This is a genomic window from Variovorax sp. J22P240 (genome assembly GCF_030316855.1).
GTDB lineage: Bacteria > Pseudomonadota > Gammaproteobacteria > Burkholderiales > Burkholderiaceae_C > Variovorax.
In genome coordinates this window covers 1-55,512 of record NZ_JASZYR010000013.1, presented here as the reverse complement: position 1 = coordinate 55,512, position 55,512 = coordinate 1, and the positions used below count along the sequence as shown (strand labels likewise).

Here is a 55,512-nt window from a genome sequence, read left to right as displayed (position 1 = left end):
ACAGATAAGGAGACCTATGAGCCGGTTCGAAGACAGCGTGGTGGTGGTGACGGGGGCGGGGCGAGGCATTGGGCTGGCGATTGCCGCGCGCTTCCTGGCTGAAGGCGCTCGGGTGGTGTTGGCCGACACGCAGGCCGGGGTCTTGAACGATGGCGCGACGACGTTGGGAGTGCCTCAACGCGTGCTTGCGATCGCCTGTGACGTGGCGAATCCCGCAGATGCTGCCCGTCTTGCCGACGAGACCGACCGGCGCTTCGGCCCAGTGAGCATCCTGGTCAACAATGCCGGCATCTCGCCCAAGCACAAGGGTGTGAAGGCACTCATCGCGGACATGGACGAGGCCGAATGGCGGCGGGTGCTCGACATCAACCTCACCGGTGCCTTCCTGTGTTCGAAGGCATGCCTGCCTCACATGAAGGCACTGAGCTTCGGCCGCATTGTCAATATTGCCTCGCAGGCCGGGCGCACCCGCACCGACATCGCCGGTGCGCACTACGCGGCGTCGAAGGCCGGGATGATGGGCCTCACGCGCGTGCTCGCCACCGAAGGCGGCAAAGACGGAATCACGGCCAATGCCATCGCTCCCGGCCGCATCGAAACGCCGATGGCGGCCGAGGCTGGTGCTGCGGTGAATGCAGCCTATCTTGAACGGATACCGGTCGGCCGTCTTGGAACGCCCGACGACATCGGGGCCGCCGCCGCCTTCTTGGCGAGCCGCGAGGCGGGGTTCATCAACGGCGTCACTCTCGACGTCAACGGTGGCGCGTTCATGATCTGACGACACCCTGCCCTGCCCTCCGCCCGCAAGTAACGCCGCCCCGGCCTCAACGACAAGGAGACAAATCCATGAAGACGATCCTGAGCATGCTCGCCGCAACGGCGCTGACCTCTGCAGCTCTCGCACCGCTGGCATCGAGCGCCGCCGGCTATCCGGAAAGGGAGATCAAGCTGAACGTGGGTTACGGCGCGGGCGGCGTGGGCGATGTGTCCGCGCGCCTGCTCGCCAAGGCGATGGAGAAGGAACTCAGGCAACCGATCGTGGTGATCAACAAGGCGGGTGCGCAGGCAACGATGAACCCGACGCAGCTCGCCCGCATGGAGCCCGACGGCTACAACGTCGGCGTGCTCACCTTCGCGCCGATGGCGATCGTCCCGCACATGCTGCCGGTGAGCTACACCGCGAAGGACTTCATCTTCGCTGGCGCGTTCGGCCGCTTTCAGTACGGGCTCGCGGTGCGCGCCGACTCGCCCTACAAGACGGTCAAGGACCTGGTGGAAGCGGCCAAGGTGAAGCCGCTCTTCTTCGGCGCGCCAGGTGCACCGAACAACATCGCCATGTTCGAGCTCGGGCGCAAGACCGGCGCGCGCTTCGACCAGGTGCTCTACAAGTCCGGCGGCGAGACCGTCCTTTCTCTCGTCGCAGGCCAGGTCGACGCGATCATCCAGACGCCCTCGGAGATCGTGCCGCACGTGCAGTCGGGCAAGTTGCGCCTGCTGGCTTCGGTGAGTCCCGCGCGCTGGGCGGACCGGCCGGACATGCCCACGGTCAAGGAGAGCGGCTACGACGTGGAGATCGAGTCCTGGATGGGCCTGGCCGTGCCCAAGGGAACGCCGCAGCCGATCGTCGACCGCCTGCAGGCCGCGATGCTTGCCGCCATGAAAGACAAGGAAGTGCTCGATGGCTTCGGCCGCATGGGCATCGACGCGGTGACGATGACCGGGCCCGACTACGCCCGGATGATCGACGAGGGCTACCTGAGCATGGGCAAGGCGCTCAAGGAAGCCGGCCTGACCACGGGCAAGGGCCAGTGATGGCAGCGCAAGGCACGGCGCCGGGCGCACTGGCCGGCGTGCGCGTGCTCGACCTGAGCCGCGTGCTTGCGGGGCCCTCGGTGACGCAGATGCTCGCTGACCTTGGGGCCGACGTGATCAAGGTCGAGCGGCCCGACGTGGGCGACGAGGCGCGCACGCAGGGGACGCGCCCAGCGCAGCGCCCGGGCAGCAACATCGAAGACACCTCGGGCTTCAGCGCCGTGAACCGGGGCAAGCGCTCGATCGAACTCGACCTCGCGTCGCCAGGCGGCCAGGCGATTGCACGCCGCCTCGCGTGCGAATCCGACATCCTCGTGGAGAACTTCAAGACGGGCGACCTGAAGCGCTACGGGCTGGACTACGAATCGCTCGCGGCGATCAATCCCCGCCTGGTCTATTGCTCGATCACCGGCTTCGGTCAGACCGGACCGTATCGCCTGCAGCCCGGCTACGACCTCATCTTCCAAGCGATGAGCGGCCTCATGAGCGCCACCGGCGGGCCGGAGGACGAACCGGGCGGTGGACCGCAGCGCGTGGGCTACCCCATCTCGGACGCGACCGCCGGCCTCTACGCGACGATCGGCATCCTCGCGGCGCTGCACCACCGCAACGCCCCCGAAGGCCGTGGACAGCACATCGACCTGGCCCTCCTCGACGCGCAGATCGCGGCGATGACGCTGGTGCCGACCAACTACCTGATCGCGGGCCAGCTGCCCCGGCGCGTGGGCATTGCCTCGCTGATGAGTTGCCCCTATCAGGCCTTCGACTGCGCCGACGGACAGATCGTCATCGCCGTCAACAACGCCAAGCAGTTTTCGCAACTTTGCAGAGTGCTCGGGCTGGACGCACTCGCGAGCGACGAGCGCTATGCGAGCAATGCGTCCCGCGTCGCCCATCGAGCGGCCCTCGTGCCGGTCCTGGCCGCCGCGCTGGCCAAGCTGCCCGTCGCGGAATGCCGGGCACGCCTGACCGATGCAGGCGTGCCCTGCGGACCGCTGAACGACATGCAGCAGGTGTTCGACGACGAGCAGGTGCGCCACCGTGGTCTGCGCCAGGAGGTCGTCCACCCGGTCAAGGGCGTGACACCCATCCTGGCCAACCCGCTGAAGTTCTCCGAGACGCCGGTGGCCTATCGGCGCGCGCCGCCTCAGCTGGGCGAGCACACCGCCGAAGTGTTGCGCGAGGTGCTGGGCATCGACGACGCCGAGCTTGCCGCGCTGCGCGAGTCCCGCGTCGTAGGCATCGCCGACCTGGCACGCAACGAACCCACCCAGACCGCATGAAAGCCATCCTTTGCCGCCAGTACGGTCCCCCCGAGAGCCTGACGCTGGAGGACTTGCCGAGCCTCGTGCCCGGCCCAAAGCAGGTCGTCATCGCGGTGCGTGCCGCAGGCGTGAATTTCCCGGACACCCTCATCATCCAGGGCAAGTACCAGTTCAAGCCGGACATGCCCTTCTCGCCCGGTGGCGAAGTCGCCGGCGTGATCCGTGCCGTGGGTACGGAAGTCACCGGTCTGCACGTGGGCGACCGCGTGCTCGCACCACTGGGCTGGGGCGGCTACGCCGAGGAGGCGATCGCGGAAGCCTGGCGCGTGTTGCCGATACCGCCAGACATGGATTTCGCAACGGCCTCCGCCTTCGTGCTGACCTACGGCACCTCGCACCACGCGCTGAAGGACCGCGCGCAACTCAGACCCGGCGAGACCGTGCTGGTGCTGGGCGCAGCCGGCGGCGTCGGGCTGGCTGCGATCGAGATCGCCAAGGCAATGGGCGCACGCGTGATCGCGGCCGCGTCGTCCGACGAGAAACTCGCCGTGTGCGCGGAACACGGCGCCGACGAACTCATCCAGTACGAGCGCGACGACCTGCGCGAGCGGCTCAAGCAGATCACGCAAGGGCGCGGCGTCGATGTCGTGTACGACCCGGTAGGCGGCGCGTACAGCGAAGCGGTACTGCGCAGCACGGCCTGGAACGGACGCTTCCTGGTGGTTGGGTTCGCTGCAGGCGACATCCCGTCGATCCCTCTGAACCTGCCGCTGCTCAAGGGCTGTGCCATCGTCGGCGTCTTCTGGGGCGCCTTTGCGCGCAACGAACCCGCGCGCAACGCGCAGAACATGGACGAACTTCTCGCCTGGTTCCAGCAGGGCAAGGTACGGCCGCACATCTGCGCGCGCTATCCACTGGAGCAGGCAGCCGACGCAATGAAGGCGATCGCGAGCCGCGCGGCCAAGGGCAAGGTGGTCATCACCATGGCGGGCGCCTCATCGTGAGCGCGAAACACGCGCCGGCCGTGACCGGGCGGCGACAGCGCCGGACTCAGCCCTTGCGCGCCTGCGCCTGGAGCGCCTCGACGATCGGCGCGCCGCCCTTCACGATGTCGCGCGCGATCGCTGCGGCTGCCTCGTCCGGATCTCGTGCGCGCAGTGCTGCGAACAGGCGTTCATGCTCATGCGACACGGGGACCTTCTGGTCCGTGCCCTTGTAGATGAGGTTCAGATAGGGGCCGGTGCGCACCCACAGCGATTCGATCAGCGCCAGCAGTTCGGAGCGCTGGCTCAGCGCGTAGATGCGCAGGTGCACCTCGCGGTTCAAACGCAGCGTCGTGCGGTAGTCGCCGCCGCGCTTGGCCACCATCATCTGGCGATGCAGTTTCTCGATCGCCTTGAGGTCAGGCTCGGTGACGTGATCCACCGCACAGCGGCACGCCAGGCCCTCCAGCGCCACCCGGATGTCACGCAATTCGATGTACGTCTCGGGCGTCAGGATCGGCACCGTGACCGACTTGTTGCGATTCATCGCCAGCGCGCGTTCGGCCACCAGTTGGAGCATCGCCTCGCGCACCGGCGTCTGGCTGACGCCGAGGCGATCGATCAGCGTGCGTGCGCTCAACTTCTGGCCGGGCAGGAGTTCGCCGTTCGCCAGCGCGCTGCGCATGAACTCATAGACCTTGCTCGAGAGGCTCGAATGGGAAATACGTTCGGAGGCTTCGGAAAGGATGTCGCTGCCGGCCAGGGTCATTCTTCGTGTATCGGGTTGGAATGGTGGGGATTGAAGCACAGGGGACGGTCCTTCAGGGCGTGCCGCGCCTATTTTTTGGTTGACATATTCTATAGTTTATAGAATTATTGGACCCACTTGAACGACAGGCAGCGCCATCCTCGGCGCGCTTGTCGACCGATCCCTCCGCCCGACCGCGCTCTCTTCGCGGGCCGGTCGCCCCGCTAAAGACGCTGGAGACAAGACATGAACCAACTCGCCATCGACCCCACCACCCAGCGCGCGACGCAGTCGCGCGGCCTCGACTACACCGACACCGTGGCACACCGCATCGCCGCCGGCCTGAAGCGGCACGGTGTCAATTGCCTGTTCGGGCAGAGCCTGCCTTCGATGGTCCACCTGGCGGGCAGGAACCACGGCATCCGCCAGATCGCCTACCGCCAGGAGAACACCGGCGGCTACATGGCCGACGCCTATGCGCGGCTGAGCGGACAGGTCGGCGTCGTCACCGCGCAGAACGGTCCCGCCGCCGCGCTGCTGGTGGCGCCCCTGCTCGAGGCGCTGAAGGTATCGATCCCTCTGATCGCCCTCGTGCAGGACGTGAACCGCGACCAGACCGACCGCAACGCCTTCCAGGAGATCGACCACGAGGCGATGTTCCGGCCCTGCGCGAAATGGGTGCGACGGGTCACGGAAGCGAGCCGCATCGACGACTACCTCGACATGGCCTTCACGGCCGCGACGAGTGGCCGTCCGGGGCCAGCCGTGCTCCTGCTGCCCGCCGACCTGCTGCTGGAACCGGCGCCGGCGGCGACGGCGCGCAGCGCGTCGCTCGGCCGCTATCCCCTTGACCGCGCCCTGCCCGACAGCGACAGCCTCGATGCGGCTGCCGCGCTGCTGGCGCAGGCCGAGAACCCGGTGGTGATTGCCGGCGGTGGCGTCCATCTCTCGGGCGCGGCAGCCGAACTCGCGCGACTGCAGGAGAGCGCCAGCCTGCCGGTGGCAACCACCGTGATGGGCAAGGGCGGCGTCGACGAGGGCCATGCGCTGTCGATCGGTGTCGCGAGCTACTTCACCGGCCCCAACGGCGGCGCGCGTTACCTGAAGCCGCTCGTCACCGATGCCGACGTCGTGCTGCTGGTGGGCAACCGCACGAACCAGAACGGCACCGATTCGTGGAAGCTGTATCCGAAGAACGCGCGCTTCATCCACATCGATGTGGAGCCGATGGAGGTGGGTCGCAACTACGAGGCGATGCGACTGATCGGCGATGCGCGCCTGACGCTCGCCGCCCTGTCCGATCGCCTGGAGCGCGGCGACCTCTCCAAGCGCCGCAGTCGCCGCGCCGCGGTGGAAGCGGCGATCCGCAAGGGCCACGACAGGCATCGCGACGAGGTCGCGGCCTTGGTCGAGAGCAGCGCGTCGCCGATGCGCCCCGAGCGCATCATGAGCGAGATCGACAAGCGACTGACACCCGAGAGCATTGTCGTGGCGGACGCGAGCTATTCGTCGATCTGGGTGGCCAACTACATGCACTCGCGCCGCGCCGGCATGCGCTTCATCACGCCGCGGGGCCTGGCCGGTCTCGGCTGGGGCCTTCCGATGTCGCTCGGCGCACGCGTCGCGAAGCCCGATGCGCCCATCTTCTGCGTGGTGGGCGACGGCGGCTTCGCCCATGCCTGGGCCGAACTCGAGACGGCCGTGCGCATGAAGCTGCGCGTCGTGCTGGTGGTGCTGAACAACGGGATCCTGGGCTACCAGAAGCATGCCGAAAACGTGAAGTTCGGAGCCTTCACGGACGCCTGCGACTTCGTGCCTGTCGATCACGCGGCGATCGCCCGGGCCGTGGGTGCGCGCGGCGTACGCGTCGAGAAGGCCGCCGAGCTCGGGCCGGCACTCGACGCCGCGCTGTCGGCGGACACGATGACCCTGATCGACGTGGTGACCGATGAGAACGCCTTCCCGCCGGTGAGCTGGTACGAGGTGACCTGATGCTGGCGCTGCGAAAGACCGCGCCCGCACCGGGGCTGTCGCTCGACGAGGTGCCGGAACCCGGACGCCCCGGCAGCGGCGAAGTCCTGATCGAGGTGGCCGCCGCCGGCATCTGCGGCTCGGACGTGCATGTGTACGACTGGACCGGCAGCTACGAGTTCATGCGCAGCCGCCTGCCCGTGACGATGGGCCACGAGTTCTCCGGCCGCATCGCGGCCGTCGGGCCCGAGGTCTCGGGCTTGGCCGAGGGCGATCTCGTCTCGGCGATCCCCACGATCGGCTGCATGAAGTGCACGACCTGCGCAGCCGGCTTCCCGCAGCGGTGCAACTTCCGCCGCACCATCGGCCTGACCAGCGATGGCGCCTTCGCCCGCTTCGTGCGGGTCTCGGCGCTCGCCTGCGTCCCGCTACGCGAAGGCACCGACCCGGTGCTCGCCGCCTTGATGGAACCGCTGTGCGTCGGCGACAACGCAGCCGACGTGGGCGCCGTGACTTCCGGCGACATCGTCCTGGTGTTGGGCCCCGGCACCATCGGCCAGGCGATCGCGCGTGCCGCCGCATGGCGTGGCGCAACCACCGTGGTGGTGGTCGGTCTGAACGACCGCGTCCGCCTCGCAACCGCGCGGCAGATCGGCGCCACGCACACCATCGATCTGGCGGAGACGGCGGACCTGAGTGCCAGCTTCCTCGCTGCGACGGGCGGCCGGCAGGCCGATGTCGTCTTCGAGGCGACGGGCCATCCCTCGAGCATCAACCAGGGTCTGGCCGTGCTGCGCAAGGACGGCGTGCTGGTCACCGCGGGCATTCATGCGCAACCCGCGGCGATCGACCTCACCGCGCTGGTGCGCAATCGTCAACAGATCCGCGGCGCACACGCGTCGAGACGCAGCGGGTGGGACGTCATGGCGCGGCGCCTGTACGAGACACCCGAGGCGGTACGCCCCTTCGTGTCGATGGTGCTGGGGCTGGAGCACGCGCTCGACGGATTCGAGCATTCGCGCGCGCGCGATGTGTCGAAGGTCGTGCTGCAGCCGGGACCGGTGGGAGGCTAGTCCAGTGAGCACCGCCAGGTCGGATCTCCGCGCGCGCGATGCCGTGGTGCGCTTCGAAGTACGCGACGGCCACACGGCCGTCGTCACACTGAATCGGCCCGAGGCGCGCAATGCCGTCAACGGCGCGGTCGCGGCGGCGCTGGAGGCCATCGTCGATGCGACGGAAGGCGACCCGAGCATCCGTGCCGTGGTGCTCGCCAGTTCGCACCCCGAGGTGTTCTGCGCCGGCGCCGACCTCAAGGAAATATCGGCCGGCAGGCGTGCCAGCCTGCGCACCGAACGCGGCGGCTTCGCGGGCCTGGTGTTCGCGAAGCGCGACAAGCCCTGGATCGTCGCGGTCGACGGCAAGGCGCTCGCCGGCGGCTGCGAACTGGTCCTGGCCTGCGACATGGTCGTCGCGTCCCCGCGTGCCTCCTTCGGCTTGCCGGAGGTGCTGCGCGGGCTGATCGCCGCCGCAGGCGGCCTCTACCGCCTGCCACGGGCGCTGCCCGCCAACATCGCCCTCGAGATGATCGCCACGGCGCTGCCGATCGACGCCGAACGCGCGCACCGCTTCGGCCTCGTCAACCGGCTCGTCGAACCGGCGCGGGTGCTCGACGAGGCGCTGCAGCTGGCGTCCCAGATCGCAGCGAATGCGCCGGTGGCCGTGCGCGAGAGCTTGCGCGTCGCCCGTGCGTCCCGCGACCTCGACGAGACGGCGCTGCGCCAGCGCAGCATCGCCGGCATGGCCATCGTCGCGGCCAGCGAGGATTACCTGGAAGGACCGCGCGCGTTCATCGAGAAGCGCCCGCCGCGCTGGTCCGGGCGCTGAGCGCAGTGCCCGGGCTCGAGCCCGCGCAATGCCCGGGCCTTCAGGTGTTGAGGTAATTCAGCGGCAGCCCCGGCCGCGGCCAGTCCATCGCCACCAGCTTGCCGGTGCTCGACAGCGTGATGTAGGCGGTGCGCAGGGCCGCGCCGCCGAAGCAAATGTTGGTCGTCATCGCGTCCGGCGTCGGCACGTGGCTGACCTTGCTGCCGTCCGGTGCGATCACCGTGATGCCGCCGTTCGCCAGGGTCGCGACGCAGACGTTGCCCTCGCTGTCGATCGCCAGCGAATCCAGGTTCTGGTAGCCGGGCAGGCCCACGACCAGCCGCCCGCCGTTCGGCGATTGCGGCCAGGGCTCCTTCGCGATCTCGCCCGGCGCACTCAAGTCGAAGGCCCAGACACGGCCAGTGAATGTCTCGGCCACGTAGAGCGTGCGCTCGTCGGCCGACAGGCCGATGCCGTTCGGCGACCACAGCGGAAAGATCAGCTCCCGGATCTGCGATCCGTCGGCCCTGGCGTAGCAGACACTGCCGCGATCGACGTCGCGCGGGCGGGTCTTGCCGTGATCGGTGAACCAGAAGCCGCCGTGCCGGTCGAACACCAGGTCGTTCGGCCCATGCAGCGGCGCCGCGTCGCTTCGCTCGTACAGGCGCTCGACCCGGCCATTGCGGAGGTCGACTGTCTCGATCCAGCCGCCGGCATAGTCCTCGGCCTGGCCGATCGGGCGAATGCCGTGCTCGGCACTGTCGTGCCACTCGAAGCCGCCGTTGTTGCAGATGTAGACCTTCCCGTCGGGGCCGATCGCCGCGCCGTTGGGCCCACCGGCGAGCTTCGCAATGCGCTCGACGCGGCCGTCGGCGCCGACCCGCGTCAGCGTCTTGCCCTCGATCTCCACCAGCAGCACGGAACCATCGGGCATCGCGATGGGCCCTTCGGGAAAGCGCAGCCCGGCGGCCAGTTCGCGGATCGGGGATGTCATGTCTTGTCTCCTTGGTTGTGGCGGGAAATCGGGGCGCGGAGCGCATCGACAGTCGAGGACGCTCTCGCAGGCGGCGCGGCAAGTGCCGAAGTCAGGTCCTCGAAAGAAACTTCGAGGGAGGTGAGCACGTCGATGACGGTCGGCCGGTCGGCCACGAGCGCGGCCTGCAGGGCGGCACCGAGCTTGGACGCTTCGGTCACGCGGATGCCCTCGCAGCCCATGCCGCGTGCGATCGCGGCATGGTCGAAGTCGCCCAGCGTGGTCGCGAACGGTCCGCGCGAATGGAGCGACCAGCCGAGCGCCTGGTTGTTGAAGATCACCACGATGATCGGCAGCGCCTGCTCGACCGCGGTCATCAGGCCGTTCATCGTCATGGCGAAGCCGCCGTCGCCGCACACCGCGACCACCGGTCGATCGGGGTGCACCAGCTTTGCCGCGAGCGCTGCGGGAATCCCGAAGCCCATCGGCCCCGCCCCCGCCGCCTGCAGGAAAGCGCCGGCCGAGCGAGTCTGGTAGCAATGCGTCATGAAGATGCGGTTCTCGCCCGCGTCGCACGTGATCACCACATCCTCCGGCAGGTGGCGCTGCAGCTCCGCGATGATGCGCTGGGGCATCAGCGGACTGGCCCCCGACCGGTACGCTTCGCCGTCGAAGTGCCCGTGGCGCGCTCGGTGGCCCTTCACACGCTCGATCCCGTCCGAGGGCATCGCGCCGGCAAGCGCGTCGCGCATCTGGTCGAGCACCGTGCCGGCGTCGCCCAGCAGCACATGTTCGGCCGGGAAGGTCCACGACGCATTGCGCGGCTCCACGTCGATCTGGATGAAGGCCTGGCGCTCCGGGTCGAGCAGCAACGGGCTTTCCCGGGCAGTGTCCGACGCCGTGAGCTTGGATCCCACGACGACGACCAGGTCGGCCTCCCCGACGCAAGCGTTCGCGCCGTCGGTTCCGAAAGTGCCGAACACGCCGAGCGCGAGCGGATGCGTCTCCGCGAGCACGCCCTTGCCCGAAGGCGTGGTCACCACCGGCAGGCCGGCAGCCTCGGCGAAGCGGCGCAGCGGCTCGTACGCAGCGGCGAGTCGCACACCGTTGCCGGCGACCAGCACCGGGCGGCGCGCCGCACGCAGCGCGGCGATGGCACCCTCCACCGCCTTCGGGGCCGCTGGCGGCAGCGCCACGGGCAGGTAGTGGCGCGTCGGATAGAGCCGCGGCTGCGAGTCGGGGCCGACATGGCCCGTGAGCGCCTCGAGTCCGTAGATCACGGCCACCGGTCCGGGCTGGCCGCTGAGTGCGTGCTTGATGGCGAGTTGCGTCGCCTGCACCGCCGCGGTCGCGTCGTGCACGGCGAACACCTGCTTGGTGATGCCGCCGAATGCCTGGCGCGCATCCCAGTTGCCGTACTCGCCCGTGCCCGACTGGTACGGGGCATGCAGGCCGAACGGGGGCGTGTCGCTGAAGTCGGTCAGCAGCAGCATCGGCGAGCTCGAGAGGCGGGCCTCGATCGTGCCGACCAGTCCATTGCCCAGCACCCAGGGCCCCTGCCCGAGCACGACGCCCGGCTTGCGCGTGAGGCGTCCGTAGACCTCGGCCATGACGGCGGCCAGCGACTCCTCGCGCACCAGCACGGTCCGGATCGTGTCCTGCCGTTTCTCCAGCGCTCCAAAGATGCGGCCGGTGTGGCCGCCGGAGATGCCGAACACGGCATCGATCCCGGCTTCCTCGAGCACCGCGGCAATGAGTTCGGGGCTGGGACGGGTGGTGGTGAGCGAGCGCTGGATGGTCATGGCAGAAAAGTTCGGAAAGGTTGTCGTTGACTGCTGTGCGGGTTCTTGCAATGCGTGGCTATCGATGCCCGGCGGCACCCCGGGTGTTGCCCCCTTGACAGGATCAGGGGCAGCCCATTCAATACATCCTGTAGTTTATAAACTATTTTATTCGAGACGCCTCGGCAAAACCCGCCCCCTCGGAGACAGCCCCTTCCCATGCAGGTCCTCATTCAACTCATCGTCTCGGGCGTGCTGCTCGGCGGCGTCTACGCCCTCTGCGCACTCGGGCTCAATCTCATCTTCGGCGTGGCGAAGGTGGTCAATTTCGCGCACGGCGAATTCCTGATGCTCGGCATGTACGCCGGCTACTGGCTGATGCGGGGAACCGGCATCAACCCCTACTTCGGTGCTCCCCTGATCGGCGCGGCCTTCTTCGTCCTCGGCCTGCTCTTCTATTGGTGCCTGATGCGCTTCACCATCTACAAGCCGGAAATGACCCAGGTATTCGCCACGCTCGGGCTGGGCATCGCGCTGCAGAACCTGGCGCTGCTGCTGTGGAGCGCCGACTACCGGACAGTGCAGGTCATGCCGGCCGGTGCCGAGTCCGTCGACCTGCTCGGCATCACGATCAGCAGCAACCGGCTGGTGGCCTTCGGCTTCGCCGCGGCCATCCTGGGCGCGGTGGTGGTCTTCATGCGCGCGACCTTCCTCGGCCGCGCGATCGAGGCGATCTCGCAGGACATCGTGGCCGCCCGGCTGATGGGCGTCAACCCGAGTCGCATCTTCCTCATCACCTTCGGTCTCGGGATCGGGCTGACCGGCATCGCGGGCGCAGTTCTCGTTCCCAGCTTCTATGCATTTCCGTCGGTGGGCACCTTCTTCGTGCTGGTGGCCTTCGTCGTGGTGGTGCTGGGCGGCCTCGCGAGTCTTCCGGGCACGGTCATTGGTGGCCTGGTGCTGGGCGTCGTGGAATCGATCACCGGCTTCATCAGCCCCGATCTGAAGGAAGCCACGCACTTCGTGCTGCTGATCCTGCTGCTCGCGGTCCGACCGCATGGCCTGTTCGGCGTCAAGGGCGCAGAAAAGGAGGCACTCAAATGAAGTCGCGCTACCTCATTGCAAGCGGCCGCGACGCGGCTTGGGCCGGCGTGCTGGCGGCCGTCGTCATCGCTGGCGCGCTGGTCCCCAGCAACGACCACTATCTCAACCTGCTGATCCTCACGCTGATCTATGCGGGCCTGGCCTCCGCCTGGAACATCGTGGGCGGCATGGCCGGACAGTTCTCGCTCGGCCACACGGCCTTCTTCGGCATCGGCGCCTACACCTCCACCATCCTGCTGAACTATGCGGGCATCAGTCCGTGGCTGGGAATGCTGGCGGGCGCAGTCTTCAGCATCGTGCTGGTCGTGATCATCGCCTTCCCGACCTTCCGCATGCGCGGCGTCTTCTTCGCGATGGCCACGCTGGCCTTCGGCGAGACCGTGCGCATCCTGCTGATCTACTCGCGCAAGTTCGTCGAGCTGCCCTACGGCCTGAGCGTGGACTTCGTCCCGGGCTTGGCCCGCATGGTGTTCTCGGACCGCAGCAGCTATGTCTGGCTGGCGGGCGGCTACCTGGCGGTCGTGCTCGCCGCTGCCTTCCTGCTGTCGCGCAGCTACACGGGCTTCTACCTGCGCGCAATCCGCGACAACGAAGAGGCCGCCGACGCCGCGGGCGTGCCCGTGCGACGCTACAAGCTGCTCGCGCTCGTGGTCAGCGCCGCCCTCACCTCCATCGGCGGCACGCTGATGGCGCAGTACGTCATGTACATCGAGCCGGGCACGGTCTTCACCATCAGCTTCTCGGTGGACCTGGCGCTGATGGCGATCCTGGGCGGCGTGGGCACGCTGGCGGGCCCGGTGCTCGGCGCTGCGATCGCCCTGCCCTTTCGCGAGTTCCTCGTGGAGGCGTTCGGAAGTTCGGCTTCCGGCACGCACCTGGTGGTCTACGGGCTCATGCTGGTGGTGATCGTGGTGCTGCTGCCCCAGGGCCTGGTGGGCGGTCTGCAGGATCTGCGCGCGTGGGTGCATCGTCGCCGACGGCAGCCCGCCGGGCGTCCGGCCATCCTGCCCGCGGGAGGCGAATGATGCTGCAGGTCCGGAAACTCACCAAGCGCTTCGGCGGGCTGGTCGCCGTCGATGCGGTGGACTTCGAGGTCACGGCCGGCGAGATCTTCGGGTTGATCGGCCCGAACGGCGCCGGCAAGACCACGCTCTTCAACCTCGTCGCGGGCGCCATCGCACCGGACGGCGGCGACATCCTGTTCGAGGGCCACTCGCTGGCCGGCATGTCGTCGGCGGGCATCTGCCGGCGTGGTCTTGCGCGGACCTTCCAGATTCCGCAGACCTTCCATTCGATGACGGTGCTCGAAACCATCATGACCGGCAGCATGCTGCACCGGCGCCGCGTGGACGAGGCGCGCGCCGCAGCGAGCGACGTCGCACGCCGCGTCGGGCTGGGCGCGCGACTCGACCTGCCGACGCCATCCCTCACGACCGCCGAGAAGAAGCGCCTGGAGGTGGGCCGCGCGCTGGCCACGACGCCGCGCATGCTGCTGCTCGACGAGGTGCTGGCGGGACTCAACTCCTCGGAGGTCGGCGCCATGCTCGACCTGATCCGCGCCGTGCGCAGCGAAGGCACGACGGTGCTCTTCGTGGAGCACAACATGGAGGCGGTGATGGGCATCTGCGATCGGCTCGTGGTCATGGACACGGGCAGGAAGATCGCGGACGGCGCGCCGCTGGAGGTCATGCGCAATCCCGCCGTCGTCCGTGCCTACCTGGGCGACACCGCCATGGAGCCTGCCCATGCTTGAAGTGAAGAACGTCGATGCCGGCTACGGCGACACCCAGGTCCTGTTCGGCATGAGCATGGCCGTGCGCCGCGGCGAAGTCGTTGCGATCGTCGGCTCCAACGGCGTCGGCAAGACGACGCTCATGCGCACGATCGCCGGACTGGTGAAGCCCACGCGCGGCAGCATCCTGCTCGACGGCGTCGCGATCGGCGGCGAGCCGAGCGATGCGATCGTCGAGCGCGGCGTGGTGCTGGTGCCCGAGGGTCGGCGCCTGTTCCAGCGCATGAACGTGCGACGCAACCTGGAGCTCGGTGCGTACTCCAAACGCGCCCGGCCGCATATGGCCGAGCGACTGGACTACGTGCATCGCCTGTTCCCGATCCTCGCGGAGCGGGCGCAGCAGCTTGGCGGCACGCTCTCGGGCGGCCAGCAGCAGATGTGCGCCATCGCACGCGGGCTCGTCGCGATGCCCGAGGTGCTGATGCTCGACGAGGTCTCGCTCGGGCTGGCGCCGATCGCGGTCGACGTCGTCTACGACGCCATCCGCGCCATCCGCGACACCGGCGTCACGCTGGTGATCGTCGAGCAGAACGTCGGCCGCGCACTGGCACTGGCGGACCGCGCCTACGTGATCCAGCACGGCCACGCAGCGCTGAGCGGCACCGGCCGCGAGCTTTCCCAAAATCCCGAGGTGCAACGCATCTATCTCGGCCTCGGTTCGCAAACGCAACAGGAGACAACCGCATGAGCAAGATTTCCCGACGTTCCTTCGCTGCCATGGCTGGCGGCGGCCTGGCTGCCGCGGCAGCATCGCCTTCCGTCTTCGCGCAGAAGCCACCCCTGAAGATCGGTGTGCTTCTGCCGCTGTCGGGGCCCCTGGCGACGCTCGGAAACGATGTCTTCCGCGGCTTCCAGCTCGCGCAGGAATGGGCCAATGCCGAGGGCGGCGTGTTCGGCCAGCAGGTCGAGTTCGCGGTCGCCGACGTTCCCAGCTCCACGGAGGCGGTGTCGCAAGCGAACCGACTCATCAGCAAGGACGGCGTGAAAGTGATCGTCGGCTCATACGCCAGCTCGATCTCGCTGCCGGCAAGCCAGGTCGCCGAGCGGAACAAGGTCATCTACCTCGAGCAGGGTGCCGTCGCCGACGACGTGACCAAGCGCGGCTTCAAGTACCTGTTTCGCATGATCTACCCGGCGACCACGCTGGGCGCCGGCGCGGCGCGTTTCGTGACCGACACCATCGCGCCGGGCTGCGGACTCGAAGTGCCGAAGATGAAGGTGGCGCTGCTCACGGAGGACTCGGCCAACGGTACCGCCATCGCCGAGGGCGCCAAGGGATGGCTCGCCCAGAAGGGCGTGACGGTCGTGGACGCGACGAGCTACAGCTACAAGACGACCGACATGTCGTCGATGGTGCAGCGCTACAAGTCATTGCAGCCGGACGTGCTGATCGCCTGCCAGTACACACCCGACTGCATCCTGTTCGCGCGACAGTCGCGCGAGGCGGGCCTCAACTTCAAGGCGGTGATCGGCAACGGCGGTGGGCACAACGTGGGCGAGTACGCCGATGCGTTGATGGACGACGTGAACGGCGTCTTCAACGCCGGCACCTCGGTGAACATCAATCCGGCCGGTCTCACGCCGGAGGCGGCGGCGCTCTTCAAGCGCTTCCACGAGGAGCACCGCAAGAAGCACAACGGTCGCGATCCCTCGGCCCACACCGGCATGGGCTTCACCGCGATGTACCTTCTGCTCAAGCGGATCCTGCCGGATGCCGGAGCCATGGACACGGAAAAGATCCGCACGGCCGCGCTCGCCCTCGACATGCCCGCGGGCTCCACCATCGTGGGCTGGGGCGTGAAGTTCGACCCGACGACGCAGAGCAACACGCGGGCCTTTCCGACCTACGATCAGTGGCGCGCGCGGAAGATTGTCACCATCGCACCGGAGCCCTTCGGCCTGATCAAACCCGTCGCCATGCCCTTGCCGGTTTGGGGCAAGCGCAACGCGATCTGAACGGGACACGATGACGATCGACTACGACCGGCTGCGCAGCCGCGTCTTTCCCGACGTGGTACAGACCTACGGCCCGCGCGATGTCATCCTTTACGCGCTCGGACTGGGCTTGGGCAACAACCCGATGGACGCGCACCAGCTGCAACATGTCTATGAAGACGGGTTGCGGGTCCTGCCGACCATGGCGGTGGTGCTCGGCCATCCCGGCTTCTGGCAACGCGATCCCGGCACCGGCATCGCCTGGCAATCGGTGGTGCATGGCGAACAGAGCCTCGTCGTGCATCGCCCGCTGCCGGTGTCCGGCAGCGTGACCGGCCGCATGGTGGTGGAGGAGATCATCGACAAGGGCCCCGGCCGCGGTGCGCACCTGCACACCCGCCGCGACCTGTTCGACAACGCCGACGGCGCATTGCTCTGCGTGCTGCGGTCCAACGCCATCTGTCGCGCCGACGGCGGCTTCGGCGGACCGGCCGTCGACATGCCAGCAGCACCGCCCCTGCCGAGGCGCGAGCCAGACCGCTTCCTCGACTTCGCGATCCCGCAGCAGGCGGCGCTCATCTACCGGTTGAGCGGCGACGACAACCCGCTCCACGCCGACCCGGCGGTGGCGCGACTCGCCGGTTTCGAGCGACCCATACTTCACGGCCTCTGCAGCTACGGCATCGCCGGCCATGCGGTGGCGACGATGGCGGCCGGAGGCGACGCTTCTCGCGTACGACGCCTCGACGCGCGATTCTCGGCACCGGTTTATCCGGGCGACGTACTCCGCACCGATGTGTGGCTGGGTGAATCGGAGGGCGTGCGGTTCCGCTGCAGGGTGTCTGCGCGCAACGTCACCGTGCTGGATCGCGGGCTGGCGCAGATTGTCCCCTGACGACGCAGCGGCTCCTCCGGTGGCGCATGCCCATGGTCTTCTCGAAGCCGCGGGACCCGCCGGTGCGGTCCTTGCCGACGACCACATAGACGGACATCTCCAGGCTGAGGAAGTCGCTCCCGCTCGTTGATCGGATCCCAAGCCACGAGCTTGACTGGTGTCTGGTCTCTGGGCGGGAAGAGCTTAGGAAGCAGAGCGCACATTGATCACCTCGCTGCCGACAATGAATCGCCAAGGGGAAGCAGTTGATGCAGTCGGTGGAAAAACTCGAAGTAGTGATACCCGCAATTACTTGGCACCCCCACTCAATCGATGATTTCGGCGCCGGCACTCACTTCAGCATCGCGGTGCCCTCCTCGCCACGAAGCCTTCGCCCGGGCGAGTCGACACGAGTCCGCCAACCGCTTCTCCGTCAGGCGCCCGCCGAGCGAAGACTGCGCCGGAACCGCCGCCGTCCTACAGTGGAAGCGTTGCCGCAGGCCAGAATGAACCGATGCAGCGTTCTCGGTCCCACGACCCCGCCACGGCCTTGCCGCTCCCTGCCTTCGTCCAGCGCGCGGTCGACAGCCTGGCGCAAGAACTGCTGCGTCCGCCAGGCGCCCCCGCGATGGACTTCACCCAGCCGGCCGGAGAGCCGGCATTGGCGCCGCACGACTCCATGTCGTGGCAGGTGTTCAAGAACCCGGTTGCGATGTTCGTCGGCGGCGTGGCCGCCGTGATCCTCGAACTGGCAGAGCCACGGGTGCGCACCGGCGTCTGGGAGCACTCCACCTTTCGCACGCGGCCGATGCAACGCCTGCAGCGCACCGGCCTCGCGGCGATGGTGACTGTCTACGGGGCACGAAGCGTGGCCGAGAAAATGATCGCGGGCGTGGTACGCCGGCACGGTGAAGTCGCCGGGCACACGCCGGCTGGCGAGCCTTACGCCGCCAACGATCGCGCCCTGTTGACGTGGGTGCAGGCGACGGCCGCCTTCGGATTCGTGCAGGCCTACCATGCGTACGTGCGTCCGCTGCGGCAGGACGAGTTCGACCGTCTCTACCTCGAGGGTGCCCCGGCGGCCCGGCTCTACGGCGCCCTCGATGCGCCAACTTCGCAGGACGAGGTGAGTGCATTGTTCGACCGCATGCGCGGGCGCCTGGAGGCCTCACCCATCGTGTTCGAATTTCTGGACATCATGCGCAACGCTCCCATCCTCGCTGCCCCATTGCGCCCAGTGCAGCGGCTGCTGGTTCGCGCGGCCGTGGAGATCACGCCGGTGTGGGTGCGCGAGTGCCTGGGACTGACGAGCAGGTACGGCGCAAGCGCCATCGAAAAGCGCCTCGTCCACTGGGCTGGCAGCTTCGCCGACAGGATCGTGCTGCGCGAGAGCCCGGCGGCCCAGGCCTGCCGCCGGCTGGGCTTGCCTGCGGACTACCTCTACCGCCGGCGCAGCCCGTAGCGCTGCCGGGCCACTGCCCGCTCGTGCCCCCACACCGCTTCGGCGAGCCGGACCCGAGCAGTGCGGACACCGCCCGCCTGATCCCGGCCGGCCGACCGCGCCTGATTCAGATCGGCCAGTGCCCGGGCGTGGAGCCCATCGAAGCGCGCGGCGTCAGCCATTCGATCGCCGCCTGATTGAACGCCTCGGCGTTCTCGATGTTGCTCAGGTGCCCGGCGTCCGGCAGGACGCTGACCGGCGCACCGCCCATCTTGGCCGCCATCTCGTGATGCATGGCCGGTGGCGTCAGGCGGTCGTCCGCACCGACCACGAAGTGGGCCGGCGCCGCGATCAGCGAAATGTCGCCGAGCACCACCTGATCGACGGTCGCCTGCAGCGACTTGATGTACGACCCCTTGTGCAGCGCAGCGATGCTGTCCACCAGTTGCTGCAACTGCGCGGGCGTCGCCTTCGGCCCGACCAGCGACCGGGCCACCGCATCGGCGATGTCGGCCGGCTCCTTGCCCGCGAGCAGCGGCGCACGCCGGCTGTCGACGAAGGCCTGGCGCTGCGCGGGCGTGAAGGCTTCGAAGCCCTCGTGCGTATCGAGCAGCGTGAGCGTCGCGATGCGGTCCGGATGCCGCAGCGCGGTGCGCATCGCGATGCGCCCGCCCATGGACAGGCCGACGAGGTGCGCCCGCTCGACACCGAAGTGATCGAGCACGCGCAACACATCGTCGACGAAATCGTCAAAGGCCAGCGCACCCTCGTAGTCCTCGCTGCCGCCATACCCGCGCGCATCCCAGGCGGCGCAGGCGAAGTGCGGGGCAAAGGCCGGCAGTTGCGCGCGCCAATTGCTTCGATTGCCGCCGATGCCATGCATGAACAAAGCGAACGGGCCGTGGCCCGCGAGGTCGACGGCCAGCGAGGGAGCGCCGGGAATGCGGTAGGTCACGGGCATGTCACAGTCCCAGATAGGCTTGGCGGATGCGGGGATCGCCGGCGATCTCGGCGGCCGGCCCTTCGGCGGCGACCCGTCCGTTCTCGACGACGTAGGCATGGGTGGCGACGTCCAGCGTGCGGTGCACGTCCTGCTCGGCCAGCAGCAGCGTGAGGCCTTCCGAAGTCAGGCGGCGCACCAGCGCGAAGATCTCGAGCGCCATCACCGGCGCGAGGCCCAGCGTCGGCTCGTCCAGCAGCATCAGCCGCGGCTCGGCCATCAGGCCGCGCCCGATCGCGAGCATCTGCTGCTCGCCGCCCGACAGCGTCATGGCCTGCTGCGAACTGCGCTCGCGCAGGCGCGGGAAGATGTCGAACACCCGCTCGACGTTGTGCTTCCACCTCGGCCGCGCCCGCACGTTGATGCCGCCGAGTCGCAGGTTCTCGTGCACGGTCAGCGAGGGGAACACCATGCGTCCCTCGGGCACCAGGACCAGGCCCGCCAGGACCCTGCGGTCCGCGGCTGCGTGGCCGATGTCTTCACCGAGGAAGCGCAGCGCACCGCCCTGCACCGGCAGCAGCCCGCACAAGGTCTTCATCAGCGTCGTCTTGCCGGCCCCGTTCGCGCCGAGCAGCGCGGTCACACCCCCTTCGCGGACCTTCAGCGACAGGCCGTGGACCACGCGCGTCGAACCGTAGCCGGTGACCAGGCCCTCGACTTCCAGCATCGCCGTATTGCTCATGCATGCGCTCCGAAGTACACCGACAGCACCTTCTCGTTGTCGCCGATCTGCGCCGGCGTGCCCTCGGCGATCAGTTCGCCGTGGTGCAGCACGACGATGCGGCCGCACAGTTCCATCAGCGCGCGCATGACGTGCTCGATCACCAGCAGCGTCAATCCCCGCGTTGCCTGCAGATGGCGCAGGGTCGCCAGCATCTGCCCGACTTCCGTCGGCGTCAGGCCGGCCATGACCTCGTCCAGCAGCAGGAGCCGGGCGCCGGTGGCGACGCAGCGCGCGATCTCGAGGCGCTTCTGCCCCGACAGCGTCAACGACGACGCGGGCCGCTCGGCGAAGCTCGCGAGGCCCACCTCTTCGAGCACCTGCAGCGACGCGGCATCGGCATCCGCCCGGCGCCGGAGTTGCGCGTGCCCGAACATCGCGCCGGTGCGCAGGTTCTCCAGCACGGTGAGCGAGGGGAAGGGCTTGACGATCTGGAACGTGCGCGCGACGCCGAGCCGGCAGATCTGGTCGGGCCGAAGGCCGACCACCGGCGCGCCGTCGAACTCGATGGCCCCCGCGGAGGGCCGGGAATTGCCGGCGATCAGGCTGAACAGCGTGGTCTTGCCGGCGCCGTTGGCGCCCATCACGCCGACGATCTGGCCGGCGCCCACATCGAAGGACACGTCGTGGAGCGCCGTCAGGCCGCCAAAGCGCTTGCCGAGACCGCGCACCGAGAGCAGCGCGCTCATGGCCGGGCTCCCGCTGCGCGTGCCTCGCGCCGACGGGCACGGGCGCCGGCCAGGCCGACCAGCCCGTTCGGCAGCAGCAGCACGAAGGTGATCAGGATCGCACCGAGGATGATCATGTAGAGCAACGGCGCGTTGGCCCACAGCAGCTCCTGGATCAGGAACAGGAACACCACGCCGAGCACCGGCCCCTTGGCGTTGTCGCCGCCGCCCAGGATCGCCATCGCGATCACGGTGATCGAGATCATCGGATCGAAGACGCCGCCGACCACGAAGTAGGTCGAGCGCAAGGCCATGACCGCACCGACCATGCCCGGAATCGCCGCCGACAGGACGAACGCGATCAGCTTGAAGCGCACCACCGGAACACCCAGCGTCTCGGCGGCCTCCTCGTTCTCGCGCAGCGAACGCAGGCCGTGTCCGAAGCGCGAGCGGCTGACCCAGGTGAGCAAGCCGGTTGCCAGCAACGCCAGCGCGAACATCGAGAAGTAGACGACCACCAGGTCCGGCGTGCCGAACAGGATCCGGCTCGCGGTGCCGCTCGCGGACTCGGCCGCCATGATGCTGAACTTCACGAGTTCCGCGAGGCCGAAGGTCAGGATCACGAAATAGGGTCCGCGCACGCGCAGCACCGGCAGCCCGACCAGCGCCGCGAACAGCGCGGCCAGCACCCCTGCCGCGAGGATCACGAGCACGAAGGGCAGCTGCTGCCACGTCACCACCATCAAGTAGGCACCGAGGCCATAGAAGACCACGTGGCCCAGCGACACGTAGCCCGTCATCTTCGACAGCACGCACCAGCTCTGCGTGAGGGCCAGCCACATCAGCAGCGTGAGCCCGGTGCCCACGAGGTAGTCGTTCGCCACGAACGGAAGCACCGACATCGCGATCACTCCGATCGTCACAGCGGCCAGCCAGGCGCGATCGCCCCAGAGATTGTTCATGTCACTTGCGGGTCGAGCGCCTGGCGAGCAGGCCGTTGGGAAAGAGCAGCAGCGCGCCGACGAAGCAGCCGTAGAGCAGCACCGAGCGCAGGTTCGCGGACGTCAGGGCCACGCCGTAGGTCTCGATCACGCCCAGCAACAACGCCGCCACCAGCCCCGCCATCACGTTGCCGAGGCCGCCCAGGATGATCACGATGAAGCCCGCGATCGTGAACGGGAAACCCGAGAACGGCGAGAACTGCTCGAGCATCGACATCAGCACGCCGGCCAGCGCGGCGCTCGCGAAGCCGAGCGCGAAGCTGGACCATTGCACGCGATCGACGTCGACCCCGACGATGTAGGCGGCTTCGCGCCGCTCGATCACCGATCGCATCGCGAGCCCCGCCATGCTGCGGCCGAGGAACAGCGCGACACCGATGCAGGTCGCGCCCGCCACCACCAGGGCCGCGATGCGGTTGCCCGTCATCGCGACATTGCCGACGCGCCAGACCTCGTCGAGATACTGGTACGCCCGGTTGTTGGGCGTGAACAGCATGGCCGCGGCGTTCTGCAGGATGATCGACAGCCCGAAGAACAGCAGCAGCGAATTGCCCTCCATGCGCCCCGCGTCGGCCGGTGCCACGGCCAGCAGGCGGCGGAACAAACCCTTGTAGAGCGCGTAGCCGAGCAAGGCCCCGAGGCCCGCCACCACCGGCGCCGCGACCAGCGGCGAGATCCCCGCGATGCTGAAGGCCCAGTAGCCCGCGTAGGCGCCGAGCATCACGAGGTCGCCGTGCGCGACGTTGAGCATCCGCATGGTCCCGTAGACCAGGTTCAGGCCCAGCGCGACCAGCGCGTAGAGCGAGCCCGTCACGAGGGCAGCGAACAGCAGCTGCCCCGACGACAGCACGTCGAAGACCGGCATTTACCAGGACTTCTTGGCTTCGTACTGGCCGGTCGCGATGGACTTCGGCCACACGATCTGGAGCTTGCCCTTCTGCGTCTGCACGAAGGCCGTCGGCGTGATCGCGTTCTGCACGCCGTCGAAGCGCACCGGGCCGTTGATGGTCTCGAAGGTGTCCTTGCTGATCACTTCGCGGATCTTCGCCTTGTCGAGGCCGCCCTTGGCGACCGCAGACTCGAGGATCTCGAGCGACATCCAGGCGAGCGCCGAATTGAGGTAGTCCGGGTCTTCGCCGAACTTCTTGACGTAGGCGTCGTGGAAGGCCTGCGACCCCTTCCACTCGGGACGCGGCGACCAGTGCGCGATCGTGATCACGTCCTCGGCCGACGCGGCGCCGACCGCCTTGGCGAAGAAGGCGTCGCTCGGGCCGATCGCGATGAACTGCACCGGACTCGACAGGCCGAGCTCCTTGGCCTGCTTGGCGTAGAGCACCGAGTCGCCCGGGTACGCGAGCGCGAGCACGGCATCCGGATTGGCCTGCTTGACCTGCGTGAGGATCGAGGTCATGTCCTTGATGTCCGGCGGATACTCGGTCGAGAACTTGACCTCGATGCCGGCCTTCTTCAGTTCCGGCTCGAGGTAGTTCTTGATCTCCTTGGTGAACGGCAGCACGTTGGCGATCACGACGGCCGTCTTCACGTTGTTGGCCTTCAGCATGGCCGTGAGCTCGACGCCGATGCGGTCCGGGATCGCCGAGGTCGGGAACCAGATGTAGCCCGGCTTGACCTGGCGCAGCGCGACCGACGCCGCGGTGTTGCCGACCATCGGGAACTTGAACTTCTCCAGCACCGGCGCGATCGCGATCTGGAACGGCGTGCCCCAGGGCGCCAGCAACAGGTCGACCTTGTCGTCGGTGATGAGCTTCTCGTAGATGCGCACGGCCTGCTCGGGCTTCGACTGGTCGTCATAGGTGACGAACTCGACCTTGCGCTTCTGGCCGCCCACGACCATGCCGCCGCGCGCATTGACCTGTTCCTTCCACAATTCGTAGGTGTTGGACTGCGAGGGCGTCGCGTTCGCGAGCATGCCGGTTCGCGCCATCGAGTAGCCGATGCGTATCGGCTTGTCGGCCTGCGCGAAGGCGGCGGGGAGCGATGCCATCACGGCGAGCGCGGCGATGCCGCTCATGACCAACCTGCGATTCGATGTGGGGCTCTTCATTGACGTTCTCCTGTCGACGGGATGGGCGATGCGGCGGTCTGCCGCATCCACGCTGCTGCGAGTGCCGGCCACCCCGAGAGGTGTTCGCCACAGGCGACGCTGGCCTCGAAGTGGTCTGCTCCTTCGAGGATCTGGATCTGCACGGGGACGCCGGCGGCGCGCAGCGCCGCCTCCATCTGCTGCGACTGCGTGACGAGATGGGGAAAGTCGCGGCTGCCGTGAGTGATCAGGAACGGCGGGCAGGCCGCAGCCTCCAGCCGGTGCAGCGGGGAGGCGTCGGCATCGACGCGCGCTTCGTCCCCGGTGCCGAGGAAGCGCGGGCGCACCGACAGGCCGCTGCCCGGCCCGAAGCGATAGACACCGGAGACCGGCAGGCAGCCGCGGACCACGTCGGCGGGCAACGCCCTTAGCGCGCGCCAGGCCGCAGAGACCGCCAGCAGCGCGGCATAGTGGCCGCCCGCGGAATGCCCGCCCACGAAAATCCGGCGCGGATCGCCGCCGTGCGCTCCGATGTGGCGCCAGGTCCAGGCGACCGCGTCCGCCGCGTCATCGAGACCGGCCGGGAACACATGGTGCGGCGCGAGCCGGTAGCCCGCGCTGACCAGCACCACGCCCTGCGCCAGCAGTGCGGGCGCCATGAAGTACATCCATTCCTTGTAGCCGCTGGTCCAGCCGCCCCCGTGGAGGAAGACCAGCACCTCGCCGCTGGGCTGCGGCGGACGGAAGATCGCGAGCGTCTGGTACGGGTCGTCGCCATAGGCCGACTCGTGGCCCGCGACGCCTTCGCCCAGTGCGAGGATGCGCTCCTGGTACGCCGCGCCGAGCGGCGACAGGGGCTCCTGCGGCGGGTAGCGGTCGAGCTTCACGCAGCGCCCTCCTCGCCGTCCTTCGCCAGCAAGCCGTTGAGCACCCGCTCGGCGCTCAGCGGCAACTGGTGAAGGCGCACGCCCGTCGCCTGCGCAATGCCGTTGGCGATGGCCGCAGCCACGCCATTGATGCCGATCTCGCCGACGCTCTTGGCGCCGAACGGCCCGCTCGGCTCGTTCGACTCGACGAGGTAGGCATGGATGCTGTCGGGCAGTTCGGCGAAGGTCGGGATCTTGTAGTCCATCAGGCTCGGATTGGCGAGTCGCGCCCCGTCCCACACCATCTCCTCGGTGAGCGCGTAGCCCATGCCTTGCACGAAGGCGCCCTCGATCTGGCCCGTCGCCATGGTCGGATTGATGGCCCGACCGATGTCGCAGGCGGACCACGCGTTCACGACGCGCACCTTGCCGGTCACCTCGTCGACCTCGACCTCGACCACCAGCGCATTGAAGCTGTAGATGCCGATCTGCGGAAACGGCAGCCCTTCGACCACCGCCCGCTTCGGGTCCACGGTCTTCTGGTCGAACACCCAGCTGTGCGTTCCGATGATCGGCCCGCCCGCCGCCCAATGCGCGCGGCCGGAGATCTCGGCGAAGCTCACCGAACGCTGCTCCACGCCCTTGATCGCGACCCGGCCGCCGGGCAGCAGCTCGAGGTCCTCGACCGCGCACTCGAGCATCTCGCCCGCATGCTGTTTCAGCTTGCCCTCGACCTCGGCCGCGGCACCGACCACCGAGCGACCGGCGACGTAAGTCACGCGACTGGCGGTCGTTCCCCAGTTGTAGGGCGAGCCATCCGTGTCCGGGCTGGCGATCGCCACCCGGTCCACCGGCAGCTTGAGCGCTTCCGCGCACATCTGCGTGAGCACGGTGTTCGAGCCCTGGCCGATGTCGACCGCCCCCGTGTTGAGCAGCACCGTGCCGTCCTCGAGCACACGCACGATGGCCCCCGAGGCGAGCAGTCCGCTGATGTGGGCCGTCAGCGCCACGCCGAACCCGCGCTTGCGGTCCGGCAGGCCTTGCGATGACGCCTTGGGCCAACCCGACGCCTTCTCAACGATGTCGATGCACTGCGCGAGTCCGTTCGACAGGATGGGCTGGCCGCCGAACCAGGGGTCGCTGCCGGCCAGCATGTTGCGGCGCCGCAGCGCGATCGGATCCATGCCGAGCTGGTGCGCGATCTCGTCGAGCTGCGTCTCCGACGCGAAGGTCACCTGCGGCACGCCGAAGCCTCGGAAGGCGCCGAAACGCAGCTTGTTCGTGTACGCCACTCTTCCATGCGCATGCACGTTCGGAATGCGGTACGGGCCGCAGTTCATCAGCAGCGCGTAGCCGAGTACGCCCGGACTGTCGTCGCCATAGGCGCCGCCGTCGAGCAGCAGTTCCGTCTCGCGCGCCACGATCGTGCCGTCGCGCTTCACGCCCGTCTTCATGCGGATCGTCGCGGGATGGCGGGCGCGCACCGACTCGAAGTCTTCCTCGCGGCTCAGGATCAGCTTGACCGGCTTGCGCGCCTTCATCGCGAGCAGCACGACGGCGGGCTGCACGTGCGCCTCCATCTTGTTGCCGAAGCCTGCGCCGATGCGCGGCGTGAGGCAGCGCAGCCGCGTCATCGGCAGGCCCAGCGATTCGCACACGCTCGCCTGGACCCGGAACACCGACTGGTTGGCCGACCACAAGGTCACCCTGCCGGTCGCGTCGATCTCCGCGAGCGCGCCGCAGGGCTCCAGCGACAGGTGGGCCTGGGCCTGGGTCTGGTAGCGGCCTTCCACCACCAGGTCGCACTCGGCCCAGGCCTTGTCGGCGTCGCCCGCACGGAAGGAGGTGCGCGAACACAGATTGCCCTCGGTGCCGGCATCGAAGACCTTCACGTAGGAGGACGCTTCCTCATGGACCACGGCCGCGCCCGGCGCCAGCGCCTCGGCTGGATCGAGCACCGCGGGAAGCTCCTCGTAGTCGACGCGGATCAGGCGGGTGGCCTGCCGCGCGATGGCCTCGGTGTCGGCCGCCACGGCCGCCACGATCTCGCCGACATAGCGCACCTTCCCCTTCGCGAAGGCCGGCTCGTCCTTGATGAAGGCGCCCATGCGATGGGCATCGGGAAGGTCGTCCCCGGTGACGATCGCGCGAACGCCCGGGAGCGCCAGCGCCTCGCTCAGGTCGTAGCCACGGATGCGCGCATGCGGCAGATGGCTTTGCAGGATGGCGCCATGGAGCATGCCCGGGCGAACCATGTCCGCGATGTACTGCGCGCTGCCCGTGAGCTTCTCGTTCGCTTCGAGCTGGGGGATGCCCTGGCCCACACCGCCCGCCGCCGCGGCGGTCGCTTCGAGGACCACGCCGCTCACGATGCGGCTCCCTCGGCAAGCAGCGACCGGGCGGCCGCCTGCACGGCCGCGACGATCTTCACGTAGCCGGTGCAGCGGCACAGGTTGCCCGACAGCGCGGTGCGGATGGCCCGCTCGTCAGGGTCGGGATCGCGCTGCAGCAGCGAACGGGCACTGACCAGCATGCCCGGCGTGCAGAAGCCGCACTGAAAGGCGCCGGTGCTCGCGAACGCCGCCTGCAGGGCCTGCATGTGCGGGCAGTCCAGCAAGCCTTCGAGCGTGTGCACCTGCGCGCTTTGGCAGTTGTGCGCCAGGCTCAGGCAGGCTCGCATCGGCACGCCATCGACGCTGACGGTGCAGGCACCGCAGACGCCCTGGTTGCAGCCGCGCTTGGCGGCGGTCAGCTGCAGGCGATCGCGCAGCACGGTGAGCAGCGTGTCGTGCAAGGCCGCGCCGACCTGCGCGGCTTCGCCGTTCACGTGCACGGTCACGACGCCTTGCAGGGGCACGGACGACGGGTGGGTCATGCAGCACTCCGGTGAGCGGCTTCCACGGCGCGCACCGCGCGCAGCAGAAGCCTGGGAATCAAGAGAAGCCGGTAGTCCGCGCTGCCACGGACATCGTCGAGCGGGTCGGCGCGTTGCACGAGCCACTGCGCCGCACGCGCGATCGCGGCATCGCTGCGATCGGCGGAGAGCAGCGCATTGGCCTCGGGATCGGCCAGCGGGGTCGGCCCGCAGGCGCCGACCGCCACGCTCATGCTCGTGTCGCCGTGCAGGCACGCCGCGACCGAGGCGGTGGCGTAGTCGCCCGCCACGCGCGCGTGCTTGATGTACACGCCCGCGCCACGGTCGGGCGCGGGCAGCAGCACCGCCGTCACCAGTTCGCCGGGCTCGAGCGCGGTCAGGTACCAGTCGACAAAGAACTCGGCGGCCGGCACCATGCGCCGGCCTTGCACGGAAGCGATCTCGACGACGGCGCCCGCCGCGACCAGCGCGGGCGGGTAGTCCAGCCCCGGATCGGCGAACGAGATGGAGCCGCCGATCGTGCCCATGTTGCGCACCGTGGCATTGGCGATCTGCGAGGCCGCGTGCGGCACGACGTTGGCACTGCCGAGCGCCAGCGTGCAGTCGGCCGTCTCGCGGTGGCGCGTGAAGGCACCGATGCGCACGCGGCCGTCGTCCTGCACCGTGATGCCCTTGATTTCGTCGATGTCCGCCAGGCTGACCAGCGCGGCGGGTTCGATCACGCGCGCGTTGAGCATGGCCACCAGGGTGGCGCCGCCGGCCAGCGGCTTGGCCTCGGCGTCCTGCGCCAGCAGCGCCGTGGCCTCGTCGACGGTCTTCGGGCGATAGAGCCCCTGCAGCGTCGTCATGCTCAGTGGCTCGCTGGCGTCGCGGCCTGGGAGGCCGCGCCGATCTGCTCGAGCTTGCGCTGCAGGTTGGCGGCGAATTCGTCGCCCATGCTCTGCGCCTTCTTCTTCATCATGCCCAGCGCGAAGCGGCCGAGGCGGCCGGTCACCGAGACCTCGGAGCGGTAGCGCACCAGCGTGCCCTCGGGCGTCGGCTCCAGGCTCACGCGGCTGTCCGCCTGCAGGCTGCTGGCGTGGCCGCCCTCGTCGCCCCGCGTGAGGGCCCAGACGTTCTGCTCGTCGCGCTTCGTGATCTGCACCTGCAGATCGAAACGCGCCTTGATGCCCGCCATCGCGATCACGACGACCGCACGGTAACGGTCCGCGTCGATGGCCTCCAGCTGCTCGCAGCCCGGCAGGCAGGAGGCCATCAGGCCCGCGTCGAACAGGTGAACCAGCAGCGTCTGCGGCGCCGCCGCGATGGGGAATTGACCTTCGATCAGCATGAAGTGGGGCTCCGCAGGGAAATGGATTCGGTGCGCATCAGCGTGGCACGCGCTCGACGACCATCTTCGGATCGACCACGCGGCCGTCCTTCACCACGACGTTGCCGTCGAGCGCGATGGTGCAGTTGCGCATCGGCACGTCGTAGTGGCCGCGCGTCGTGCGCTTTCCGCCGCCTTGCGTGTTGGGACCGGTCGAGAACAGGAAGTTGCCCGGGAAGCTGCGCGCCGCAGCGCGGCTGCGCTCGGGCGCATCGCCATGCAGCGCCAGCGAATCCCAGCGGCACTGCGGATTGAGCCCCCAACCCAGGTGAGACAGTGCGTAGGGGTCGCGGTCGCCCTCGCTGACCTTGCCTTCACCCAGCCACTCGCGCATCAGCGCCGCGTCGAGCCCGCCCTCGATGCGCACGATGTGGCCGTCGCGGATCTCGAGCTCGATCGCATCCTGCACATACCGGCAGTACGGAAGGATCACGATGTCGCCCGGCGCGATCACCACGCGGCCCTGGGCGCTGCCCTCGTTCGGAAAGGTGTGCAGCAGTCCCACGCCCCAGTGATCGAAACGGCCCGGCTCGTCCGCCATGCCGTACTGGCTCATGACCGGGTACTCGCCGCAACGGTACGTGAGGTCGGTCCCGGCCTGGCTCGTCACGCGCACTTCGCGCGTCTTCCGGTACAGCGACTGCGCATGCAGCACGGCCTCCTTCAGGCCGGGCGGCGATTGCAGCTGATAGAGATCGTCCGGTGCGTCGATGATCATCTGGACGCGCACGCCCTTGGCCTGGACGTCGCGCAGCCACTTGGAGAACAGCGGCACATGGAAGATCAGCACCATGTCGACCGCCATCAGCGCCTCGAGCGTGCCCTTGCACTTGCCGATGGTCGCCACACCGACGCTGGTCCATCCGGGGATCGCGTTGACGCACATCTCGTAGATGTCGAAGCCGATGTCCTGTGCCGCCGCGAAGGCGGCCTCGATGTACTCGCGCCGCGTCCCGAGGTCGCTGACGATCGCGACCGTCTGCCCGGGGCCGACCCGGCACAACTCGAACTGCTTGCGAAAGAGGGACATGAGCTTCGCGGGGTTGAGCTCCTGGGTGCGGATCGCTGCTTGCATCGGTGGAATCCTCTGGTGCCCGCCAGCCAATCGGCGGATTGAGAACTACTTTAGGAATCAAGCAATTGGATGTCAATAGCGAATACCATTCATTTTTGAGAGAATCGTTCACCACCCTTGGAACAGGACCGGATCCCATGTCACAGACGAAGAAAAAAGATGTGCGCGAGGCGATCCTTGCAGCGTCCTTCCGGCTGTTCGCCGCGCAGGGCTACAGCGACAGCTCGATTCCCGCAATCGCGCGCGAGGCCGGCATCTCGACCGCGAACGTCTATGTCTATTTCCGCTCGAAGCTCGACATCCTCTACACGCTGTACGAGCCCTGGCTCAAGGAGCGCCTCGACCGGCTGGACCGTTCCCTGAAGCGGGTCGGCTCGCCGCAGGAGCGGCTCGAGCGCCTGCTCGTCATCCTGTGGCGTGACCTGCCGCGCGAGAACAACGGATTCGCCAAGAACATCATGCAGGCGCTCTCGACGACCCGGGGCGGCGACGACTACAGCCCGCACCTGCGGGAGCTGTTCCAGGAGCGCGTCGCGCTCTGGCTGGCCGACTGCCTCGCCGTCACCCGGGCCGAGAGCAACGTCATCGCAGGGATCGTGCTGATGGCCTTCGACGGGTTCGCGATGAACGTCCAGCTCGACCACGGCATGGCGTTCAACGCCAACGCGGCGCGCCTGTTCAGCCGGATGCTGGGCCCCGCGTCGCCCGCGACGGGCGATGACGGCGAGGGCCCCCGGGCGCGTTCACACGACTGAGGGGAAGTTTTCCGCTTCCGGCCGTCACCCGGCCTTGCGCATCATCCACCGCGCGGCCCTCTCCACCAACCGCCCTCACGGACCGCGCCGCGCGCCGGCGCCAAATCCTTCCCACCGCGTCGAGGAATGCTGACATGGCGACCCTGATCGGCGAGCGAATTTCGATTCCAAGCGGAACACAAAGGAACTCGCATGGCCGACTTGACAGATGACCAGCTGCGGCAAATCCAGGAGCTGCTCGCGCGGCGCGAAGCCGAACTGCAAGCTGACGTGCACGACGCCAAGGATGCCGGTATCGCCTCGCTCGATCCGCGCCCCCGCGAGGTCCATGATCCGGTGGACAACGCCGAAGAGCGATTCCTCGAAGGACTCGATCACGTGCAACTCCTTCGCGACCAGGAGGAGCTGCGCGACATCGAGGAGGCGCGCGAGCGGATCCGCAAAGGCCGCTTCGGCGCGTGCCAGGAGTGCAGCCAACTCATCCCCTACGCCAGGCTGCTGGTGCAGCCGACGGCAAAGTTCTGCCTCGAGCACCAGGCCGAATGGGAAAGCACGCATCCGTCCGTCCCGCCCTTCGCCGCATGAAAAGCCCCGCGCGCCACAGCATCATGCGCCGGGACGATCTTCCCAAGCCAGTCGCGGACGAGCACGCGGTCACGAAATTCGTTCGCGTGCGCGGCGCCCGCGAGCACAACCTGAAGAACGTGGACGTGGACATTCCGCGCGACGCCCTGGTCGTCTTCACCGGCATCTCCGGATCCGGCAAGTCGTCGCTGGCCTTTGGCACGCTCTACGCGGAAGCGCAGCGGCGCTATTTCGAATCGGTGGCGCCGTATGCGCGCCGGCTGATCGACCAGGTGGGCGTCCCCGCGGTCGACTCCATCGATGGCCTGCCCCCGGCGGTGGCGCTTCGGCAGCAACGCGGCACGCCGAGCACGCGCTCGTCGGTCGGCAGCGTCACCACCCTCTCGAGCCTGCTGCGCATGCTCTACTCGCGCGCCGGAAGCTATCCGTCCCGGCAACCGATGCTGTACGCCGAGGACTTCTCGCCCAACACGCCGCAGGGTGCCTGCGCGAACTGCCACGGCCTCGGCCGGGTGTACGAGGTCACCGAGAAGTCGATGGTGCCCGACGACTCGCTGACGATTCGCGAGCGGGCCATCGCGGCATGGCCGCCGGCCTGGCACGGGCAGAACCTGCGCGACATCCTCGTGACGCTGGGCTACGACGTCGACACACCCTGGCGCGACCTGCCGAAGAAGGATCGCAACTGGATCCTCTTCACCGACGAGCAGCCGAGCGTGCCGGTCTATGCCGGATTCACGCCCGCCGAGACACGCGCCGCCCTGCGCCGCAAGATGGAGCCGAGCTACCAGGGCACTTTCACCGGCGCGAGGAAGTACATCCTGCACACCTTTGCGACCACCCAGAGCGCCCTCATGAAGAAGCGCGTGTCGCGCTTCATGGTCGGGCGACTCTGCCCGGCCTGCCACGGCAAGCGGCTCAAGCGCGAGTCGCTCAGCGTGACCTTCGCCGGCCTGGACATCAGCGAGATGTCGCAGATGCCGCTCGCGCAGCTCATGCAAGTCCTGGCGCCGGCTGCCGACGACAAGCTCGCGCAAGAGGCAGACCGGGCGACGCTCAACCGACCGGCCTCGCGCAAGGCCACCGAGCGCCGCGTCGCGGCGGGCGGCTCGGCCCACGAGAGCGCGCCGGATGTGCGCCGCACCGGCAACCTGTCCGAGGAGAAGCGCATTGCGGCGCAGCGCATCGCGCACGACGTGATCGACCGCCTGAAGACACTCCATGCGCTGGGCCTCGGCTACCTCTCGCTCGAGCGCAGCACGCCGACCCTCTCGCCCGGCGAGTTGCAGCGGTTGCGGCTGGCCACGCAGATCCGCTCGAATCTGTTCGGCGTCGTGTACGTGCTGGACGAGCCATCGGCGGGCCTGCATCCCGCCGACGGCGAGGCGCTGCACGTCGCGCTCGGTCAGCTCCAGCGATCAGGCAATTCGCTGTTTGTCGTCGAGCACGACCTCGAGGTGATGCGCCACGCGGACTGGATCGTGGACGTGGGTCCCGAGGCCGGCGAGCAAGGTGGACAGGTGCTCTACAGCGGCCCTCCCGATGGCCTGCGCGACGTTGCGACCTCCGCCACCGCCCGCTATCTCTTCGCGGGGCCGGCCCGGCGCCAGGCCGCCGCGCGTTCGCCGGCAGCTTGGCTGAAGCTCGAAGGCATCACGCGCAACAACCTTCGTCACCTGAACGCCGAGCTTCCGCTGGGTGTTTTCACGGCGGTGACCGGCGTGTCGGGCTCCGGCAAGTCCAGCCTCGTGAGCCAGGCACTCGTCGAGCTCGTGTCGGCGAGTCTTGGACACGAACCCCCGTTGCCCGAGGACGAGGGCGACGACGAACTCGCCTCCACGCCGCTGGGCGCGACAGCCGGCCGCATTGCCAGCGGCATGGCCACGATCAGGAGGCTCGTGCGCGTGGATCAGAAGCCGATCGGGCGCACGCCGCGCTCCAACCTCGCCACCTACACCGGGCTCTTCGGTCACGTGCGCAGGCTGTTTGCATCGACCAAGGCCGCACGTTCGCGGCGCTACGACGCGGGACGCTTCTCCTTCAACGTGCCCAAGGGCCGCTGCGTGACCTGCGAAGGCGAAGGCTTCGTGAGCGTGGAGATGCTCTTCATGCCCAGCGTGTATGCGCCCTGCCCCACCTGCCACGGTGCGCGCTACAACGAGCACACCCTCAGCGTCCGCTGGTGCGACAAGAACATCGCCGAAGTGCTCGGCTTGACGGTGAACGAAGCCTTGGCGCTCTTCGCCGAGGAGGCCGCGGTGCAGCGGCCCCTCCAGCTGCTGCAGGACATCGGCCTCGGCTACTTGCGGCTCGGGCAGCCTGCCACCGAGCTATCGGGTGGCGAAGCGCAGCGCATCAAGCTCGCGACCGAACTGCAACGCGCGCAGCGCGGCGACACGCTCTATGTCCTCGACGAGCCCACCACCGGCCTGCACCCCGCGGACGTCGACAAGCTGATGGCGCAACTCCATGGCCTGGTCGACTCCGGCAACACGGTGATTGTGGTGGAGCACGACATGCGCGTGGTTGCCATGAGCGACTGGGTCATCGACATGGGGCCTGGCGCGGGACAGCAAGGGGGACGCGTCGTGGCCGCCGGCACGCCCGCCGACGTCGCCAGCGCGCCCGGCAGCCGGACCGCGCCCTATCTCGCGTCAGCGGGTTGACGTCCCCACGGGACAAGCAATTCGAGCAGGCGCACGGCGTCAGGCGCGGCTCGCCCTCTCGAAGTCCGCGGCGAAGGCCTGGAAGCTCGGGAACTCGCCGAGCTTGCGGTCCCAGACGGCCTCGGCCTCCTTCACGCAGGAACGGCGGAGGGCATCGCCCTCGCGCGAGATCAGCAACGCCGGCACGAGCGCACGCATGGCTCGCTTGCGCACCTCGGGCGGCATGACCATCGGGAGCAGGTTGACCAGGAAGACCTCGTCCAGGCTCTCTGCGTCGTCGGCCACTGTCTGCGCGAAATCGAACGCGTCCTCGAGCAGGCGCTGGTGCACACGCACGAAATCATCGCCCATCGGCTGACGTCCCGGCGTCGCGGCGAAGGCGAGCGCCAGCGAGATGTCGCGCAGATGGTAGGTCGGCGGATCGCCGTGCAGGAAGTAGCCGAGGCCGGGAAAGCGCTGCACCGCGCGCTGCAGGAACTGGCGCGCGCGCGGATCGGCCGCGGGGTTGCCGACGCCATGCTTCTCGAACGAGATGACGACGCCCGAGCGCAGCTCGCGCGCCTTGCTCGGTTTCTCGGACAGGCCCGAGAGCAGCCGGCCCAGGTTGTCGGCGGTCGGGTCGAGAAAGTCGGCGACTTCAAGCACCGTGCTCTGCTGGCTGAACATCGCTGTCCTCCTCTGCGCCGCCCGCAACGTGCAGCGCAATGCGCGCGAAGATCTCGCGCGCCTCGACACCGGCGATCGCGCTTTCATCGTGGCGCGGCGCCGTCCAGATCGCATCGTTGAGCAGCACTTCGGCGTGGCCGAGGAAATCCGCCTGCAGCGAGCGCCGGCGTCCCCAGACCGCGTCGCGGATGTCGCGCTCCCAGTCCGGGGACGCGTGATAGAGCCACGGCTCGCCCAGCAGCGGGTGGCCGAGTCGCCCGGCCTGCGCCAGGCTCAGTGCCGAGCCGAGGTGCTCGACGCCGGGCTCGGCGCCCCGCACAGCGTCGACCAGCGCGGCGCGCGCGACATGCGGGTCGGCTGACCCCGTCTCGCCCGCGCCGGCAGCGCGCAGCGCGATCAAGCGCGGCGCGACCTGCTGCGGCGCGCTGAACTCGAGCGCGATGGCGCCGAGGAACAGGGTCTCGGCCAAGGCCCGCTCGCCGAGCGCTGCGGCCACGGCGTGATGGAAGGGCGCGTAAAGCGGCGGCGCGCGCGTGAGTTCGAGCAGGTAGGCACCGTGCAGCAGGCCGGGGCGCTCACTCAGCGCCTGGAAGAGGCGCGCGCAGCCCTCGATGATCTCCAGCGGGCTCAGGCCGGACGGCCCCGTCTGGCGCAGCAGCCCGGCGATCGCGTCGAGCCCGGCGGGCCGCGGCTGCGGCCTCGCGAGGTAGGCCTGCAGGGTGGGCGCGTCGAAACCGGACGGACAGGCGCGCTTGACGGTGACGAAATGGTCCTGGCAGATGCCCGTCATGTAGCCACAGGCGAAGAACTGCGCGTAGTGGTAGATCTCGTGCGACAGCCGGCCGTAGAAGGCGCGACTGCCATCCGGCGAGGCGTTCTGGCCCCACGCCCGCGTCATCGCGCGCCAGTGCGCGACGTCCGCATTGACGTAGACGAGGCCACTGGCGCGCAGAAACAGCGCCGGCCATTGCCTGCGACGCCGCACCAGCGAATCAGGCACGGACGATCGGTTCAAGCTCACCGCGTCAGGCATGGACTGTCCAGCGCCCATCGGGCAGCTTCTCGGCAAGCTTCACCGGGCCGGCACGGGCCGGCGCGGCCGCGAGGCTCTCGAGTGCGAGCCGCAGGGCCGGCTCGTCTTGCGACAGCGCGGCTGAGAGCTCGGCTGCCGAACGGGGTCCGCGCTCCCTCTTGAGCTCGGTCAGCACGCGCGCCTGCTCCGGCGTCAGCCGCACTCCCTTGCGGTAGAGCACCAGCAGCTGGCGGGCCAGCGTGACGGCGAGACTGACCCAGGAGCCTGGCTTGCCGTCGAGATAGGCGATCACCCCATCCTTGACCAGCACGAGCAGGTCGATCTCGTCGTTCCGGATGGCCCAGCTGCCAAGCTTGACCTCGAGATCGTCCGCGTCCTGCGTCCGCGCTGCGCGGGCCATGTCTTGCAGCAGCGCGTCGGCGACCTCCGTCGCCATCGCCCCGCGCCGGCCACCCTCCTGCGCGCCGAGCACCTCATTCAGTGCGGCTCGGCATTCCTCGGCCGAGTAAAAGGTCTGCGCCATCATCGACTCCTCGTGCAGTGGAGTTCGGAGGCGATGTTGCTCGCCCGTCTGTCGTTGCGCAACCTCCATCAGAGGGGGTCGACGTGACGGAATCAGGCGGTCGAAGCGGACAAAAAGAGAGCCATCGGTGGGTGGTCCACTCCAATGGCTCTGGAGACGCGCCGACGTTCGAAATCGGCGCACTTGCAACCGCGCTTTGCCTGTCTGGTTGGACCGGAAGCGGCCCGACAGGTTCCTGCGACTTTCGTGTAATCGAAGGGCGTTGCGCTCCTCGCAGGTATTGTCCACGAAATCCGGTGGAATGTTACTTTCTGTGTCGCGCGTGAACTTATGCACGCTGCGAAAGCGCATTCATCTGTCACTCTCGGCCCATGACCGACGGCCATCCGACGCAGACCCTCGCCGCCAGCGTTTTCGACCGCTGGCGGGCCTGGGCGAGGCCGGACCCACGCCCTGGGATTTTTGTGCACGCGGGGGCGGCGCGCGCGCCAGCCTGATCGTTGCGACATGGCGCTGATCTGTCCCAACTGCCAGGCGCGGAACCGTTCCATCGCGAAGTTCTGCATCGAATGCATCACCTCATTGCCCACGGGGTGCGCCGAGACGGATTTCGCCCCGACCCAGCTTGCTGCGTCCAAGACCTCCTACCTGGATCGGGCCTTTGCACTAAAGGCCCACTGGTCGAAGCCATCAGGCCAGCCGCGGGCAGAAGGCATCAACGAAGCGGCGCCAGCGGCCAAAGGCGTGTGGATCAGCATCGCGGGACTGATGGCTGCCCTGGCCATCGGGTCCGCCGGATGGCTGGTCGCGGGGGCCGGCGGCTGGTACCTCTACACCGCCGGCAGCGCGCAAGTGGATCCGCCGCGCCCGCACTCGCCGGGGGTCGTCGCGGCGATTCCCGGTGATGAACCCTCACCGCCACCCGCACACGCACCCGCCCCCGTTGCGCCCACCTCGGATCAGGTCCGCGCCCCGGTGCAGCTTGCGCCCCCGGTCGAGGAGAGTTCGGCCAGCCTCCCAAGCGACGACGACGGTCCAGCCGCTGCGCCCGCTGTCGCCACCCGGCGTGCACCGCCGAGACGGGCCCCGGTCTTCGCCGCGTCGCCCCCCGCTCAGGACGTCGCGGCGCCGGCATCCCAGGCGCCCTCTTCCACCGACGCCGACGATCCGAAGCCGAAGGCACCCGCAGCGCCGGAGCCCGCCGCAGCGTGCTCCGGCCTGAACTTCATCGCCAAGTCCCAATGCATGGCGGCGCAGTGTCTCAAGCGCGAATTCCGGTCGCACGCGCAATGCGAAGCGGTGCGGCGCCGGCAACGTCTCGAAGAGGAGAAGCGAAACCCGCCCGCGCCATGACGCTGCGGTGGACGGCCAGGACGCTCTCACGGCGCTCGGCTGCGAAGTTGACTTACGATTCCCAACCTAAGCAGGCCGACCATGCACCTCCACGTCGACGAAGAGATCACCTTTCGCAGACTCGAGATCCTCTTGGTCTTCATGGAGACTGGCAACCTCGCGCGCGCGGCCGAGATTCTCGAGATCAGTCCCGTCAGTGTGCACCGCGCCTTGCATGCGCTGGAAACAGGGCTGCGCTGCGCCCTGTTCCGGCACGAAGGCCGCAACCTGCACCCGACCGAAGCCGCGCAGGCCCTGGCGGAGGTCGCCCGGGACGTGCTTCGCAGCATGGCAGCGGGCGTGCGTTCGACGCGCGAAGTGGCGGGCTATTCGGCCGATCGCATCCGCATCGGATCGCTCTATTCGCTGACCAACCGCACGGTGCCGACGCTGGTCATGGGCATGAAACTGCGCAAGCCCGACATCCAGACCGAACTCATCCTGGGCTCCAACGCCGACCTGCTGCAGAAGCTGCGTGACGGCGCCGTCGATGCGGCGTTGATGGGCACGCCCGAAGGTGCCTCGGACCTCGAGTCCGAACCCTTGTTCGAGGACGACATCTACTTCGCCGCGCCCGTGGGTTCGCGCTACGCGGCGATGGAACAGATCGACCTGGCCGCCTGCGCCCACGAGCGATTCGTCACGCTGAGCGAAGGGTTCGTGACCTACAGCGGATTCGTGGACTCGTTTCGCGTGGCCGGCTTCACGCCCCACGTGGTCATGAAGACCGGCGACATCTTCTCCCTGATGAACCTGGTCAGCGGCGGCGTCGGCTGCACGCTGTTGCCGGGGCGCGTGCGCACCGTGATGCCGCAGAAGGTGCAGTTGATTCCGCTGCAGTCCAGGTACCTGATGCGCCAGACCATCTCGCTCAATTTCCTGCGGACGCGCGAACGCGATCCCAACCTGCTCGCGCTGCTCTCGGTCTGCCGCATGTCGAAGGCAGAACTGGGCTGAGCACTGACTCACGGCGCAGGACCAGACGTGGCTCGGTGCGGTGGAACTGGTGGGTAACGACAAGCGGCCCTGGGAGGTGCCGGAGCACCTCAAGAAGGCCAACGCCGTGCCGAGCAGGTGGTTCGACAAGAGCGCCACCCGCGAGACTCATCTGAACGCTTAGGCGATGGCCTATCGCTAGATGAAGAGGCCGAAGTCGCCTTCTGGCGCTGCGACACGATGTCGGCAACCCTAGCGCTTTTCCTTCACGAAGCCGGCGGCATTCTCGTCGGCCCCGGGCTTGCCTTCGTCCGAATGTGGATTGCCCTGGTCGCTGTCGGTCGGAAACTCGGGCTCGACCGGATGCTGCGCGGGATCGTCCTCGGAGGGAATTTTGGGGTTTGGCATGACAGGTTCCTTTGTCAGCACGGTAGCTCCATCTCAGGCGCCCGAATGTAGGAGAGCTGCGGGTCCCCGGTGCACCTGGGCGCTTTCGCGAGCAGCGGGCGTAGCCAGCATGGGCAGATCCGGGAGACGTCCATCGGGCACAAAGACGCCTCGTCCGACGTCCCTTGAGACCGTTGGTGGCGCAAGATCGTCCCATCCTTTCTCCTTCTGCGCCAAGTGATGAAGATCGCCACCTTCAACGTCAACGGCATTGGTAGCCGGCTCGAGCGGTTGCTCGAATGGCTGGCAGAGACGAAACCGGATGTCGCCTGTCTGCAAGAATTGAAATCGCCCGATGCCAAACTGCCCCTGGAGGCGATCCGCAATGCCGGCTATGGCATCGTCGCATTCGGACAGCCATCCTGGAATGGTGTCGCGATCCTGGCGCGCGGGCGCGATCCGATCGAGACCGGACGCGGCGTGCCTGGCCTCGAGGCAGACCCCCAGAGGCGCTACATCGAGGCGGTCGTCGACGGCGTGGTGATCGGCTGCCTGTACCTGCCCAATGGCAATCCGCAGCCCGGACCGAAGTTCGACTACAAGCTGAGTTGGTTCGCGCGCTTCAATGAACATGCGAGCAAGCTGTTCGGGTGCGGCATGCCGGTCGTGCTGGCTGGCGACTACAACGTTGTGCCCACTGACGCCGACATCTACAACCCCGCCTCCTGGCGCGACGACGCGTTGCTGCAGCCAGAAAGCCGCGCGGCATTCAAGCACCTCTTGGAGCAGGGCTGGACCGACTCTGTTCGCGCCTGCCACCCCCATCGCGTGCCCTACACCTTCTGGACCTACTGGCGCAACCGCTACGGGCGCGACGCCGGCCTGCGGATCGACCATTTGCTGCTGAATGCCGAAGCGGCGCCGATGCTGCGCGGCGCCGGCGTGGATCGGGACGTGCGCGGACGCCCGGGCGCGAGCGACCATGCGCCTGCATGGACCGAGCTGGCAATCCCGAAAGACTGACACGCCGCGCGCATGATGGAAGGCTGCTAGCGCTTGGCGCTTGGCGCTTGGCGCAGTCCCAAATCGCCCGTTGCGATGCCAATCTTTCAAGCATGTGCTTGGGCGACATTCGAGCTCGCACTCAGGACGCGCTAGGGCGGGTGGCGTCAGTTCCGGGCAGACGATAGGCGCCAGCCCGACCGACAGGAGTCGCACCCTCAGGCGATCGCCTGCACAACTTCCCCGCAGCCACATCGGCCCGTGGACCCTGCCAGGGCCACCATCTTTTGGCAAGCGTGGCAGCGCCGGTATTGCTTGCCTTCCTGCAGCCGCGTGAAGACACCGATAGCGGCTCCCTCGATCCCGGGCGTCGCAAAGAATTTGGACATCGCCTGCGCATGCGGGCCGCTATGCATTGCAGACTTCATCTCCTCAGGAGACGCCCAAGTTGCGACCGTTGTCAAACGGTTCCCACCAACTACGCTGGTGAATGTCTGCATGGCATCGCCAGCAATGAGTTCAGCCAGGACCTGACGCGATAACTCGTTGACGAAGACCGTATTTTCGTCGTCACGCGCGACAATCTCCGTGACGGTCAATGTCTGGGCATCGGCCAAGAGCCTGCGACGCACCGTGGCGCCCTTACCCAACGTTATCGGCCCCCATTCCTTTGGCTGAACGATGATTTGCCACTCCATTTGCCGCTGCAAGGTGGCTGAGTCGAAATAGCCGACCACGCTCCTGATCCCGTCCGGGGAAGTATGAATCACATCTAGTCCAGGCAGGAAGGCCGGCCTCCCGGTCGGTGGGAGGCCCAGCAGCGACCCGGTGTTGGTCCCCAGCATGGTCCACGCGGCGCACACGACGCCGTCAGATGCCGAGTCCATGCGCCCGGGTTCGAAACTAAAGTCGGGAAACGCCGACCACAGCTGCTCCATGTACGACCGGAACGCCTCACCCGCAATCGGTCCTGCGGTGATGGGGTCACAGTACGTGCCACCCGGGGCAAACGTTTCGAGCACGGCTCCCGCATCGCGCAGGTTCCAAGCTGAGAAGTACCGCTGGGCCAGTTCCTCGGAATCCATGATCCTGCTCCTGGTTTGGTCGGACACGCCCGCGGAGCGATGCGACACCAACTGCGTGCAGCGTGTCGCGGGCGTGCCCATCCTGCATATGGGAGGTGTGTTGGGGTCTTCACATGGACCGCGGCGCCGTTACCAGCGGGGAGAGACCTGCAGTAGCGTGCGCAGCGTTTGCCGGTGCTGGCGGCCGCGCCGGAATAATCCATATTGCGCCATCACCTGAGCCAACCTGGCTCGATCAGGCGGCCCGCCTGCGTTGACGACGGCGCCAACATCGTGGAAATACTGCGGCCCGATGTCCGGTGTCATGATGACCAGTGCGCGCACCGCGGCATTGGACTTGTTGATGAAGTGATGCGTCGAGCCCCGCGGCGTCGACATCCAGTCACCCGGCTCGAGGTCGCGCGACACCCCGTCGACGGAGTAGCGCAGCGTGCCATCAAGGACGTAGACGCACTCCTCGTTGCCGGTGTGGCTGTGTGGCGGGGGAACGATGGCCCCCGCTGGCACCGTCATCTCGAACACGCCCAACCCGCCCTTTTCCGCACCATCGACGAGATAGCGGATCTCGAGTTGGCCCACCTTAATCAATTCGCCGCCCATGACGCTCTCCTCGGTTCGTTGCCGGGCCGGGTATCGGGCCGGTGCGAAGAAATTTAGTCCGTTGCGGGAATCTGATAAATAGTGTTCAGTTCAACCCATTGTTGCCAGGGCATCACCAATGAAAAGCAGGCTGACCGGCATGAACGTGTTCGCGGAGGTGGTGGGCGCGAAGAGCTTTTCCGCCGCCGCTGACAAGCTCGGCATCTCAAAATCGCTGGCGAGCCGGGAGGTCAGCGCGCTGGAGCGCTCGCTGGCGGTGAAGCTGCTGAACCGCTCGACGCGCAAGCTCAGCCTGACCGAAGCCGGCAGCATCTTCTACGAGCACTGCGCGAACATCCTGCAGGAAGCGGAACTTGCCGAGCGACGCGTGACGCAGGCGCAGTCCGAGCCGGCCGGAGTCGTGAAGATGACCGCGATCCCGGCGTTCGCGGTGCGGCACGTGTTGCCCGCGATTGTCGAATTCCAGCAGCAGTATCCAAAGATCCAGGTCCGGCTCTCCTGCAGCAATCGCACGGTGGACTTGGGCGCCGAGGGCTTCGACCTCGGCATCCGTTCGTCGCCCCCGGCGCCGAATCTGGTCGCACGAAAGCTCGCGGTCAGCCGGCTCGTCTTGCTCGCCTCGCCGGCATATCTCGCGCAGCGCGGCACGCCGCGCCGGATCGAGGACGTGGAGAAGCACGACTGCGTGTTCTTTCCAATGCTCGCACCCAAAGGGGTCTGGACGTTCAGCCGCAGCGGGCGGAAATACACGCTGAAGGTTCCGGCTTCATTCGAGACCGACGACTTGGAAGCCGTCCGCGCGGCCACCCTTTGCGGCCTCGGTGTGGGCCTGCTGCCGCTCCACATGGTGGGCGCGGACGTGCGGCAAGGGACCCTTGTGCCGTTGCTGCGGCAGTTCCAACCGGTGCCCGAGGGCGCCATCTATCTGGTCTACCTGCCCAATCGCACGCAGCCGTCGCGGGTGCGGGTGCTGATTGACTTTTTCACCGCGCGCTTCGGGCCTGTGCCGCCGTGGGAGGAGGGTTGGTGAAGTCCGACGGCGCGAGCAAGGCCAGGTGAGGTGCCAAGAAACCGCCGGTCGCCAGCGGCAGCAACTGGCCGTTCAGCAACTTTGAGGAAGGTCGGCTTCCTTTGATCCTGAAAGACCGCAACGGGGCCTGAAGCTCCGATTCGCGACTTGCGCAAGCCGCCGTTCGCGCACGATGTCGTCCTGATCGTCCGTTGGCGTTCTACGCACAGCACAGCCCGCCCGCGGGTGCCTGGCTTGTGTGCTGGGGCCGAGCCCCGCGGCGCGGAGCAGAATCGGGAGGTCTCGTCGAAACCAAGGGGCTCATGGTGCCGTTGGCGGGCCGGCGGGGCTTCTTGATCAAACCGGGGGGACCACCATGCGTGACAGCGACCCTGAGGGCAAGCGCCTTCCCATCAAGCTCGACAGCACCTCGAATGGCGAGTTCGCACCGGTGTCGCTGTGGCCGGCGAACATCGAAGCCAACCGCCTCGCACACGAGGCCGCGGCAACCAACGCGAAGCGGCTGGGATGCTCGAAGCGAGCGTTCCTGACCTCGTCCTGTGGCGCAGCCAGCACGCTGCTGGCCTTCAACGCGGCCAACGCCGCGGCCGGAAGGACCGGCGGCTTCTTCGAGCTACCCCGCGACGCCATGCTGGATATGCAGCTCGCACGCGCGCAGGTCGGCCCCGCCAGGCAGGAGTTCATCCTCGACGTCCAGGGCCACTTCATCAACACGCCGAAAGGCAATTCGAAGAGCGCGGAGGTCTTCCTCAAGGAGGTGTTCATGGACAGCGACACCGACGTGATGGTGCTGTCCTTCGTACCCTCCGCGCGCGACGCCGAACCGGTCACGATCCAGGCCGCCGACGAGGTCCGCAGGCTGGTCGACAAGCTCGAGGGAACGCACCGGCTGCTGCTGCATGGACGCGTCAACCCGAACCAGCCCGGAGACCTCGAGGGCATGGACGAGTTGCACGAGAAGTGGGGCATCAGCGCCTGGAAGACCTACACGCAGTATGGACCGAACGGCAAGGGCTACTTCCTGCACGACGACGTCGGCATCCGGTTCATCGAGAAGGCTCGCGCGCTGAGCGTCAAGAACATCTGCATCCACAAGGGGCTGCCGTTCGGACCACGCTCCTACGAGCACAGCCAGTGCAGCGACATCGGCGTCGTCGCCAGGCGTTACCCGGACGTGAACTTCCTGATCTATCACTCGGGCTTCGTCAGCACGGTGACCGAAAAGGCCTACGACGCGAGCGGTAAGAGCGACGGCATCGACACGCTGATCACGTCCTTGCGCAAACACCAGGTCAAGCCGAACAGCAACGTCTATGCGGAGCTGGGCAGCACGTGGCGCTTTCTGATGCGTGACCCGGAACAGGCGGCTCACGCCCTGGGGAAACTGATCGTCGCGTGCGGCGAGAACAACGTGCTATGGGGCACGGATTCGATCTGGTACGGCTCACCGCAGGACCAGATCCAAGCCTTCCGGACGTTCCAGATCTCGGCGGAACTGCGCGAACGGCATGGTTATCCCGAGATGACGCCTGCGCTGCGGGCCAAGATATTCGGTCTCAACGCCGCGAACGTGTACGGCCTGGCGCCGACGGAAGTGAAGCGATACACCGCCTGCGACTCGGTCGCCCGAAAGCGCATGGCCTACCTGGAGAAACCCGACCCCCACTTCAGGACCTACGGGCCAAAGACGCGGCGCGAGTTCCTCAGGGTGTTCGATCCCGCTGCCTGAGCAGCGCAGCGGAGACTGTTGCGTTGGTGAAATCGTCAGCGTTCGTCGCCCTGCTAGGCCCGCTGAGGACCCTGACCGCCATCTCGCGACATTTGAAGCAGCCGTCGACGGGCAACGCCGTCCTTGCCGTCCATGGCCACCAGCGATCCGACCACTGCCCCACCCCAAAACCTCCTCACGATGTCAGCGAAGGTCAACTTCCAAAATAGACGAGCCGGTCGCGAAGAAAAGCCACGAGCGTCAGCTTTCAGCGGTCGCCGACGTTCGCACCGGAAATTTGATCGACGGAAGTCAGTCTGAACCGGTAGTCCGGCCAACCGTGTTCGCCTGCAGGATCGAGTTGGCAGCCTGCTCCTGATTCTGGGCGAGGTCTCGAACGGCTCGAATGGGTTCCATCAATGAAGGTCTCTGACAGTCTTTTTTCCCGACACACTTTATTTATGCAATCACACCCACGACTGATCGTTCGGGTTAACCCGCGATCGTTTCAGTTGGCGTAAGGGTCGGCGAGGCCGCTTCATTGATCGTCCCGGCGGGGGTGCGTACTGTCCGTACCCAGACGTGCAGCCATTGCGCGTCGTACCCCCAACCTCCGGAGACGCATTGATGAGTTCTCATTGGATTTCGATTTACGCGCTGATCGGCATGTTCGTGCTCGCGACCGTGCTGCCGATCAACATGGGCGTGATCGCCTTCGTCGGCGCGTTCCTGGTCGGCACGCTGGTCGCCGGCATGAACGCCAAGGCCATCATGGGCGGCTTTCCCGCCGACCTGTTCCTCACGCTGGTCGGTATCACCTACCTCTTTGCGCTCGCACAGAACAACGGCACGATCGACTGGCTCGTCAAGCTCGCGGTGCGCGCCGTGCGCGGGCGCATCGCCGCCATTCCGTGGATCATGTTCTTCATCGCCGCGCTGCTCACGGCCGTGGGCGCGGTCAGCCCGGCCGCGGTGGCCATCATTGCGCCGATCGCGCTGGGCTTTGCGGCCAAGTACGGCATCAACCCCCTGCTCATGGGCCTGATGGTCGTGCACGGCGCGCAGGGCGGCGGCTTCTCCCCGATCAGCATCTACGGTGGCATCACCAACAAGATCGTGGCCCGGGCCGGCCTGCCGCTCAACGAGATGGCGACCATGCTGGCAAGCCTCGGCGTCAACCTGGCCGTGGCACTGCTGTTGTTCTTCATGTTCGGCGGGATGAAGCTGGTTCGCCAGAAGGCCGACCCCACGGGCGCCATGCCGGCCGTGCCCCGTGTCGCGCATGGCCAGGGTGGCGCCCAGGTGTATGGCGACGCGGAAGGCGAGTCGTTCTCGGAGGAGCGGCGCACCGCGACACCGGACGACGACTCGCTGATGGACGCATCGCCGGCGACCCCTGCGGAAAAGGGCTCGCGCCTCTACCAGATCGCCACCGTGGGGGGCCTGCTGGCGCTGGCCGTGCTGACGCTGTTCTTCAAGCAGGACATCGGCTTCGTGTCGATCACCATCGGCCTGCTGCTCACCCTGATGGCGCCCAATCTGCAGAAGCGCGCACTGGGACAGGTGTCGTGGCCCGAGATCATGCTGATCGTCGGCGTCAGCACCTACGTCGGCGTCATGGAAAAGATGGGAACGATCGACTTCGTGGGTCACAGCGTGGCGGGCCTGACCTCGCCGCTGATGGCCGCCCTGCTGCTGTGCTTCGTGGGCGCCGTGGTGTCCGCCTTCGCCTCGTCGACCGCGGTGCTGGGCTCGCTGATTCCGCTCGCGGTGCCCTTCCTGCAAGGCGAGGCCGGTGTCAGCGCGATCGGCTTCATCGCGGCGATGGCCGTGTCCTCCACCATCGTCGACGTCAGCCCGTTCTCGACCAACGGCGCGCTCGTGCTCGCCAATGCGAAAGGCGTGGACCGCGACGTGTTCTTCCGGCATCTGATGGTGTACGGCGCCATCGTGACCGTCGTGGCCCCCGTGGTGGTGTGGCTTCTCTTCGTGGTGCTGTAAGGCGCCGCCTTTCATCGAACCTGCTCAACGCATTCACCCCATGAACTCCAGCCCCTGGACCTCCAAGGCCGATGACCGCGCCGCCCGGATGGCGCGCGCCGCCGCCGCACTCGGCACGCGGCTCGCCGGCAAGCACGTCGACACCGAAGCCATCGGCACGCTGCTCGAAGCGGTGCTTTCGCCCGGCGACCGCGTCTGCCTCGAAGGCAACAACCAGAAGCAGGCGGACTTCCTCGCGCAGGCGCTCGTGCAGGTCGATCCGCAGCGCGTCCACGGCCTGCACATGGTGCAGTCGGTGCTGGCGCTGCCGGAGCACCTGGACGTGTTCGAGAACGGCGTGGCTTCGCGCCTGGACTTCAGCTTCTCGGGCCCCCAGGGCGCGCGCCTGGCCAAGCTGGTGTCGGGCGGCCGCATCGAGATCGGCGCCATCCACACCTACCTCGAGTTGTTCGCGCGCTACTTCGTCGACCTCACGCCGAAGGTGGCGCTGGTCGCCGCGCATGCCGCGGACGCCGAAGGCAATCTCTACACCGGCCCCAACACCGAAGACACACCGGCCATCGTCGAGGCCACGGCGTTCTCCGGCGGCATCGTGATCGCGCAGGTGAACGAGCTCGTCGACGGCAAGCGCACGACGCTGCCGCGCATCGACATCCCGGCCGACTGGGTGAGCTTCGTGGTGAAGGCACCGCGTCCCAACTTCATCGAGCCGCTCTTCACCCGCGACCCGGCGCAGATCAGCGAGGTCCAGATCCTGATGGCGATGATGGCGATCAAGGGCATCTATGCCGAGTACGGCGTGCAGCGCCTGAACCACGGCATCGGCTTCGACACGGCCGCCATCGAGCTGCTGCTGCCGACCTATGCCGAATCCCTGGGCCTCAGGGGGAAGATCGGCAAGCACTGGGCGTTGAATCCGCACCCCGCCCTGATCCCCGCGATCGAGGCGGGCTGGGTCGAGTCCGTGCACTCCTTCGGCTCCGAGCTCGGCATGGAGGACTACATCCGCGCACGCTCCGACGTGTTCTTCACGGGTCCCGACGGCAGCCTGCGCAGCAACCGGGCGTTCTGCCAGGCGGCCGGCCACTACGCCTGCGACATGTTCATCGGCTCGACCCTGCAGATCGACCTCGACGGCAACAGCTCCACCGCGACGCTGGGCCGCATCTCGGGCTTTGGCGGCGCGCCCAACATGGGCGCCGATGCGCGCGGGCGACGCCATTCGAGCCCGGCCTGGCTCAAGGCCGGGCGCGAGGCGCGTGCCGGACGCAGTGGCGCCGCCGGCACGCCACGCGGACAGAAGCTCGTGGTGCAGATGGTCGAGACGTTCCGGGAACACATGCAGCCGGCCTTCGTCGACCGGCTCGATGCCTGGACCCTGCAGGAGCAGGCGGGCATGGACCTGCCGCCGATCATGATCTACGGCGACGACGTCTCGCACATCCTGACCGAGGAAGGCATCGCCAACCTGCTGATGTGCCGCAGTGACGCCGAGCGCGAGCAGGCGATCCGCGGCGTGGCCGGCTACACCGCGATCGGCCTCGCGCGCGACCGGCGCGCGGTGGAGAACCTGCGCGACCGCGGCGTGATCCGCCGACCGCAGGACCTCGGCATCGACCCGCGCCAGGCCACGCGCAATCTGCTGGCCGCACGCAGCATGCGCGACCTGGTGCGCGCCTCGGGCGGGCTTTACCAGCCGCCCAAGCGCTTCAGAAACTGGTAGCAGGAGATTCAACGATGAGCGATGTTCCCGCAGGGCTCGAAACCCTGGACTTCTTCTTCTCTGGCGGTCAGCCTGCAGGCGCTTTCGTGCCGGTGCTGGTCGGCGTCGTCGGCTCCGGCAACCTCGAGGTGATGCTCGAGGCGGTCGACGGCCCCGACTGCGCGGTGCGCGTCGAGACCTCGGCGCGTGGCTTCGGGCCGATCTGGCAGGCGGTGATGAACGACTTCCACGCGCGTCACCCGCTGGCCGGTGTGCGCGTCTCGATCAACGACATGGGCGCCACGCCCGCCGTGGTGAGCCTGCGACTCGACCAGGCCGTGGCCGAGATCACCGGAGGCCAGCCATGATCAGCTTTGCCGAATGCTCCGCGCGCGAGCGCCTCGCGCTGCTGCTCGACCCCGGCAGCTTTCATGAATGGCTGCCGCCCAGCGAACGGGTCACCAGCCCGCACCTGGCGCAGCTCGGCGTGCCCTCTGCCTTCGACGATGGCGTGGCGATCGGCCGCGCGACGCTCGATGGCCACGGCGTGTTCGTGGCCGCGCAGGAAGGCGCGTTCATGGGCGGCGGCGTCGGCGAGGTGCACGGCGCCAAGCTCGTCGGCCTGCTGCAGCGCGCGCAGCGCGACCGGCCGACGGCCGTGCTGCTGCTGGCCGAATCGGGCGGCGTGCGGCTGCACGAAGCCAATGCCGGGCTGATCGCGGTGTCGGAAGTGATGCGCGCGCTGCTCGATGTGCGCGCCGCCGGCATCCCGGTGATCGTGCTGATCGGCGGCGCCAACGGCTGCTTCGGCGGCATGGGCATCGTGGCGCGCTGTGCCGACCACATCGTGATGAGCGATGTCGGGCGGCTGGCCATGTCGGGTCCCGAAGTCATCGAAGCGTCGCACGGCGTGGAGGAATTCGATTCACGCGACCGGGCGCTGGTCTGGCGCACGACCGGGGGCAAGCACCGCTGGCTCACCGGGGACTGCGACGCCCTGGTCGAAGACGACGTCGCCGCCTTTCGCGAAGCGGCCATCGCGGCGCTCGGCAAGTCGAAGCCGTTGACCCTGGCCGCGCTCGAGGACGAGCACGCGCTGCTCACCCGGCGCCTGCTTGCCCTGCCGGGCGACAACACCGGCCGCGACGAAGCGGTGCTGCTCTGGCGCGCACTCGGCGTCGTCGATGCCGAGCAGGTTCCCGACCTGTCGGTCGACACCGTGCGCGCGCTGCGCGTCATCTAACCCGGGAGCACTACATGCAGTGGAATTCTCTTGTCACCCAGCTGTTCGGCCCCTACCACGGCATGCGCGCCGCGGGTGACTTCCTGCAGGGCGAAGTGATGTTCGAAGGCGAACCGCTCACGGTCATCGGCACCACGAATCACGCGCCGATCGGCGTCAGGCTCGCGCTCGCCCAGGCGCGCGTGGTGCTCGACACGGTCGCGCAGCATCCCGGCCGGGCGATCCTGCTGCTGATCGACACCCAGGGCCAGCAGCTGCGCCGACGCGATGAGCTGCTCGGCATCAATCGTGCGATGGCGCACCTCGGCGCCAGCATCGACCTGGCTCGGCGTCGCGGCCACCGGGTGATCGGTCTGGTGTACGACCAGGCCCTGTCCGGCGGCTTCATCACCTCGGGCCTGATCGCCGATGCCTGCTACGCGCTGCCGGACGCCGAGATCCGGGTGATGCGCATTCCCGCGATGGCGCGTGTGACCAAGCTGCCCGAGGAGAAGCTCACGGCGCTGTCGCAGTCCAACCCCGTGTTCGCACCCGGCGTGCAGAACTACGTGGCGATGGGGGGCGTGCGTGCGCTGTGGCAGGGCGACCTGCAGGCCGCCCTGCGCGATGCGCTGGCCCACGCGCCGACCGACGATGTGCGCGCACGAGACGGCGCAGAACGCGGCGGGCGCCAGCTCGCCGCCCCCGTCGTGCAACGCGTGCTGGACGCGGCCTGAGACCGCAGCGCGCCATGGCCTGCCTGCGACGCCACCAACTCGCCCAGCTCACCGACGCCGGCTGGAGCACCCTGCTGCGACGGCCCTGGGACACGCAGGCGCGCGCGTGCCTGACACACTGGGCGACGCATCGTCTGCCGCTGGTCGTGACGCGCCAGCCGGTTGACGCCATCGACGACGGAGCGATCGCGCTGGGTCTGCCCTCCCCTGCGCAATGGGACCGGCGCCGGCTGGCGCTGCGGCTGCCGCACGCCGCGGTGCTTTGCCTCGACGAGTTTCCCGGCCTCGCCGCGGTGCAAGCGCTGCTGCCACTTTCGGCGCAGCGGCCGGTCCGCGCGCTGCTCGCCGCGCTCGACACCGCTGGCGCGACGGCGCACGTCTTCGGCAGCTACGGCTGGCAGGCGATCAGCGGGCTCGCGCACGTGCGGGCGGAGTCCGACCTCGATCTCTGGGTCGCCGTCGACGGGATGGAACAGGCCGATGCCGTCGCGCAGGCGCTTCAGTCCTTCGGCGCCACTCGGCCCCGGCTGGACGGCGAACTCGTCTTCCGAGACGGTGCCTCGGTCGCCTGGCGCGAATGGATCGAATGGCGCGCCGGACGCGCGCGCGCCGTGATGGTCAGGCGCCTGGACAGCGTGGCCCTGCAGCGCGACACCGCATGGTGCGAGCGTGCAGCGTTGGCGGAGGCGGTCGCATGAAGACAGCGGCACTGCGCCTCCACCGGCAGCCGCAACTCACGCCCGCCGCGATCGGGCGCGCCGCCACGCTCGCACTGCACGACGAGCTGTCGCTGACGCCGAAGCCGGGACTCGTGACATTGATCGACCGCGGCAGCCACGACGACATGGATGCGCACACCTTCGTGCGCAGCCTGTTCTCGCTGCGCCGCTATTTTTCGCAGATCGCCGAAGCCGGATGGGGCCTCGCGGAGTTCGCCGTGCTCGAGCGCTGCGGCATCGCGGCGGAAGCACGCATGCTCACCGCCACCGGCGGCATCAACACGCATCGCGGGGCGATCTTCATGCTGGGACTGCTGTGCGCCGCGGCGGGCGCGGCCCTGCGCGAGGAAGGCGCGGCACTGCGACCGGAGGCCCTGCGGGGCGCGCTGCGCCGGCATTGGGGCGATGCGCTCGCCAGCCGCAGCCAACGCGCGCCCACGCTGCCCGGCGGCATCGCCGCGCAACGCCTCGGCCTTCGCAGCGCGTCCCAAGAAGCGGCGCTCGCCTTCCCGGTCCTGTTCGATACGGCGCTGCCCGCGCTGACGGCGGCACTGGCGCGCGGCCTGACGCCGCAGCAGGCGCGGCTCGACACGCTGTTCCACACCATGGCCGTGCTGGATGACAGCAATCTCGCGCACCGCGGCGGTCTCGCCGGCCTGCGCTACGCGCAGCGCACGGCGCAGGCGTTTCTGGACCGGGGCGGTGTCGCCCGGCCCGACGGACTGCAGGAGGCGCACGCCATTGCAGGCGAGTTCGTGGCACGGCGCCTGTCGCCCGGCGGCGCGGCCGACACGCTCGCCGCGGCCTGTTGGCTCGCGCGCGTGGGTGGAGGCGCATGAGCTTCGCGCTGCTGTTCTCGGGCCAGGGCAACCAGCATCCGGCGATGCTGCCGTGGCTTGCCGACGATGCCGTCGTACGCGACATGCGCGCGCGCCTCGGCGTCGCGGACTGGCGCGGCGCGCTGGCCGATCCTGCCTGGGCCGAACGCAACGACAACGCGCAGACCTTGCTCACCGGCCTCGCGCTGGCAGCGTGGAAGCAACTCGCACCCCTCGTGGCGCCCCCGGCTGCCATCGCGGGCTACAGCGTCGGGGAACTCGCGGCCTTCAGCGCGGCCGGCGTGCTCGAAGCCGGGCCGACCCTCGCGCTGGCGCAGCAGCGCGCCGAGGCCATGGATGCCTGTGCGGCGCAGGCCCCCGGCGGGCTGCTGGCCGTCACCGGTCTGTCCGGGCCCCGGCTGGAACAGCTGTGCGTGGACACCGGCCTCGCACTCGCCATCCGCAACGGCCCGGAGAGCGTGATCCTCGGCGGCCCGAGCGCCGCATTGGGACAGGCCGAGCGCATCGCCTCGCTCGAAGGCGCGCAGTGCACGCGGCTGCGCGTCAACGTCGCCTCCCACACGCCGTGGATGCGCGAGGCGGCGGACCGCTTCGCGCGGGCGCTCGAAAGCGTTTCCTTTCATGCGCCGCAAGTCGCTCTCTTCAGCAATGCGGCGGACCGCATCCGCGACGCAGCCGCTGCCCGGCATGCGCTGGCCGCACAGATCGCCACCACCGTCCGGTGGGACGAGTGCATGGACAACGTCATGGCACGACACATCCACTGCGTGCTGGAGATCGGGCCCGGCCAGGCGCTGGCCCGCATGTGGAACCAGCGCTACCCCACCGTCCCGGCGCGTGCCTGCGACGAATTTCGCAGTGCCGCTGCGGTCGCCGCCTGGCTGACCCGCCATGCCGACCGATGACCGCTATCCGTTTCGATGTCTTAACCCCAGGCCCCAGGAGATTGATCGTGACCCCAAATGAAGCAAAGACCCGTCTGATTCCCGTGCCGGACAGCCGGGACGCCCATGTGTCCGGCATGGCCGCCTACCACCAGCTGGTGGCCGAGGCGGAGGCCGACTACAGCGGCTACTGGTCGCGCCTCGCGCGCGAGTTCCTGAGCTGGAAGACGCCCTTCACCCGAGGTCTCGACGACAGCCAGGCGCCCTTCTTCAAGTGGTTCGAGGACGGCACGCTGAACGTGTCCTACAACTGCCTGGACCGTCAGGTCGAGGGTGGGCTGGGCGACAAGACCGCAATCATCTTCGAGGCCGACGACGGGCAGGTCACGCGGGTCAGCTACCGCGAGCTGCTGGCACGCACCTGCCGCATGGCGAACGCGTTGAAGGCCCGCGGTGTCAGGAAGGGAGATCGCGTCGTCATCTACATGTCGATGAGCGTGGAGGGCGTGGTCGCGATGCAGGCCTGCGCACGGATCGGGGCCACGCATTCGGTGGTCTTCGGCGGCTTCTCCGCGCAAAGCCTGCGTGACCGCATCCACGACGTCGGCGCGGTGATGGTCATCACCGCCGACGAGCAGGTGCGCGGCGGCAAGCACTTGCCACTCAAGGCCATCGTCGACGATGCGATCGCACTGGGTGGGTGCGAGACCGTGGCCGATGTGCTCGTCTATCGGCGCACCGGCGGCGCGATCGGCTGGAACGCCTCCCGCGACCGCTGGCTGCACGAGGAGACGCAGCAACAGGCGGAGACCTGCGAACCCGAATGGGTGGGCGCCGAGCATCCGCTCTTCGTGCTGTACACGTCGGGCTCGACCGGCAAGCCCAAGGGCGTGCAGCATTCCAGCGGCGGCTACCTGCTGCACGCGGCGCTGACCACCCGATGGACCTTCAACCTGAAGCCCGACGACGTGTTCTGGTGCACTGCAGACATCGGCTGGGTCACCGGCCACACCTACATCACCTACGGCCCGCTCGCCCTCGGCGCGACCGAGGTCATGTTCGAGGGGGTGCCGACCTACCCCGATGCGGGCCGCTTCTGGAAGATGATCCAGGACCACCAGGTCAGCGTGTTCTACACGGCGCCCACCGCGATCCGGTCGCTCATCAAGGCCTCGGAAAGCAACGAGGCGGTGCACCCCAAGAGCTACGACCTGTCGAGCCTGCGCATCCTGGGATCGGTCGGCGAGCCGATCAACCCGGCCGCCTGGGAGTGGTACCACGCGCATGTCGGCGGCGGTCGCTGTCCGATTGTCGATACTTTTTGGCAGACTGAAACAGGCGGCCACATGATCACGCCGCTGCCCGGTGCGACGCCGCTGGTGCCGGGCTCCTGCACGCTGCCCTTCCCCGGCATCGCGGCGGCGATCGTCGACGAGACCGGCACCGACGTGCCCAACGGCCAGGGCGGCATCCTGGTCGTGAAGAAGCCCTGGCCGAGCATGATCCGCACGATCTGGGGCGACCCCGAGCGCTTCCGGTCGAGCTACTACCCGCCTGAACTCAAGGGCTACTACCTGGCCGGTGACGGCGCCATCCGCGATGCCGGGACCGGCTACTTCACGATCACCGGGCGCATCGACGACGTGCTCAACGTCTCGGGGCACCGCATGGGCACGATGGAGATCGAATCGGCGCTGGTGTCGTGCACGGAGCTCGTGGCCGAAGCCGCCGTGGTCGGCCGTCCCGACGAGACGACGGGCGAGGCGATCTGCGCCTTCGTTGTCCTGAAGCGCGCACGGCCCGAAGGTGAAGAGGCCAGGAAGATCGCCAACGAGCTGCGCAACTGGGTGGCCAGGGAAATCGGGCCGATCGCGAAGCCCAAGGACATCCGCTTCGGTGACAACCTGCCGAAGACGCGCAGCGGCAAGATCATGCGCAGGCTGCTGCGCTCCGTCGCCAAGGATGAAGCCATCACGCAGGACACCTCCACGCTGGAGAACCCGGCCATCCTGGAACAGCTGGCGCAAAAGAACTGAGCGCGCCGGTCAGGCCGTGGACCTCGAGGCGGCTGCAGCCTACCGCCGCCTGCAACTCGACTCAGGCGCCTCGCGCACTCGTAGCGAAGGCCGCCGCGCGGAACTCCGCGGCCAGGGCCGGTTGGCTGCTCTGATAGCGGTCTGCCAGCGCATCGAGCTGGGCCGCGGTCCGGGCACTGGCGAGACGCTTGAAGAGACTCCAGGCCGACGCCAGCGGGTGACACCCCTGGCCCCGATCGGCATCACGAGAAACGCGACCTTTCGAGCCGCTGACAGACTGGTCCAGCATGAGGGTTCCCTTGAGTTTTCGCATGCCAATTGGCATGGGTTGATTATAAGGGTTTACCCTCGGTTCTGCTGACGTGGGCGCGGCCGCGCGTCGGGGCGCGGCTGCCTGCACTGCCAGCTTCGCTCTTGCCAGCTCAGCTCTTGCAAATACCGAGCACCACTTCCTGCTCGGTGCAGTTGCGCGTTGGCGCCTGCGTCTTGGTCGAGGTCGGCGTCGGCGTCGGCGTGTTGAGGCTCCTCTGGCCGGCAATGCACGCACGCAAGCGCTTTTCCATCGGGCCGTAGTAGCGCCACCCCTGGCTCAGCGCAGGGAGCTCGAGCTTCACCTGCTTCCACTTGGGATGCCCGTTGGCCTGGAGCTTGTCGAAGTTGGTGCACAGCGACTCGGCAAACCGGGCGAGATTGCCGACGGTCGACTGCAGACCGTAGTCATAGGTGACCAGATAGGCCTTCACCGTGAGGGTCGGCGTGTCGGCCGTGAGCCATGTGGGGTAGCTCGTGGCGCGGATGGCCGCGGGAAAGTAGGTCTTCTTCGCGCGCGCCGATTCAGGTGCC

At 68.1% G+C, this 55,512-nt stretch carries 53 protein-coding genes and 1 pseudogene; 31 read left to right on the top strand and 23 right to left on the bottom strand.

Features of this window, described 5'->3' with window-relative positions; all coding sequences use genetic code 11:
- The first annotated feature begins 16 nt into the window (after positions 1–16).
- The 4 genes from QTI24_RS24390 (at position 17) to QTI24_RS24375 (ending at position 4,081) form a co-directional block, all read left to right on the top strand.
- The gene (locus tag QTI24_RS24390) at positions 17–778 is read left to right on the top strand and encodes an SDR family NAD(P)-dependent oxidoreductase (protein WP_286603938.1); all 762 of its coding nucleotides are present in this window, start codon (positions 17–19) and stop codon (positions 776–778) included.
- A 68-nt stretch (positions 779–846) separates the two neighbouring features.
- On the top strand, positions 847–1,812 hold the full coding sequence (locus QTI24_RS24385; RefSeq protein ID WP_286603937.1) for a tripartite tricarboxylate transporter substrate binding protein: 966 nt from the start codon (positions 847–849) through the stop codon (positions 1,810–1,812).
- Complete coding sequence (locus tag QTI24_RS24380) at positions 1,812–3,095, top strand: CaiB/BaiF CoA transferase family protein (protein ID WP_286603936.1); 1,284 nt, start codon at positions 1,812–1,814, stop codon at positions 3,093–3,095. The genes QTI24_RS24385 and QTI24_RS24380 overlap by 1 nt, the downstream gene beginning before the upstream one ends.
- On the top strand, positions 3,092–4,081 hold the full coding sequence (locus QTI24_RS24375; protein ID WP_286603934.1) for an NADPH:quinone oxidoreductase family protein: 990 nt from the start codon (positions 3,092–3,094) through the stop codon (positions 4,079–4,081). The genes QTI24_RS24380 and QTI24_RS24375 overlap by 4 nt, the downstream gene beginning before the upstream one ends.
- Before the next feature lie 46 nt (positions 4,082–4,127).
- On the opposite strand, the gene QTI24_RS24370 is transcribed toward QTI24_RS24375, so the two are convergent.
- On the bottom strand, positions 4,128–4,829 hold the full coding sequence (locus QTI24_RS24370) for a GntR family transcriptional regulator (RefSeq protein ID WP_286603933.1): 702 nt from the start codon (positions 4,827–4,829) through the stop codon (positions 4,128–4,130).
- Between the two features lie 225 nt (positions 4,830–5,054).
- Between QTI24_RS24370 and QTI24_RS24365 the strand changes: the two genes are divergently transcribed.
- Genes QTI24_RS24365 through QTI24_RS24355 form a run of 3 tightly spaced genes read left to right on the top strand, consistent with a single transcriptional unit; the run spans position 5,055 to position 8,663 of the window.
- On the top strand, positions 5,055–6,800 hold the full coding sequence (locus QTI24_RS24365; RefSeq protein WP_286603932.1) for an acetolactate synthase catalytic subunit: 1,746 nt from the start codon (positions 5,055–5,057) through the stop codon (positions 6,798–6,800).
- Entirely contained in the window at positions 6,800–7,852 is a 1,053-nt protein-coding gene (locus tag QTI24_RS24360) for a zinc-dependent alcohol dehydrogenase (protein ID WP_286603931.1), read from the top strand. Before QTI24_RS24365 ends, QTI24_RS24360 begins: the two co-directional genes overlap by 1 nt.
- 4 nt (positions 7,853–7,856) lie before the next feature.
- Positions 7,857–8,663: an enoyl-CoA hydratase-related protein gene (locus QTI24_RS24355; RefSeq protein ID WP_286603930.1), complete on the top strand. Its 807-nt coding sequence runs from the start codon at positions 7,857–7,859 to the stop codon at positions 8,661–8,663.
- 40 nt (positions 8,664–8,703) lie between these two features.
- Here the strand turns inward: QTI24_RS24355 and QTI24_RS24350 are convergent, their stop codons facing one another.
- Together QTI24_RS24350 and QTI24_RS24345 are read right to left on the bottom strand one after the other, a co-directional pair.
- Complete coding sequence (locus QTI24_RS24350; protein ID WP_286603929.1) at positions 8,704–9,636, bottom strand: SMP-30/gluconolactonase/LRE family protein; 933 nt, start codon at positions 9,634–9,636, stop codon at positions 8,704–8,706.
- Positions 9,633–11,417, bottom strand: coding sequence for a thiamine pyrophosphate-binding protein (locus QTI24_RS24345; protein WP_286603928.1), 1,785 nt, complete (start codon positions 11,415–11,417; stop codon positions 9,633–9,635). The genes QTI24_RS24350 and QTI24_RS24345 overlap by 4 nt, the downstream gene beginning before the upstream one ends.
- 198 nt (positions 11,418–11,615) lie before the next feature.
- Between QTI24_RS24345 and QTI24_RS24340 the strand changes: the two genes are divergently transcribed.
- The 7 genes from QTI24_RS24340 to QTI24_RS24310 all read left to right on the top strand — a co-directional run bounded on the left by QTI24_RS24340 (position 11,616) and on the right by QTI24_RS24310 (position 18,563).
- A complete protein-coding gene (locus tag QTI24_RS24340) occupies positions 11,616–12,500 on the top strand; it encodes a branched-chain amino acid ABC transporter permease (protein ID WP_286603927.1) in 885 nt (294 codons plus the stop codon).
- A complete protein-coding gene (locus tag QTI24_RS24335; protein WP_286603926.1) occupies positions 12,497–13,525 on the top strand; it encodes a branched-chain amino acid ABC transporter permease in 1,029 nt (342 codons plus the stop codon). The genes QTI24_RS24340 and QTI24_RS24335 overlap by 4 nt, the downstream gene beginning before the upstream one ends.
- Positions 13,525–14,253, top strand: a complete 729-nt coding sequence (locus tag QTI24_RS24330; RefSeq protein WP_286603924.1) for an ABC transporter ATP-binding protein — start codon at positions 13,525–13,527, stop codon at positions 14,251–14,253. Before QTI24_RS24335 ends, QTI24_RS24330 begins: the two co-directional genes overlap by 1 nt.
- On the top strand, positions 14,246–14,980 hold the full coding sequence (locus QTI24_RS24325; RefSeq protein WP_286603922.1) for an ABC transporter ATP-binding protein: 735 nt from the start codon (positions 14,246–14,248) through the stop codon (positions 14,978–14,980). The genes QTI24_RS24330 and QTI24_RS24325 overlap by 8 nt, the downstream gene beginning before the upstream one ends.
- Complete coding sequence (locus tag QTI24_RS24320; protein ID WP_286603921.1) at positions 14,977–16,248, top strand: ABC transporter substrate-binding protein; 1,272 nt, start codon at positions 14,977–14,979, stop codon at positions 16,246–16,248. The genes QTI24_RS24325 and QTI24_RS24320 overlap by 4 nt, the downstream gene beginning before the upstream one ends.
- Before the next feature lie 10 nt (positions 16,249–16,258).
- Positions 16,259–17,122: a MaoC/PaaZ C-terminal domain-containing protein gene (locus QTI24_RS24315; RefSeq protein ID WP_286603920.1), complete on the top strand. Its 864-nt coding sequence runs from the start codon at positions 16,259–16,261 to the stop codon at positions 17,120–17,122.
- Positions 17,123–17,615: 493 nt separating this feature from the next.
- Positions 17,616–18,563: an oxygenase MpaB family protein gene (locus QTI24_RS24310; protein WP_286603918.1), complete on the top strand. Its 948-nt coding sequence runs from the start codon at positions 17,616–17,618 to the stop codon at positions 18,561–18,563.
- Positions 18,564–18,669: 106 nt separating this feature from the next.
- Here the strand turns inward: QTI24_RS24310 and QTI24_RS24305 are convergent, their stop codons facing one another.
- Genes QTI24_RS24305 through QTI24_RS24250 form a run of 12 tightly spaced genes read right to left on the bottom strand, consistent with a single transcriptional unit; the run spans position 18,670 to position 30,161 of the window.
- Positions 18,670–19,503 carry an alpha/beta fold hydrolase gene (locus QTI24_RS24305; protein ID WP_286603917.1) on the bottom strand — a complete coding sequence of 278 codons (834 nt, stop codon included), beginning with the start codon at positions 19,501–19,503 and terminating at the stop codon, positions 18,670–18,672.
- Position 19,504: 1 nt separating this feature from the next.
- Positions 19,505–20,224, bottom strand: coding sequence for an ABC transporter ATP-binding protein (locus QTI24_RS24300; RefSeq protein WP_286603916.1), 720 nt, complete (start codon positions 20,222–20,224; stop codon positions 19,505–19,507).
- Positions 20,221–20,952 carry an ABC transporter ATP-binding protein gene (locus tag QTI24_RS24295; RefSeq protein WP_286603915.1) on the bottom strand — a complete coding sequence of 244 codons (732 nt, stop codon included), beginning with the start codon at positions 20,950–20,952 and terminating at the stop codon, positions 20,221–20,223. The genes QTI24_RS24300 and QTI24_RS24295 overlap by 4 nt, the downstream gene beginning before the upstream one ends.
- Entirely contained in the window at positions 20,949–21,893 is a 945-nt protein-coding gene (locus QTI24_RS24290; RefSeq protein WP_286603913.1) for a branched-chain amino acid ABC transporter permease, read from the bottom strand. Before QTI24_RS24290 ends, QTI24_RS24295 begins: the two co-directional genes overlap by 4 nt.
- A 1-nt stretch (position 21,894) precedes the next feature.
- Positions 21,895–22,797: a branched-chain amino acid ABC transporter permease gene (locus QTI24_RS24285; protein ID WP_286603911.1), complete on the bottom strand. Its 903-nt coding sequence runs from the start codon at positions 22,795–22,797 to the stop codon at positions 21,895–21,897.
- Complete coding sequence (locus tag QTI24_RS24280) at positions 22,798–23,997, bottom strand: amino acid ABC transporter substrate-binding protein (protein ID WP_286603910.1); 1,200 nt, start codon at positions 23,995–23,997, stop codon at positions 22,798–22,800.
- A complete protein-coding gene (locus QTI24_RS24275; protein WP_286603909.1) occupies positions 23,994–24,863 on the bottom strand; it encodes an alpha/beta hydrolase in 870 nt (289 codons plus the stop codon). Before QTI24_RS24275 ends, QTI24_RS24280 begins: the two co-directional genes overlap by 4 nt.
- Positions 24,860–27,211: a xanthine dehydrogenase family protein molybdopterin-binding subunit gene (locus tag QTI24_RS24270; RefSeq protein WP_286603908.1), complete on the bottom strand. Its 2,352-nt coding sequence runs from the start codon at positions 27,209–27,211 to the stop codon at positions 24,860–24,862. Before QTI24_RS24270 ends, QTI24_RS24275 begins: the two co-directional genes overlap by 4 nt.
- Positions 27,208–27,717, bottom strand: coding sequence for a (2Fe-2S)-binding protein (locus QTI24_RS24265; RefSeq protein WP_286603906.1), 510 nt, complete (start codon positions 27,715–27,717; stop codon positions 27,208–27,210). The genes QTI24_RS24270 and QTI24_RS24265 overlap by 4 nt, the downstream gene beginning before the upstream one ends.
- Entirely contained in the window at positions 27,714–28,565 is an 852-nt protein-coding gene (locus tag QTI24_RS24260) for an FAD binding domain-containing protein (RefSeq protein WP_286603905.1), read from the bottom strand. Before QTI24_RS24260 ends, QTI24_RS24265 begins: the two co-directional genes overlap by 4 nt.
- A gap of 2 nt (positions 28,566–28,567) precedes the next feature.
- Positions 28,568–29,047: an SRPBCC family protein gene (locus QTI24_RS24255; protein WP_286603903.1), complete on the bottom strand. Its 480-nt coding sequence runs from the start codon at positions 29,045–29,047 to the stop codon at positions 28,568–28,570.
- 37 nt (positions 29,048–29,084) lie between these two features.
- A complete protein-coding gene (locus QTI24_RS24250; RefSeq protein ID WP_286603902.1) occupies positions 29,085–30,161 on the bottom strand; it encodes a 2,5-dihydroxypyridine 5,6-dioxygenase NicX family protein in 1,077 nt (358 codons plus the stop codon).
- 161 nt (positions 30,162–30,322) lie between these two features.
- Here QTI24_RS24250 and QTI24_RS24245 point away from each other — a divergent pair, with 161 nt between their 5' ends.
- The 3 genes from QTI24_RS24245 to QTI24_RS24235 all read left to right on the top strand — a co-directional run bounded on the left by QTI24_RS24245 (position 30,323) and on the right by QTI24_RS24235 (position 34,167).
- A complete protein-coding gene (locus tag QTI24_RS24245; protein WP_286603901.1) occupies positions 30,323–30,916 on the top strand; it encodes a TetR/AcrR family transcriptional regulator in 594 nt (197 codons plus the stop codon).
- 192 nt (positions 30,917–31,108) lie between these two features.
- Entirely contained in the window at positions 31,109–31,501 is a 393-nt protein-coding gene (locus QTI24_RS24240) for a TraR/DksA family transcriptional regulator (protein ID WP_286603900.1), read from the top strand.
- Positions 31,502–31,524: 23 nt separating this feature from the next.
- The gene (locus QTI24_RS24235) at positions 31,525–34,167 is read left to right on the top strand and encodes an excinuclease ABC subunit UvrA (RefSeq protein WP_286604031.1); all 2,643 of its coding nucleotides are present in this window, start codon (positions 31,525–31,527) and stop codon (positions 34,165–34,167) included.
- 39 nt (positions 34,168–34,206) lie between these two features.
- On the opposite strand, the gene QTI24_RS24230 is transcribed toward QTI24_RS24235, so the two are convergent.
- Genes QTI24_RS24230 through QTI24_RS24220 form a run of 3 tightly spaced genes read right to left on the bottom strand, consistent with a single transcriptional unit; the run spans position 34,207 to position 36,389 of the window.
- Complete coding sequence (locus QTI24_RS24230) at positions 34,207–34,833, bottom strand: hypothetical protein (RefSeq protein WP_286603899.1); 627 nt, start codon at positions 34,831–34,833, stop codon at positions 34,207–34,209.
- The gene (locus tag QTI24_RS24225; RefSeq protein WP_286603898.1) at positions 34,805–35,866 is read right to left on the bottom strand and encodes a hypothetical protein; all 1,062 of its coding nucleotides are present in this window, start codon (positions 35,864–35,866) and stop codon (positions 34,805–34,807) included. The genes QTI24_RS24230 and QTI24_RS24225 overlap by 29 nt, the downstream gene beginning before the upstream one ends.
- The gene (locus QTI24_RS24220; RefSeq protein ID WP_286603897.1) at positions 35,859–36,389 is read right to left on the bottom strand and encodes a hypothetical protein; all 531 of its coding nucleotides are present in this window, start codon (positions 36,387–36,389) and stop codon (positions 35,859–35,861) included. Before QTI24_RS24220 ends, QTI24_RS24225 begins: the two co-directional genes overlap by 8 nt.
- Positions 36,390–36,896: 507 nt before the next feature.
- Between QTI24_RS24220 and QTI24_RS24215 the strand changes: the two genes are divergently transcribed.
- Complete coding sequence (locus tag QTI24_RS24215; protein WP_286603896.1) at positions 36,897–37,742, top strand: hypothetical protein; 846 nt, start codon at positions 36,897–36,899, stop codon at positions 37,740–37,742.
- Positions 37,743–37,823: 81 nt separating this feature from the next.
- Positions 37,824–38,738, top strand: a complete 915-nt coding sequence (locus QTI24_RS24210) for a LysR family transcriptional regulator (RefSeq protein ID WP_286603895.1) — start codon at positions 37,824–37,826, stop codon at positions 38,736–38,738.
- A 231-nt stretch (positions 38,739–38,969) separates the two neighbouring features.
- On the opposite strand, the gene QTI24_RS24205 is transcribed toward QTI24_RS24210, so the two are convergent.
- Entirely contained in the window at positions 38,970–39,125 is a 156-nt protein-coding gene (locus QTI24_RS24205) for a hypothetical protein (protein ID WP_286603894.1), read from the bottom strand.
- Positions 39,126–39,344: 219 nt separating this feature from the next.
- Here QTI24_RS24205 and QTI24_RS24200 point away from each other — a divergent pair, with 219 nt between their 5' ends.
- Positions 39,345–40,127, top strand: coding sequence for an exodeoxyribonuclease III (locus tag QTI24_RS24200; protein ID WP_286603893.1), 783 nt, complete (start codon positions 39,345–39,347; stop codon positions 40,125–40,127).
- Between the two features lie 197 nt (positions 40,128–40,324).
- On the opposite strand, the gene QTI24_RS24195 is transcribed toward QTI24_RS24200, so the two are convergent.
- Both QTI24_RS24195 and QTI24_RS24190 read right to left on the bottom strand, forming a co-directional pair.
- Entirely contained in the window at positions 40,325–41,191 is an 867-nt protein-coding gene (locus QTI24_RS24195; protein ID WP_286603892.1) for an ester cyclase, read from the bottom strand.
- Between the two features lie 129 nt (positions 41,192–41,320).
- Positions 41,321–41,791 (bottom strand): cupin domain-containing protein, encoded by a 471-nt coding sequence (locus QTI24_RS24190; protein ID WP_286603891.1) that lies wholly within the window; start codon positions 41,789–41,791, stop codon positions 41,321–41,323.
- Between the two features lie 139 nt (positions 41,792–41,930).
- Here QTI24_RS24190 and QTI24_RS24185 point away from each other — a divergent pair, with 139 nt between their 5' ends.
- The 11 genes from QTI24_RS24185 to acs all read left to right on the top strand — a co-directional run bounded on the left by QTI24_RS24185 (position 41,931) and on the right by acs (position 54,669).
- Positions 41,931–42,821, top strand: coding sequence for a LysR family transcriptional regulator (locus tag QTI24_RS24185; RefSeq protein WP_286603890.1), 891 nt, complete (start codon positions 41,931–41,933; stop codon positions 42,819–42,821).
- 355 nt (positions 42,822–43,176) lie between these two features.
- Positions 43,177–44,550 carry an amidohydrolase family protein gene (locus tag QTI24_RS24180; protein WP_286603889.1) on the top strand — a complete coding sequence of 458 codons (1,374 nt, stop codon included), beginning with the start codon at positions 43,177–43,179 and terminating at the stop codon, positions 44,548–44,550.
- A 606-nt stretch (positions 44,551–45,156) separates the two neighbouring features.
- Positions 45,157–46,530: an SLC13 family permease gene (locus tag QTI24_RS24175; protein ID WP_286603888.1), complete on the top strand. Its 1,374-nt coding sequence runs from the start codon at positions 45,157–45,159 to the stop codon at positions 46,528–46,530.
- 40 nt (positions 46,531–46,570) lie between these two features.
- On the top strand, positions 46,571–48,253 hold the full coding sequence (mdcA, locus tag QTI24_RS24170; RefSeq protein ID WP_286603887.1) for a malonate decarboxylase subunit alpha: 1,683 nt from the start codon (positions 46,571–46,573) through the stop codon (positions 48,251–48,253).
- A gap of 14 nt (positions 48,254–48,267) precedes the next feature.
- Positions 48,268–48,600: a malonate decarboxylase acyl carrier protein gene (mdcC, locus tag QTI24_RS24165; protein ID WP_286603886.1), complete on the top strand. Its 333-nt coding sequence runs from the start codon at positions 48,268–48,270 to the stop codon at positions 48,598–48,600.
- Positions 48,597–49,475 carry a biotin-independent malonate decarboxylase subunit beta gene (locus QTI24_RS24160; protein WP_286603884.1) on the top strand — a complete coding sequence of 293 codons (879 nt, stop codon included), beginning with the start codon at positions 48,597–48,599 and terminating at the stop codon, positions 49,473–49,475. Before mdcC ends, QTI24_RS24160 begins: the two co-directional genes overlap by 4 nt.
- A gap of 14 nt (positions 49,476–49,489) precedes the next feature.
- Positions 49,490–50,191: a biotin-independent malonate decarboxylase subunit gamma gene (locus QTI24_RS24155; protein WP_286603883.1), complete on the top strand. Its 702-nt coding sequence runs from the start codon at positions 49,490–49,492 to the stop codon at positions 50,189–50,191.
- A gap of 14 nt (positions 50,192–50,205) precedes the next feature.
- Positions 50,206–50,889: a malonate decarboxylase holo-[acyl-carrier-protein] synthase gene (gene mdcG, locus QTI24_RS24150; RefSeq protein WP_286603882.1), complete on the top strand. Its 684-nt coding sequence runs from the start codon at positions 50,206–50,208 to the stop codon at positions 50,887–50,889.
- Positions 50,886–51,749 carry a triphosphoribosyl-dephospho-CoA synthase MdcB gene (mdcB, locus tag QTI24_RS24145; protein WP_286603881.1) on the top strand — a complete coding sequence of 288 codons (864 nt, stop codon included), beginning with the start codon at positions 50,886–50,888 and terminating at the stop codon, positions 51,747–51,749. Before mdcG ends, mdcB begins: the two co-directional genes overlap by 4 nt.
- On the top strand, positions 51,746–52,654 hold the full coding sequence (locus QTI24_RS24140; protein ID WP_286603880.1) for an ACP S-malonyltransferase: 909 nt from the start codon (positions 51,746–51,748) through the stop codon (positions 52,652–52,654). The genes mdcB and QTI24_RS24140 overlap by 4 nt, the downstream gene beginning before the upstream one ends.
- A gap of 116 nt (positions 52,655–52,770) precedes the next feature.
- Positions 52,771–54,669 (top strand): acetate--CoA ligase, encoded by a 1,899-nt coding sequence (acs, locus tag QTI24_RS24135; RefSeq protein ID WP_286604029.1) that lies wholly within the window; start codon positions 52,771–52,773, stop codon positions 54,667–54,669.
- Positions 54,670–54,730: 61 nt separating this feature from the next.
- On the opposite strand, the gene QTI24_RS24130 is transcribed toward acs, so the two are convergent.
- Together QTI24_RS24130 and QTI24_RS24125 are read right to left on the bottom strand one after the other, a co-directional pair.
- Positions 54,731–54,958 carry a hypothetical protein gene (locus QTI24_RS24130; protein ID WP_286603878.1) on the bottom strand — a complete coding sequence of 76 codons (228 nt, stop codon included), beginning with the start codon at positions 54,956–54,958 and terminating at the stop codon, positions 54,731–54,733.
- 133 nt (positions 54,959–55,091) lie between these two features.
- Positions 55,092–55,512: pseudogene (locus tag QTI24_RS24125) on the bottom strand (TAXI family TRAP transporter solute-binding subunit); the annotation flags it as partial.

Excerpts from the sequence above, each read along its gene's own strand:
- QTI24_RS24390 (WP_286603938.1), top strand. The coding sequence starts at position 17 with ATGAGCCGGTTCGAAGACAGCGTGGTGGTGGTGACGGGGGCGGGGCGA.
- QTI24_RS24385 (WP_286603937.1), top strand. The coding sequence starts at position 847 with ATGAAGACGATCCTGAGCATGCTCGCCGCAACGGCGCTGACCTCTGCA.
- QTI24_RS24380 (WP_286603936.1), top strand. The coding sequence starts at position 1,812 with ATGGCAGCGCAAGGCACGGCGCCGGGCGCACTGGCCGGCGTGCGCGTG.
- QTI24_RS24375 (WP_286603934.1), top strand. The coding sequence starts at position 3,092 with ATGAAAGCCATCCTTTGCCGCCAGTACGGTCCCCCCGAGAGCCTGACG.
- QTI24_RS24370 (WP_286603933.1), bottom strand. The coding sequence starts at position 4,829 with ATGACCCTGGCCGGCAGCGACATCCTTTCCGAAGCCTCCGAACGTATT.
- QTI24_RS24365 (WP_286603932.1), top strand. The coding sequence starts at position 5,055 with ATGAACCAACTCGCCATCGACCCCACCACCCAGCGCGCGACGCAGTCG.
- QTI24_RS24360 (WP_286603931.1), top strand. The coding sequence starts at position 6,800 with ATGCTGGCGCTGCGAAAGACCGCGCCCGCACCGGGGCTGTCGCTCGAC.
- QTI24_RS24350 (WP_286603929.1), bottom strand. The coding sequence starts at position 9,636 with ATGACATCCCCGATCCGCGAACTGGCCGCCGGGCTGCGCTTTCCCGAA.
- QTI24_RS24345 (WP_286603928.1), bottom strand. The coding sequence starts at position 11,417 with ATGACCATCCAGCGCTCGCTCACCACCACCCGTCCCAGCCCCGAACTC.
- QTI24_RS24340 (WP_286603927.1), top strand. The coding sequence starts at position 11,616 with ATGCAGGTCCTCATTCAACTCATCGTCTCGGGCGTGCTGCTCGGCGGC.
- QTI24_RS24335 (WP_286603926.1), top strand. The coding sequence starts at position 12,497 with ATGAAGTCGCGCTACCTCATTGCAAGCGGCCGCGACGCGGCTTGGGCC.
- QTI24_RS24330 (WP_286603924.1), top strand. The coding sequence starts at position 13,525 with ATGCTGCAGGTCCGGAAACTCACCAAGCGCTTCGGCGGGCTGGTCGCC.
- QTI24_RS24325 (WP_286603922.1), top strand. The coding sequence starts at position 14,246 with ATGCTTGAAGTGAAGAACGTCGATGCCGGCTACGGCGACACCCAGGTC.
- QTI24_RS24320 (WP_286603921.1), top strand. The coding sequence starts at position 14,977 with ATGAGCAAGATTTCCCGACGTTCCTTCGCTGCCATGGCTGGCGGCGGC.
- QTI24_RS24315 (WP_286603920.1), top strand. The coding sequence starts at position 16,259 with ATGACGATCGACTACGACCGGCTGCGCAGCCGCGTCTTTCCCGACGTG.
- QTI24_RS24310 (WP_286603918.1), top strand. The coding sequence starts at position 17,616 with ATGCAGCGTTCTCGGTCCCACGACCCCGCCACGGCCTTGCCGCTCCCT.
- QTI24_RS24305 (WP_286603917.1), bottom strand. The coding sequence starts at position 19,503 with ATGCCCGTGACCTACCGCATTCCCGGCGCTCCCTCGCTGGCCGTCGAC.
- QTI24_RS24300 (WP_286603916.1), bottom strand. The coding sequence starts at position 20,224 with ATGAGCAATACGGCGATGCTGGAAGTCGAGGGCCTGGTCACCGGCTAC.
- QTI24_RS24295 (WP_286603915.1), bottom strand. The coding sequence starts at position 20,952 with ATGAGCGCGCTGCTCTCGGTGCGCGGTCTCGGCAAGCGCTTTGGCGGC.
- QTI24_RS24290 (WP_286603913.1), bottom strand. The coding sequence starts at position 21,893 with ATGAACAATCTCTGGGGCGATCGCGCCTGGCTGGCCGCTGTGACGATC.
- QTI24_RS24285 (WP_286603911.1), bottom strand. The coding sequence starts at position 22,797 with ATGCCGGTCTTCGACGTGCTGTCGTCGGGGCAGCTGCTGTTCGCTGCC.
- QTI24_RS24280 (WP_286603910.1), bottom strand. The coding sequence starts at position 23,997 with ATGAAGAGCCCCACATCGAATCGCAGGTTGGTCATGAGCGGCATCGCC.
- QTI24_RS24265 (WP_286603906.1), bottom strand. The coding sequence starts at position 27,717 with ATGACCCACCCGTCGTCCGTGCCCCTGCAAGGCGTCGTGACCGTGCAC.
- QTI24_RS24260 (WP_286603905.1), bottom strand. The coding sequence starts at position 28,565 with ATGACGACGCTGCAGGGGCTCTATCGCCCGAAGACCGTCGACGAGGCC.
- QTI24_RS24255 (WP_286603903.1), bottom strand. The coding sequence starts at position 29,047 with ATGCTGATCGAAGGTCAATTCCCCATCGCGGCGGCGCCGCAGACGCTG.
- QTI24_RS24250 (WP_286603902.1), bottom strand. The coding sequence starts at position 30,161 with ATGCAAGCAGCGATCCGCACCCAGGAGCTCAACCCCGCGAAGCTCATG.
- QTI24_RS24240 (WP_286603900.1), top strand. The coding sequence starts at position 31,109 with ATGGCCGACTTGACAGATGACCAGCTGCGGCAAATCCAGGAGCTGCTC.
- QTI24_RS24235 (WP_286604031.1), top strand. The coding sequence starts at position 31,525 with ATGCGCCGGGACGATCTTCCCAAGCCAGTCGCGGACGAGCACGCGGTC.
- QTI24_RS24230 (WP_286603899.1), bottom strand. The coding sequence starts at position 34,833 with ATGTTCAGCCAGCAGAGCACGGTGCTTGAAGTCGCCGACTTTCTCGAC.
- QTI24_RS24225 (WP_286603898.1), bottom strand. The coding sequence starts at position 35,866 with ATGCCTGACGCGGTGAGCTTGAACCGATCGTCCGTGCCTGATTCGCTG.
- QTI24_RS24220 (WP_286603897.1), bottom strand. The coding sequence starts at position 36,389 with ATGGCGCAGACCTTTTACTCGGCCGAGGAATGCCGAGCCGCACTGAAT.
- QTI24_RS24215 (WP_286603896.1), top strand. The coding sequence starts at position 36,897 with ATGGCGCTGATCTGTCCCAACTGCCAGGCGCGGAACCGTTCCATCGCG.
- QTI24_RS24210 (WP_286603895.1), top strand. The coding sequence starts at position 37,824 with ATGCACCTCCACGTCGACGAAGAGATCACCTTTCGCAGACTCGAGATC.
- QTI24_RS24205 (WP_286603894.1), bottom strand. The coding sequence starts at position 39,125 with ATGCCAAACCCCAAAATTCCCTCCGAGGACGATCCCGCGCAGCATCCG.
- QTI24_RS24200 (WP_286603893.1), top strand. The coding sequence starts at position 39,345 with ATGAAGATCGCCACCTTCAACGTCAACGGCATTGGTAGCCGGCTCGAG.
- QTI24_RS24195 (WP_286603892.1), bottom strand. The coding sequence starts at position 41,191 with ATGGATTCCGAGGAACTGGCCCAGCGGTACTTCTCAGCTTGGAACCTG.
- QTI24_RS24190 (WP_286603891.1), bottom strand. The coding sequence starts at position 41,791 with ATGGGCGGCGAATTGATTAAGGTGGGCCAACTCGAGATCCGCTATCTC.
- QTI24_RS24185 (WP_286603890.1), top strand. The coding sequence starts at position 41,931 with ATGAACGTGTTCGCGGAGGTGGTGGGCGCGAAGAGCTTTTCCGCCGCC.
- QTI24_RS24180 (WP_286603889.1), top strand. The coding sequence starts at position 43,177 with ATGCGTGACAGCGACCCTGAGGGCAAGCGCCTTCCCATCAAGCTCGAC.
- QTI24_RS24175 (WP_286603888.1), top strand. The coding sequence starts at position 45,157 with ATGAGTTCTCATTGGATTTCGATTTACGCGCTGATCGGCATGTTCGTG.
- mdcA (WP_286603887.1), top strand. The coding sequence starts at position 46,571 with ATGAACTCCAGCCCCTGGACCTCCAAGGCCGATGACCGCGCCGCCCGG.
- mdcC (WP_286603886.1), top strand. The coding sequence starts at position 48,268 with ATGAGCGATGTTCCCGCAGGGCTCGAAACCCTGGACTTCTTCTTCTCT.
- QTI24_RS24160 (WP_286603884.1), top strand. The coding sequence starts at position 48,597 with ATGATCAGCTTTGCCGAATGCTCCGCGCGCGAGCGCCTCGCGCTGCTG.
- QTI24_RS24155 (WP_286603883.1), top strand. The coding sequence starts at position 49,490 with ATGCAGTGGAATTCTCTTGTCACCCAGCTGTTCGGCCCCTACCACGGC.
- mdcG (WP_286603882.1), top strand. The coding sequence starts at position 50,206 with ATGGCCTGCCTGCGACGCCACCAACTCGCCCAGCTCACCGACGCCGGC.
- mdcB (WP_286603881.1), top strand. The coding sequence starts at position 50,886 with ATGAAGACAGCGGCACTGCGCCTCCACCGGCAGCCGCAACTCACGCCC.
- QTI24_RS24140 (WP_286603880.1), top strand. The coding sequence starts at position 51,746 with ATGAGCTTCGCGCTGCTGTTCTCGGGCCAGGGCAACCAGCATCCGGCG.
- acs (WP_286604029.1), top strand. The coding sequence starts at position 52,771 with ATGGCCGCCTACCACCAGCTGGTGGCCGAGGCGGAGGCCGACTACAGC.
- QTI24_RS24130 (WP_286603878.1), bottom strand. The coding sequence starts at position 54,958 with ATGCTGGACCAGTCTGTCAGCGGCTCGAAAGGTCGCGTTTCTCGTGAT.